Genomic DNA, 57,671 nt, shown 5'->3' with positions numbered 1-57,671 from the left:
TTGAATAAACTCTTTCACATGTGAAATGCGCTCAGAATGATAGCTTTCCGCTAGTTCAAAAGCATGCTCATCATGGACTAACGCTTTTAATTTCCATGCTAGATTGGCTGCATCACGAATTCCCGCTGCCATCCCTTGTCCCATAAATGGTGGCGTTTGATGCGCTGCATCACCTGCAATGATCAGGCGGTCTTTTTGCCACTGTTTAGCCAGTAAGGCATGGAATGTATACACTGCTGCGCGTTCAATTTCTGCATTTTCAGGTTGAATATAATCTTTTAATAAGTTCCAAATGGTCTCTGGACGTGTTAGGTTATGCACATCATCTTCCGGCATGACCATGATTTCCCATCGCAGGCGGCGGCCTGTACCTTTGATATAGCTCATCGGACGCTGAGGATCACAATACTGAATACTGTAATCGCCTAAATCATTAACATTATTTTTGGTTATAAAATCAACTACTAGCCAACGGCTGTGCAGATTTAAATCTTCAAAAGTTGTGCCGATTAGACGGCGGATTAAAGAACGCGCGCCATCACAGCCAACCACATATTTAGCAGTTGCCAGTTCTAAACTGCCATTAGTTAAATTTTCAAAATACAGTACGCAATCTTCAGTCCGTTCATCAATTTTATATACTTCATGGCGCAATTTAACGGTCAGCAGTGGATGATCTTCAACTTGCTGGCGCAAAACTGCTTCTAGGTCTGGCTGATGAATCCGGTATGCCGAACTCCATTGTTGCGTACCTTTTTGCGTTGGGCGTTCCCAAGTGATCAGTAAATTGCCTTCGGCATCGACAAATTTCATGCCTGGACCGGGTTCAAGTTCTTGCTGTAGCTTGTCTGAAATGCCGATGGTTTGGAAAACCCGCATGCATTCGGCATCAAAACGGATTGCGCGCGGCAATTGCAAAATGCCGGCTTCACGTTCGACCACCAGAACTTTTAAGCCTTGTTGCACTAACAGATTGGCAAGAGTTACACCTGTAGGGCCATAGCCGACGATTGCAACGTCATAATGTTGTTTTAATTCCATTTCTTACTCCTCCTGAGCAGAAGAGGCTTTATAGTTAAAGCCTCATTTCATATCGTCATGATTTATTGATTAACCATCATTTTTTACGATATTTTTCAGGATGCCGATTTTATCTACTTCAATTTCAACTACATCACCTTCGCTTAGCAACACCGGCGGCGTGCGTTTCAGGCCAATGCCACCTGGTGTACCGCTGACAATGACATCGCCTGGCTGTAACGGGGTGAAGGTTGAAATGTAGTTAATCAATGACGGAATATCATGAATTAATTGTGTAGTTTGAGCGCGCTGCAGTTCTTTACCATTCACACGTGTGATTAGGGTCATGGTTTCATTGGCTTTAATTTCATCACTAGTGACTAACCATGGACCAAAACCGCCCGTCTGGAAGAAGTTTTTGCCAGGACCCCATTGCGCAGTGTGGCGCTGCCAGTCACGGACTGAACCGTCGTTATAGCAAGCGTAGCCCGCAATATGATCCCATGCATCTTCTTTAGAAATACGGCGGCCACCTTTGCCAATCACTACAGCAATTTCACCTTCATAGTCAAACTGGTCTGCTTCTACAGGGCGAAGCAAAGGCTGATTATGTCCAACTTGAGATGGTGCAAGGCGGAAGAAAATCATAGGTTTTTCAGTTGCTTCACGCTGAGTTTCTTGTACATGTTCTGCGTAGTTCAAACCAATACAGAAAATTTGTTCAGGGTTTGGAATCACTGGTTCAAATTGAATGTCCGCTAAAGCATAGTCGGGTGCTGCATGCTCAGCTGATTTAACGATCTCAATAAAATTTTCTTGAGCTAATAAGCTTTTTAGATCTGCATATTTATTTGCAAAGTGCTTTTTTAAATCTACGACCGATTGATCTTGAACTAAACCAAATGATTGCTGACCTTGAATGCTGAAACTTAATAATTTCATAGAAACCTTCCTTGAAGAATAAACACACAGTTATTTTTTGATAAAAAAATTATTATCAATAATTAATAACAATTGACATAATATTGGCAATTAATATATGTTGTGTCAACATTTTTATCAATAATTGAGAAAAATATATGAAAGGACTTAAATTCAGTCATGTTGGTGTTTATGTCAGCGACATTGCTCAAATGGAAAAGTTTTATACTGAAATTCTCGGATTCTTTGTGACAGATCGAGGATTTTTAAACACGCCACGCGGGGAAGTGAAACTCGTGTTTTTAAGCCGTGACCCTAAAACGCATCATCAAATTGTGTTGGCTACAGGTCGTCCTGAAGAACAGATCTTTAATCCAATTAACCAAATTTCTTTAGAAGCGGATAGCTTGGAAACTTTGCAGGAACTGTATGCCAAATTTGTAGAGTTGAAGATTCCGCATTTAGATCCGATTACGCATGGCAACGCTATATCATTCTATGCACCTGACCCTGAAGGCAATCGTTTGGAATTATTTATTGATACGCCATGGTATGTATCTCAGCCGATGAAAATCCCTTTAGATTTAAGCAAAGATGCAGAAGTTTTAATGACTGAAGTTGAAAAGCATGCAAAAGAACTTCCTGGTTTTTGCCAAAGAGCGGAATGGGAAGGTAGAATGCGTGAACTTATGTCGATGAATTAAATTAAGTTGAGCTGATCATGTCTACATCCAATAACATGTTAAATATTCTGACGTTATTCTCGATAGAAGAACCTGTTCTGGATGCAGATATCATCTGCGAAAAACTGAATTTTTCTAAACCCACAGGTTATCGCTATATTAAAGATTTGGTTGCGCACGGGCTTTTGCAACGTTTGCACGGTGGTCAATATACCTTTGGACCTCGAATTTCGGTGATGGATTATATTTCGCAAAAATCTAACCCTATTCTTCGTATCAGTATTCCTTTGATGCTCGAGATTGTTGAACAAACGGAACTCAACTGCTGTTTGACGCAATTTTATGAAGATTATTGTATTGATATTCATCATGAAAGCTTTAAGGATTCGTCTTTGCTTGGTTATGGCCGTGGCCGTCCAAGACCAGCCTATGCAGGGGCGGCGCCAAAAATTATTTTGGCGAATACTGGAACGAAGATTCAGAAATCCATTTTTGAAAAATACCAAGTCCAGTTTATGGCCAGTGCTTACGCGCAGACCGAAACTGAATTTTTAGAAAAATTGAATCAAGTCAAAAAGCAGGGGTTTTATGCTTCTCAAGGGGAGCTGGAAAACCACTTGGGTGCGATTGCTGTTCCAATCATTTATTCAAGTAAAGCATTTCCTTTAGCTTTAAGTATCGTGGGTTCGGTCAAACGCTTTAACTTGATTCATGTTGAAACCATTGTGGATATTTTAACGAAAGCAGCGAAACAGATTGAAAATGAATTTAAATCGCTGAACCATGAGTCGGATCTGTGATGAGATTTTTAGAGTGTATGTGTTGTTAAAAGTAAATGCTTTAAAAAGCAGATGCTGATCAAAGCAAAACTTTAAATCAGAAGCATCATAGGCCTGTAGAAGGTCAAAGAATGATTACACTTTGGGGGCGTTCTAATTCCACCAATGTCCGCAAAATTTTGTGGTGCCTACATGAGTTAGGACTTTCATTCGAGCATATTCAAGCTGGTGGCGCATTTGCCATCGTCAATACTGCCGAATATTTACAACTAAATCCCAATGGACTGGTTTCGTGTCTGCAGGACAGTGATTTTACACTTTGGGAGTCACATACCATTTTGCGATATTTGGCAGAAAAATATGGGAAAAACAGCCTATTTTTTGCTGATATTTCACAGCGGTATGATGCTGAAAAATGGATGGATTGGTGCATAAGCAGCATCAGCCCAATGTTTAAAACTATTATGCTGCATGCCATGAAATTGCCGGTAGAACATAGAAATCCAGCACTGCTTTCGCAAGCCATTCATGAACTGGAAGTAAAACTCATGGTGTTTGATCAGTATTTGCGGCAGCGATGTTTTATTGCTGGTGAACATTTCTCCATTAGTGATATTGCTGCTGGTAGCTATTTCTATACATGGAAAACCCTGCATTTACATCATCAGCTAGAGCAGAAGAATGATTTCCCATCCTTGGACGCATGGCTAGAACGGCTATCGAAACGTCCTGCTTTTCAAACTGCTTTGCTTAGCCAATAACTGAGTTACACCCTTTAAAATTTAACTTGAGAAAAAGGATTTCTCGTCATGAAAAATGCTTATATTATCGATGCTGTTCGAACGCCATTTGGACGCTATGCTGGCAGTTTATCTAGCGTGCGTATCGACGATTTAGGGGCGGTTCCTATACGAGCTTTAATGCAACGCAATCCGCAAATTGATTGGCAGTTGGTGGATGATGTGATTTATGGTTGCGCTAATCAAGCTGGTGAAGATAACCGTAATGTTGGCCGAATGTCAGCACTGTTAGCCGGTCTGCCGTATCAAGTACCAGCCACTACAGTCAACCGTTTATGTGGTTCATCATTGGATGCAGTCGCTATGGCGGCACGTGCCATTAAGGCAGATGAAGCTGATTTGATCATCGCTGGCGGTGTAGAAGGCATGTCGCGTGCACCTTATGTGATGGGTAAAACAGACACAGCTTTTGGACGTAGTCAAAAAATTGAAGATACTACTATGGGTTGGCGCTTTATCAATCCTAAACTCAAAGCACTGTGTGGTGTAGAAAGCATGCCACAGACAGCAGAAAATGTGGCGGAACAATTCAATATTAACCGTGCCGATCAGGATAGCTTTGCTTTAGAAAGTCAAAAAAGAACAGTATCTGCACAAATCAAAGGCTTTTTTTCGCATGAAATCGTGCCTGTATCAATTCCACAGCGCAAAGGCGATGATGTCTTGATTGAGAATGATGAACATCCGCGTTCATCCACTACCTTAGAGGGGCTGAGCAAACTAAAGCCAGTTGTCAAAGCGAACGGCACTGTTACTGCGGGGAATGCTTCCGGCATTAATGATGGGGCTGCTGCAGTGCTTATTGCTTCTGATCAGGCGGTGGAGAAATATGGATTAACACCACGAGCAAAAATTATCGGGGCAGCTGTTGTTGGTCTTGAACCGCGCATTATGGGTTTTGGTCCTGCTCCAGCTATTCAAAAGCTTTTAAAGCAAACAGGTCTAACTTTAGATCAAATGGATGTGATTGAGTTAAATGAAGCTTTTGCGGCGCAGGCTCTGGCTTGTACTCGGGATTTGGGGCTAAAAGATCTCGATCCAAGGGTGAATCCTAATGGTGGGGCGATTGCTTTGGGGCATCCGCTTGGCGCATCAGGTGCTCGATTGGTGACTACGGCTTTGAATCAATTAGAGAATATACAAGGGCGTTATGCTATTTGTTCAATGTGTATCGGCATAGGACAGGGAATTGCTTTGATAATTGAGCGTCTTTAAAATTTATTCGAAATACATTAATCGCTTAATCTTAATATAGAAATTAAAATAGAAGGTTCTTAATTTCTATATTAATTGGGTGAGTAATTAGATTGTAATTTACTTCAAATGTACGCTATTTAATTTTTACATGTCATCTGTTTGACTGATAAAAAATTTCAATACATCCGAATATATTTAATTCTATTAAGATTTGATCATTGATAATTAATGTAATTTTGAAGTATATCCGTAAATGGATTACTTATATCTTAACAAATAAATGTACTAAAACTTCTGCTATTTAAGACAGAGGCACGGGTATTCTTCTAATTATTTTTGTACATTACAAAATTCAGCCCAGTCCGCCATTAATGCTTTACGTTTTTCAAGATATGCTCCACGTAGGTAAGCAGCTTCGACTTCATCTGGTAATTTATGCGCAAGCACATGTTCGCACACTTCACGTGGATAATCTGTCTTATCAGCTGACCAATCACGAAATGTAGACCGAAAGCCATGGGTGGTGATCACACGATTTTGTTTCGGATCAATATAGCCTAAGCCATTTTCTTTCAGCTTTTGCTCATGCATGCGTTTAATCAATGTGGTTAATGACATATCAGAGAGCATTTCACCACAACGTGGGGCAGGGAAAATGAAATCTTGTGGTTGAGTATAATCTTTGATTGACTCAAGCAAAGTGATCGCTTCTTGAGACAATGGAACACGATGTTCCTTTTCGGCTTTCATACGTTCTTTAGGAATAATCCAGACTTTATTTTTAAAATCAATTTCCTGCCATTTAGCCCCAAAGATCTCACCAGAACGACACGCAGTTAAAATTGCAAATTCTAGGGCTTTAGGTGAAATTCCTTTTTTCTGTCTCAAGTGATGGATAAATTCAGCAACTTGTTCATATGGTAAGGATGGGTGAGGGCGCGATTCATGCTTTAAGTTACCCAATATGGGTTCAAGATTACCTTTCCATTCAGCAGGATTGTCACCTTCAAAATATCCCATAGCTTTCGCATAATCGAAAATGGTTTCTATGCGACCACGAATGCGTTTGGCAGTTTCATTTTTTTCAATCCAGATCGGCTTGAGGGCTTCTACAATATCTACTTTGGTAATCTCGCCAATAGTGAGATTACCCAGCGTTGGATAGATATAAGTTTCCAGTGTCGATGACCATTGCCCAATATGCTTTTGATTTTTAAGTTCACGGGTTTTATTGGCAATAACAACTTTTGCACACTCCATGAATGTTTTGTTCCGTAGTTGCTGGACATGAAGCTTGTCGAGCTGTTCCTGTTTATATGCAATTGGATCAATACCATTTCGTATTTGTAATCTTAATTCGGTTGCTTTGGCACGGGCTTCAGCTAAAGAAACTTCAGGGTAGGGACCGATTCCAATATCACGGCGATGAGGTTTTAATTTTCCATCTTTATCCAGACGTTTTCCCACTACTGCACGCAAAATCCAGACACGGGAGTTACCTTCGACATTCAGGCAAAGGCCATCAACGCCCCCTACAGAATGTCGCCCAGTCTCCTTAATTTTTGCTACACTGAGTGCAGATAGTTCTTTAGACTTCTTTGGCATGTCTTGATTTACCCCACAACCTACCCCTCATAAAATACTGGAAATGGTAGGATTAGACAAGATGGCTTAGGATGGTAAAATTATTAAATTTTTGAAAAATATATATTTATAATATTGGTTTGGATTTCTTAGGACCCCTGTTATACGGACACCGCTTCCGCCAAATTCAAAAAGCCCCTGTAGTGATACAGGGGCTTTTTTTATGGGCTAAATTATTCGTCTTCTATTCTCTTTTGATTGTGTTCTTGTACGTGTATAAATATTTGTGAAATAAATTGAATATTTTTTAGATGATTGATCAGATCTAACGATAAAAATATTTGCCATATTTAAGTTTTATTTATATGATAGCGCCCATGGAAGCGTGGCAGAGCGGTTTAATGCACCGGTCTTGAAAACCGACGAGGGCTTATACCCCTCCGTGAGTTCGAATCTCACCGCTTCCGCCAAATTCAAAAAACCCAATCATATGATTGGGTTTTTTTATGCCTTTTTTTAGATTTTAAATAGAAATAAATAAGTGGTTCATTTGTTCTTATATATTTAGCGTATGTGATATTTATTTTTTTTGTATTTTTTAAATAAATATAATTGAGCGAAATGATCATTTTCGTCATCAAAAAATCAGGCATCCGTCTCAGGGAGCGGTTGAATACGGCACAAAATAAACGTGATGTATATCTCAAAATAATATATCAAATGATTACAGTAGTCTTATTAATAATAAGGAAGTTGCTATTTTGAGCGTTTTTTGAAAAAAAACAAACTTGACTTTAAATTATTTATAACTGACAAAAAATGTCACTCATGTTTAAAATTTAAATGGAAAATTTAATCTAAAAATGAGTCTTATTTTTAGATGTAATTAAGTTTTTGAAATATAAATAAATTTATAAAAACCATAAAAAATATAAGAAATTCGGCTAAGACTGCCAAAAAAAGATACCGAGTTACATTAATTGTCACTTCTGTAAACTGTAAAAACAAAATATAAAAAAGTGTGAACTAATTAGCAAAAAAACGTACCAATATTACATAAAGTATGCAAAACTTATACAAAATCGTATGCAATTTGAGCTGTGACCATGCTGAATAAAACTTACCAACCGATCGTCTCTGCATTTTGTACATCTGCTGTATTGTTGTTCACATCTGCTGCTGTTCATGCAAATAACAATTCATTAAATGCACAAATGCATGTTTTCCAAATTATCGACGCTTCAAAAAATATCCAAAAAGAACTAAAGGCGGAAGACCAAGTCAAGCCAAATAGTGTGCTGGAGTACCGTGTCGATTATTCAAATATTTCATCTGCAAGTTTGAAGAACTTAAAACTGAATTTGCCTCTGCCAGCCCAAGTTTCGTATATGGGTCAGAGTCTTCCTGCCAATGCCTATGCTTCTACAGATGGTGTGACTTTTGCTAAAGCACCCTTAGAAAAAGTCGTCAATGGAAAAAAAGTCAAAGTCCCTTTAAGCGAATACCGCGTTCTGCAATGGAATGTCTCTGAATTGAAACCGAAGCAAAAAATTTCGATTTCAGCTCGAGTAAAAGTGAACGCATCAGAATAATTTTTTTGGTCTTTAGAAGATCTCATCCGTGGACTTTTGTATGAAAAATACTTTTAAATTAAGTACAGTAGCTGCTGCTCTTGCAGTTGCTGGCGGGGTTTCACTCAGCAGTCAAGCTATGGCAGCAGTGCCTTTGGCGGGAACAAACATCAGTAACGTTGCAACAGCAAGCTATACTGACAATACTGGCAAGGTTCAGGTTGTTACTTCGAATGAAGTGAAAACTTTGGTTGCGCAAATCGGCAGCTTTACCTTAGAAGCTGACCGCGAAGCGCAAACGACGCCAAATGGCCAGGTAACTTTCTCGCATATTTTAACCAACACAGGTAATGGCACAGATAAGTTCAGCATTTCATTAAATGATATTGATGAAACAGGCGTTACGACATTTGATTTTACCAATGGCGGAAAATTTGCGATCTATATTGACCGTGACAAAAACGGTGTAGCGGATAACAATACGGCACTTACTAGTGCGAGTTTGATTGAACTCAATGCAGGTGAATCTGTAGGACTGGTTGTCGTTGCAACCACGCCAAGCACGGCAACCCAAGGCCAGCTGGATAAATTGCAGGTCACTGCTACAGCTCAATCTGCTTCTTTGTACACAGTCAGCACAGTTTCAAATATTGATACGACTAAAATCACGACTGGTGCAGTACTGCAAATTACCAAAGCAGCCAGTGTCAGCGTGACTCAAGCAGGTAAGGAAATTGAATACACCTTAACCTTTAAAAACACGGGTAATGCAGCGGCAACCAATGTTGCAATTTTTGACGTATTGCCAAAAAACGTTGTATTTGTTACTGGATCTGGACGTTTTAACGGCAGTACAACAGCATTAACAGATGCAAAAGATACTGCAGATAAATTTGAATATGATGCTACCAAACGTGCTTTTTTATTCAATTTAGACACTTTAGATGCCAATACTTCACGTAAATTAACATTTAAAGTTAAGGTTTTGGAAACAACCAACGCAGGCGATATTAAAAACACTGCATATGCAGATCCAGATGGTAAGCCGTCTATTCCAAGTGATCCGACCAGTCCTAAAGTTCCTTTGGAAATGACGGATGTTCCTTCGGAGCCGAATACTCCTCCGACTACGACCGATACCACAACAGTGCCATCAAACCCGTCTATCGTAACGGTTGAAGGTACTTATGACGGATCATTAAACGATTCTAAAACTGATGCGTTTAAAGATGGTCAAACTTCTACAAATGGCGACGACTTAATTACTGTAGCAGGCAAACAAGGCTTGCCAGTGGTTTTTGGCGACAGTTCAACGGATCCAGTGGTCGTGCATAACCGCGGCAACAGCACTGACACTTATAACTTAACTGTAGACAAAACTGCACTTACTGGTTTTGGTATTTTGCCTACAGGTGCGATTGTAGAAATCTTGAAAGCGGACGGCAGTACGCCAGTAACCGATACCAATGGTGACGGTATTGTAGACACTGGTCCAATTGCTGCAGGTGCAACAGGTCAGTTTGTAGTGCGCGTGACTTTGCCTACTGGTGAAAAAGTTGTGCAACCGGGTGTGGGTGTGACTTTAGTCAGCACATCGGTTAAAAACGCGCAAAAAGATACATTGAAACTGGTTATTTCTGAACTCACTGAAAACAAAGTGGATTTGGTTAACCGTCCAGACAAAAATGATCCAACTAAAGACAAGGGTGTGGGTACAGGTACATCAACTCCTGTAGAAAGTGCAGTTACCCCGCCGGCAACGCCTGTAACTTTTGATGTCACCATTAAGAACCAAGGCAATATTCCAGACAACTATGTCATCACAGTTCCAAATATTCCAACGGGCTGGGTTGCGGAAGTGTTTGAGAAGGATTCATCTGGAAATTGTACAACTGCAAAAGCAGCCAATTCAGGCAATATTGCAGCTGGCGGCTCACAAAGTTTCTGCTTGGTCGTTACACCGCCAGCAGGCACGCCGGCTGATACTGCAAAAGACATTAAAGTTGAAATCCAATCGCCGTCTACAGGTACAAAGGATGACATTACCTTTAATGTAAAAGTAGCTGAACAGCGTCAATTGACCTTCACGCCAGACCGTCAAGGTCAGGTTGCCCCAGGCGGTACAATTGTATATAGCCATACGCTGACCAATACTGGCAACGTGCTGGAAGCGGAAACGAAATACCCGCTGGAAATTGACTGGACTTCTACGCTTCAAGGCGTGAACACATCAGTTTATGTAGACATCAACAACGATGGCCTCATGACTTCTGATGAGTTGATTACGGGTGCATCGGCTGCAGATCGCAATACATCGTTGACCAATATTTTGAAAAAAATCAACAGCTACAACACAGCTTCGGGTTTATCGCAAAATGAAGCGGTAACGATTCTTGTCAAAGTTGAAGCGCCAGCGACTGCTACAGCTGGTGAATCTGATACAACGATTGTGACTTTCAAGCCGACAGGCGGCAACAAGCCAGCAAATGTATTGGTGACAGACCGTACCGTGATCAACTTAGGTCAAGTGCGTTTGTTGAAAACCCAAGCGCTTTCGGCTGACTGTACGACTGCCCCAACGACTTATGTAACGACAGATTTGAAAGCAAAACCGGGCGAGTGTGTGTATTACCGTATCGTTGCGACCAATGAAGGTAATGCTGAAGCGAAAAATGTCACATTGACTGATATGGTGCCGAGCTACACCGTGCTTCAGGCTGGTTCGATCAAACCAGCTGCTGCAACAGAGAGCAATGGTCAAATCAGTTATGCCGTTGGAACATTGACGCCAGCTGCTTCAGCAACTTTAGACTTTGCTGTAAAAGTTCAAAATAAATAATGTTTATATTCACAGCCTCTTTTTAGGAAGGGGCCGTTCTTCTGTATTTCTTTTTTTAGGTTGGGGTTATGTCAAATAATAAAGTTATGAATGTAAAAATAGATGCGCTCTCTGCATCTGCTTTTGCGTCTGCTTTGCTTTTTGCACAACAAGGTCATGCGGCAATGCCAATGGCAGGTCAAGTGATTCAAAACGTTGCTTATGCAAGTTATGAAGTCAGTGACTTGAATGGCGGTCAATTGCTGCGGACCACCCAATCTAATGCTGTAAATATAGAAGTGGCTAAATTTTATGGCTTAGAGCTTTTCCCAGATCAATTAAAACAGGTGGAAGCAGGCTCGAAAGTTGTTTGGCTGAATCAAATTACCAATACCAGCAATACCGATGCATGGTTTGATTTTAAAATTGCATCAATCAATGATTTAACAAATGTCAAAATTTACATCGATGCCAATAAAGACGGTGTCTACGATGTTTCAGATTCTTTAATTACAAATGGCTTGCAGCTGCAGCCCAATCAGACCGTTTATCTTTGGGTGATTGCAGATACATCGCTGCAAACCAAAGACCAGTCGACTTTAGAATTGCCGCTGACGGCGCAAATTCGTGAAGAGCCTGAACAGCAAAAAACGGTTCTAGATCCAGTTGCGGTCTATACGCCGAAACTTAAAATAGAAAAAGAAGTTGATCAGCAGCGCCTGACAGCAAATCATCAGTCACAGCGCATTAACTATACATTGACCGTGACGAATGCGGCATCTTTGCCGGTATCACCTGCACAAGTCATGGTTGATGGTAAAAAAGAACCGTGGGTGATTGTTGAAGATCCGTTGCCTGCCAATACTGTTTTTGAAGACATTCAATCTGCAGAACATGATCTATCAGCTGTGGCTTTATATAAAATCGCGGAAGGCCAATATTCCACTGCATTTCCTGCAGACAAAAGCAAAGTTGATTATGCGGTCATGGGCTACAACAAGCCTTTTGCTGCAGGGCAAAAAAGCGTTATCAAACTGACAGTAAAAACTGCTGCGGATTTAAGCGCGGCAACGTTAGTCAACGAAGCCTATGTTTTACATAATGTCGCTCAGAATGATAAAAAAACAGTTTCAAATAAAGTTGCAACACAGGTGCTGGGCAAGGCAACCATTGACAGTACCACAGCAGATTTTCAAAACAGCCTGTATTCGGGCAAAGTCAATGCGCCAGTTTATTTAAAATCCAATGCGGCGATGTGCAATGCGAACCGTTTTGAAAAAGAGCAGGTGCGTGTACAAATCCAGTCCAAATTAACAGGCGATGTTTTGGTGGTTTCAGCACTGGAAAGTGATGTGAACTCCGGCATTTTCCAATTCAGCTTTGATACTGAAGAAAATGCGCAAAAGAATTTAGCAGATGCAAAGCTGCAGACTTTGAAGCGCGATGAAGTGAATGTCAGCCTGATTGAATGCCTTGATGCGCAAGGACAGGTGGCTGGCTCAATCCAAGATGTGTCTACTCAAGTTTTAATTGATCCATATGGCATTGTTTTTGATGCTAAAACACTGCAGCCGATTGCAGGCGCGACCGTCATTTTGGTGGATGAAAATGATCAGCCTGTTGGCAACAATGTTGCATTTGAAATTGACCGCAGCACTGGTGAATTAAAATCAATTCCTGCCAAACAAGTCACCAATGCGGCAGGTGAATTTATTTACCCGCAAGTGATTCCAGGCAATTATAAGTTTTTAATTGATACGTCGACCATTGCAAGCAAACACTATACTTTTGCCAGCGATCAGGGTTTGTATCCGATTTCATCTTTCAATGGCATGGCAGTACATTCAGCATATTCATATGGCGGCGTTTTCAATCTTTCCGCTATAAGCCCTGCATTAAATATTGATATTCCGCTTGACCCGATGCAAACCGAGTCGGGTTTGATGGTGAAAAAAACCGCTTTGGACAGCAGTGTTGAATTGGGTGATTTTACCAATTACAGCATTGAAGTGACCAATCACAGCGATATTTTGGCGCGCGATGTTAAATTGCAGGATACACTGCCGCGCGGTTTCAGCTATGTGCCAAATACCATGCGAGTTGACGGTAAGCCAGTGTCTGACCCTTTAGGCGGCAAAGGGCCGTATTTAACACTTGGCTTAGGGGACTTGGCAGTCAATAGCAGTGCAAAAATTGAATACCGCGTATTGGTTGGGCCAAATGCCTTAAATGGCGACGGGATTAACCGTGCGCGGGCAGTTGATGCGGCAGGTTTAAGCTCAAATGAGGCACAGGCTAAAATTAAAGTGCGTGCTGGAGTGTTCGGCGCAGATGCTTTTGTTGTCGGTAAAGTCTATGCAGACTGCAACCGCAATGGCATGCAGGACGCAGGCGAATTAGGCGTACCGGGCGTGCGCCTGTACATGGAAGACGGCAGTTATGTGATTACCGACCATGAAGGGAAATATGACTTTTACGGCATTTCGCCTAAAACACATGTATTAAAATTAGACCGAACTACTTTGCCTGCAGGCAGTGAATTGATTCTTCAATCCAACCGCAATGCCGGTGATCCATCGAGCCGTTTTGTGGATGTGAAACGTAGTGAGCTGCATCGTGCTGATTTCGCGATTGCTGATCAGGCAGGCGAATGTTCTGCGCCTTTAAATGCGATGATTCAAAAACGCCAAGACAAAATTAATCAAAGCAATTTCAATTTGGAAAAAGCGGTGACTAAGCAATTGTCGATTGATGCGCCATCGTTTATTGAAAGCAGCATCCGCAATGAAAACACGCAAGGCTGCTTGGCAAATGACAATGATCAGAACTGTTTGCTGAACCGTGAAACAGATTCGGCAGCATCTAAAATGCAATTGGCTATTGATCCAGTCAAGCCGCCTGTTTTAGTCAATTTAGAAGAATACCTAAAACGCAGTGACAGCAATGCGCTAGAAATCCTGAATTTGAAAGAGGGGCAAATTTTACCCTTTGCGCAAACGTCTATTCAGGCACAAGGCGCGGCTGGCGCAACATTACAAATTTTGGTCAATGGCGCGGCGGTTCAGGACAAGCAGCGCGGCAAATTGGCAGTATTGGATGAACTGCGTAAGCAGGGCGTTGAATATGTGGGCGTGGCCTTGCGGGAAGGCAAAAACACGATTCAAGTGCAGCAGCTGGACGTTTTTGGCAATGTGCGTGAAAGCCAAAGCGTGAATGTGATTGTACCGGGTGAAATCAAAAAACTTCAGCTGAAGGCTGCTCAGCCTGTGATGGCCAATGGCCGAGATATACTGCAGATTGCGATACAGCTGCAGGATCAGCACGGCGTTAAAGCTGCAACCCGCACAGCGCTGACTTTAGAAAGCGATCTTGGCCTCATCGATCTGCCGGATTTAAATCCGAGCGAACCGGGCATTCAAACCTTTATTGAAGGCGGTGAAATGATTGTGCCTGTCATTGCGCCGAATGTTCCCGGCCGCGGCAAGCTGCGCGTCACAAGCGGTCTGATGTCGCAGGAAATTGATCTGCAATTTCAAGCCGATCTGCGTCCTTTAGTGGCTGTGGGTTTAATTGAAGGCGCAATCAACTTTAATCAGTTTGACCGCAATCAGCTGCACAGCGTCAATAAAAATGACGGCTTTGAAACTGAGCTGAATGAGCTGGCAGATTGGGGTGGAAATTCGGTTACTGGCCGCGCGGCTATGTTCATTAAAGGCAAAGTGAAAGGCGACTACTTGCTGACGTTGGCTTATGATTCAGACAAAAGCTCGAAACAGCGCTTATTCCGCGATATTCAGCCAGATGAATACTATCCAGTCTATGGCGATGCCGCAGCCAAAGGTTTCGAGGCGCAGTCGACCAGCAAATTATACGTGCGTTTAGACAAAGGCCGTTCGTATGCCATGTATGGCGATTATATGACCCGTACAGAAAAAGATGAGGGGCTGGCATTAGGCCAATATAACCGTTCACTAACCGGTATTAAGCTGGGGCATGATGGGGATAAGCTGCAAGCGTCTGCCTTTGCGGCGCAAACCAAGTCACGCCAAATTGTGACGGAAAACCGCGCTATGGGCATTACTGGCCCATACAGCTTGGGTTCAATTGCAAATGATTTGATCTTAGAAAACAGTGAAAAAGTTGAAGTGCTGACCCGTGACCGCAATAATCCTGGACTGATTATTGCCAAGCAAACATTGACCCGTTTCAGTGATTATGAAATTGACAGCTATAGCAACAGCATTTATTTAAAACAGTCTGTTGCCAGTGTAGACAAAGATCTGAACCCAAATTACATCCGCATTACGGTAGAAGCAGATGAAATTGGTGAAGAGTATGAAGTTGGCGGCCTAAGCTTCAGCTATGCCCTCAAAGACAATATGAAAATCGGCGGTTCTTTTGTCCAAAGCAATGATCCTTTGCAAGAAGAGCAAATTGCCAGTGTAAATACTGTGGTTAAAGTTGGTCAGCACGGCAAATTCATTGCAGAAGTTGCGCAGTCTAAAAACACCGATAGCACTGCAGATCAGCTGACAGAAATCAACAGCCAAGCATCTAATCAGAATGATGGTACAGCGGCGCGTGTTGAATTTGAGTACACGCCAAGCTTTGCCAATGTGCGCGCTTATCATCAGCAGGCGGATGCAGGTTTTCAAAACGATGCAGCGACCATCAGTGCAGGCAGAAAAGAAAGCGGCATTAAAGCATCTGTGCCTGTTGAAAAAGTAGGTTTGGCACGTTTAGAAGCCATCCGTACAGAAGACCAAAACAATGCTGGCATCCGTACAGGCCTTTCTGCAAGTTTAGAACGCAATTTATTTAAAGTGTTGGCGGTAGAGCTGGGCTTGCGTTTTTATGATGAAACTGAAAAGGGCGCAACGGTAGCCACTGATGGTCTAGGCGCATATAAAGGCACCACGGGCCGCATTAAATTTACAGGTAAACTGCCGTGGAAGGGCGCAACGGCTTTTGCAGAATATGAACAGGATTTGTCAGATTCTGAGAAGCAAGTGCTGTCGGTGGGCGGAACAGTAAAAGTACTGCCAAATACTGAACTGTATGCCCGTCATGAATTGATTTCTGCTATTGATGGCCTGTATTCCATGAATACCACGGAAGAAACCAACAGCACCGTATTTGGTATTTCCAGCAATTATATGAAAGACGGTTCTGCGTTCAGCGAATACCGGGTCGCAGACGGTATGTCTAACCGTGAAGCGGAAGCGGCGTTGGGTTTACGCAACCGCTGGCAGATTAAGCCGCGTGTATACGTGAGCAGCAGTTTTGAGCGTATCCAGACTCTATCGCAAAAAGCTGAAAATACAGGCAATGATGCAACAGCAATTAGCTTAGGCTTAGAGTATTTAGCTAAAGACAATTGGAAAGCGACAACACGTATTGAAGGCCGCCGCTCTGACAGTTCGGATACATTGCTAAACTCGATTGCATATGCCTATAAATTGTCAGAAGTGGCAACTGTGCTGACCAAAAATACCCTGAACTTTATAGACAATAAAGACCAAGGGGATCATCTGCGTGACCGCTTCCAGCTGGGTTTAGCATGGCGCGATGCGGAACAGAACAAATTCGATTTATTGTCTAAATTTGAATACTACTATGAAGACAATGCGACCGATTTAGAATCTGAGTTTAAACGCCAGTCTTATGTCGCTTCTGCGCATGTGAATTATCATCCAGAACGTAAACTGATGCTGTCTGGGCAGTATGCCGCAAAATGGTCAGAACTGGATGAATACAGCATTAGCAGCAATGCTTTAACACAGCTGTTAAGTGGTCGCGTAATTTACGATATAAATGAGAAGTGGGATTTCAGCCTGCAGACAGGTGCCTTATGGGCGAATCATGGCGGCGGTATCCGCTACTTAGCGGGTGCAGAGCTCGGCTATTTGCTGGCCACCAATCTTTGGGTATCTGCAGGCTATAACTTTTTGGGTTACCAGGATGATGAATTGGCAAATACCAGTTCAACAGGTGAGGGCGCGTATCTTAGATTCAGATTCAAATTTGATGAAGATTTATTTGGCCGCCGCGCTGCGCACAGTAATTTATCTCTAGAGTCAGGTCAGGAGCGATAATCATGAGAATTCGATCATGGCTGCTGGCGGGTTTGTTGATAGGTGCGGGCTGGGCACATGCGGGTACAGCCAATATAGGCTCAGTGCAAACTGAAATTGATGAACTATCTGCAGACTCGGCTTCTTTTGAGCCCAAAGATGCAATTCAGCGTTATCACCTTTATAAAGCTAAAATGTGGCTGGCATATGCACAGCATGAATATGCTGAAACCAGCTTAACAGTTGCGGGCAAGGAAGCGCTGCAGCAGGCGCAAGTGATTATGCAGTCGCTGAAAGCAGAACAGCCTTTAACATTGACCACGCCTATTCTAAGCGTTTCGCAAGTGATGCGCCGTGATTTATGGCAGCAAATTGAATGGTTGAAGGAGCAGAATGCTTTAGCGCAGGCGCCAGAAAGTGTGGCGCATGCAGAAGTCATGCTGGTATGGGCGGCAGCAGAATATTGTGAAATGGGCTGGCGGCATGCCAATGAACACTTTAGAGCCGCGGAGCAAGCGCTGCATCAAGCAGCAGAGCAATCAAATCTTTCAACGGTGAATACGGGCGAACTAAATAAGTTTTGGCCAACATTGGCTGAATTGAATGGGCGGGGCTGTCGCGGTGTAAATTCAGATTATTGGCTTATGCTAAAAAAAACTGCAATTGATTCACCCCAAGTAGTTCATAATGTTGTACATTTTGCATCAAACAGTGCGGTGTTGAGCGCAGCTAGCCAAAGTATGCTGCACCACTTAGCAGACGTTTTGAAACAGCAGCCCTTGCTTGATGTGAAGTTGCTGGGTTATACCGACCGCCGCGCCAGTGAAGCATATAACTTCGAGTTGGCGCAGCGCCGAATCAATGCTGTTCAGCAGTATTTAATGACGCAAGGCGTAAATGTTCAGCGGATCAAGTCTGTTGCCAAAGGCGCGCAGGCTTTTGAAACAGATGTAGATGAAAAAATTGCACAGGCAAAAAGCCGCCGTGTAGTGATTCAGCTGAGTGATGATAGAGAGCTGCGCATTGAACCCCAGTGGCAAGATTTACAAGTAGAGTCAGACGCTCAAAAAGTGAAGGTGAAATAAGATGACGATGAAGCAATATTGGGTTCGCGCTCTGGCATTTTCACTTTTTGCATCAAGCTCTATTTCACATGTGAATGCTGCAGATGCGGCAGCCAGCAGCAGTGAAGTGCAAATTCAGCGCAGTTTTGTCAATTTAAGTTTTAATCAGCCTGCCCTCTCAGCGAATGGCACGACAATGCAATATGCAGAAAGTGCTGTTGATGGCTGGCTGACAACACATTCGGCTCCTAAGCTAATTGAAATTTGGCGCGGCCGCGGAGCTGCACCAACTAGTTATACTGCTTGGAATACTGTCAATAATGGATCACCAATAAATCAATATGCGGAATTAAATGCAAGCGCTCGTTCTGCGCTTTACCAATCAGTTTGTTTATTTAAAGATGAAGAGTTTTCATGGAATTTTAGGCATGCTGCCCGTTCAGATACAAATGAACAAACCACATTTTATATTGGCAAAGTTTCGGCAGATCGTTTTTCATTTACAATTAATCAAACTATTGGCGCCAGCCAGCCAGTAACAAGTTTATTTGAGTGGAAAAATGCAAATGCAACTGGAGCAAAAGCAAAAGTGACTGTTGCGAGCGGCATTTATCAGTTTATTTTTGATGCTACAAGATTTGGTTCAAATGCCACTTTAGGTAACTTCATTGATGATATTCAATTAGGCTTAAAACCTGCAGTAGAATTCAGCGCCAATTCAAATAAATACTATGAAGGCAGCAATACCACTACAGGTAAGCAGCAAGCTGTGCCATTTAATATTGTTGGGCAGATTCTAAGCCAAGCTGATATGCCGACATTGAAGTTCAAAATTGAATATCCTTCTAGCTATAGCGGTACAAAAGCGGTATACGGCAAAAATTATATTTTATATAAGCAGGCCGCGAATGGTTCTCTGACAGCTCTAAATAGTAGTGACGGTTTAGAGACGAGTAACCCAAACTCGGTGACGTTTAATTATACGCCTGTTTACAATAGCGCTTTGGATTATACCCAAGGGGTAACGGTCAATGGATTGGTGATTGGTATTTTAGGAAATACCACAGTCAATGCAGATATTACCGTTCCATTTGCCTTTGCACTCGACAGCGCGAGCAATGCCATCGCAACATCTTTGCGTGCATGCGGCAATAGCCAGCCTGCTATAAGCTTTGATTTGAAAATTCAAGAAGATGACGTTGATCTTTCAGTAGTAAAAGCGCTGACAAGTGATTCTAAAGTCATCAAAGATGGATTGGTGGCTTATACTTTGGATGTGGAAAATAAAACTGATGTGCAAGCAGACAGTATTTTTCTTCGGGACAGCTTTAAAAATTTGCAGCGCGTGACTTCTGGTACAGCACAGACCAGTTTAGTCTGTGAAGATTTAACCACCGGCACAAGTAAAAGCTGCCCAGCTGCATGGACAGATGCCAATGCGCTTACAAGCCTATTGAGCACTACCGCGGGCACAGGTTTAGCTTTGGGGGATATTCCAGCCAAAGCGAAATACCGCTTTACTGTCAAAAATTTATTGGTGACGGATACATCTTCAAATGGCATTGCTGAAAATACAGCAACCATTGAAACCACAGCGATGTCAGACTTTAATCCTGCTAACAATACGTCTACTGTGCAAAATCCCATTTATAATAAAAGTGATTTAGCCAATTTTAAATCCGCCGCAGCGGTAACAGAAACTGGCGTGGGATTGTTTAATATTGCAAAAGAAGGCAGGACAGGCACTACGCCCTTAATTACGCAAAATGCAGACAGCAGCAAGAAAGTCTATTTTCCGCTGACCATTCAAAATTACAGCAATTCAGCGCAAGATTATCAACTCTATGCCTCAAGCACTGCAGTCACGCCAGTATTAAGCGCAGGCGATAATTCTGCCTTGGTCAGCAGCAGCATTACGCCATTTACATCAGGTTTAAAAGTCGATTTTTTTCAATTGGCTTCTGCGCAATGTAAAGCTGGGAGCAGCGGCCAGCAAATAACACAAATGAATGTGGCGGCCAATCAGACGGCTTTCGTTTGTGCTGTGATTACGGTACTGCCTTCTGCATCCGCTTCGACCAATATTTGGTTTGCGATTGAATCGTTGCAGACAGGCTTAGGCGATGTCATTTTAGATGCGGTGACTTCAGATCATTTACAGCAGCGTTTAATGGAATTGGTGAATGACCAGTCTGCACAGATTAATGTGGGCGGTACATATGTATTTTCACATCGCCTGATTAATCAGGGCGTGATTGAAGAGAAAGGCGTGAAGTTGAATTTAACGCCGGTGCGTGCAGATGATTTCTTGTACAGCTTATTTGAAGACAGCAATAAAAATGGTGTTTTAGATGCCGCGGATACTGCGATCAGCACGCAGAGCTTTAATATTTTGGCCAAAGCCGAACTTGCTTTACTGGTAAAAGTACAAGCGCCAGCGAATGCATTAAATGGCATGAGCAGTCAAGTGAAGCTTTCGGCAACACCAGATAATACCGGTCAAAAAACTGCACTGGCTGTTTTATCCAATACAGACACCATTACCGTGGGTTCCAACCAGCTGAAAGTGGTAAAAACGCAATTCAAACGCGCAGCCTGCAGTTCTATTACTGCAGACGGGGTAAAAAATGCAGTTTACAGTACGCAAAGCGCAACGTTGAGTGCAGCGGATTGCTTAATTTACCGTATTTCAGTCACTAATTTAGGCGATTCTAAGCTGAGCAATGTGGCAGTAAATGATATGTATCCAGCGTATACCATGCCTTGGAAATCAGGAGCCGTATTGCCGCTGACCAGCAGCGGTGAAGCAGTGCAGGACGACGGTTCAAAAGTAAAAACCGTATTTTCCACCTTACTGCCTGCAGAAGAAAAGTCGCTCTACTTTGGCATTCGAATGCAATAATAAATAGTGAAAAAAATGCCCTGCTTTGCAGGGCATTTTTACGTTATAGGCAGTATTTTTAATTTCCCTATTTCGATTCACTTCAAATATGGAACAGCAAAACTCTGATATAGCGTGCAAGGGGAAAACTCGTGAGGATCATTGGCTTCATGCAGTATTTTGCTGCCTCCATCGGCTTGGAACGATCGATGCAGTGGATGAGTCAAACAGCAGAATACTCCCTAGCTGCTAGTTATTGATGCAGACGTCAAAACATGAGGTTTTATTGACATGAAGCAATCAACTCTAATAGATTTGCTATAACTCATAGTTATGTTCGTCATTATGAATCTTCGCCACCTTGAAATGTTTTATGCAATCATGCTTTATGGATCACTTTCTGAAGCGGCTTCATCACTATGCATATCACAGCCTGCCGCCAGTAAATTGCTGAAACATGCCGAGCAGCGCTTGGGTTTTTCGTTATTTAAGCGAATTAAAGGGAAACTGCAGCCGACCAATGAGGCATATATTTTATATGAGGAAGTGAAGCCAATTTATCAGCAAATCAATAAATTAAATAAGCTGACGCATAATTTAGCCAAAAATCCGCAGGGCAAAATTAGCCTTGGCTGCCTGCCGAGTTTAGGCTTAAGCCTAATACCAAAGCTGACGGCGAAATACCTAAAAAAATATCCTGAAGTGTTTGTAAATATTGGCACAGATCATACTCAGTCACTGGAGCAGAAACTGCTGCAGCGGGAAATTGATTTTGCCGTAACGTTTGAGCCGCAGACGCAGCACGGCATTATTGCGACGCCGATTTTGGATGTTCCATTGGTATATATTGACTCAAAACAACTCAAATCAGCTCAAGATATTGCATCTATCGATGAAAAACGCTGGATTCAGCCCGACGCATCATCGCTCATGTCTGTCCTGACTAAACACCGTGAATTTAATGACAGCATTGCCAGTGTGCAGACCTATTACATGGCCAGTGAGCTGGTGCGGCAGGGCATCGGCTGCAGTATTACAGACATTTATACCGCAGCTTATTCCTTGCCTAAAGAGATGATTCATAATTTGAGTCCAAGCATGCATACCACTATTTATATTTTGCGAAATGCCAGTGTCAGCACCACGCAAGCCGTTGAAAATTTCATTGAATTGATTCGCTCTGATATAGGAAAGATTACTCCATCACTTAACTCAAGGTTATGACTGGTGCTCAAATACTCATTTGTTAATGCATGAATCTTCTTCTTTAATGAAGTGGTTTTATAAATGAAGCTGAGTAGGCATGAAAAAACATATAGTGGTGATTGGGGGCGGTGTAATCGGTTTAAGCACAGCTTATGCACTTATTCAGTCGGGTCACAAAGTGACGCTAGTAGAAGCCAATGACCAAGTGGGCTGTCAAACCAGTTACGCAAATGGCGGTCAGCTCAGTTACCGCTACGTGGCTCCTTTGGCTGATGCGGGTGTGCCGATTCAGGCGCTGCAATGGCTGGGCAAAGCGCATTCACCTTTAAATTTTAAATTGAATATTTCTCCATTTCAGTGGTCTTGGCTGCTGCAGTTTTTATTTGCCTGCAACCGTAAAGATAATGTGGTGAATGGAAACCATATTTTGCGATTATCTCTTTATAGTCAAACTATTATGAAAAAATGGCGGAATCAGCTGGATGATTTTTGCTGGGTAAAGTCGGGCAAGATGGTTATTCATCGAGATGAACAAACCTTTAAAAAAGCCAGTGCTAATATCGATCCTACAGTTCAGCAAGTTCTGAATAGTGCTGAAACAGTAGCGATAGAACCTGCTTTAAAGGGGATTGAGTCTGAATTGGCAGGTTCAATATTCACGCCAGATGATGAAACTGCCGATTGTTATAAATTCTGCTTGGCATTGTATAAAGCGATGGAACCGCAAGCAGATTTTGAATGTCTGTATGAACATAAAGTGACAGATTTTTTTGCGCAAGATAACAAAATTTCAGCTTTGGAAACATCCCAAAAAAGAATTGAAGCGGATGAGTTCGTGGTTGCTGCAGGCAATGGCAGCACCGCAATTTTTGATTTGGCGGGTATTTCTGTGCCGCTGTATCCGCTTAAAGGCTATAGCTTAACTGTGCCGTTTCCGAAGAAATTGCATGCTGTGCCAAGCATTAGCGTGACGGATTATGCCAATAAAATTGTCTATGCCAAATTGGGAGACCGCCTGCGGGTTGCGGCAATGGTGGATATTGGCTATCAGCATGTCGACATTCGTAAAGAACGCATGGCTGCCTTGAAGCATACGGTGAAAAAAACTTTTCCTGATCTAGACGGCGTAGATACCGCAATTGAATGGAGCGGGCTAAGACCTTCTACTCCGAAAGGGCCGCCTATTTTAGGGCGCACAAAATATAGCAACTTATGGTCAAATGTTGGGCAGGGCAGTTTAGGTTTTACATTGGCTGCCGGCAGTGCCATGGTTATTGCAGAGTTGATCAGCAATGCGGAGTCACCTATACATTTAGAGGGTTTGTGCATGCGCAAATGTGCCTGAGCAAAGCCCTATTGGGAAGTGTTAAATCAATACGCTAAGGTTTACATAAAACTTATAAATTAGCTTGCAGGGACCACTGTATAAAGTGTTTAAAACACTAGGTCTGTTGCTATATTTATTTGAAAAAGGTGCTCAGGGTATTTAAAGATGAATAGTGCTTCTGCCCATAAAAGCGCTATCATTGCTGCAGTAATATTTTGGATGCTGTTATGAAAATCATTGCGGATGAAAATCTGGCATTTACCGATTATTTTTTTGCCGAATTTGGTGATATTCAGCATCAGGCTGGCCGTACATTAACGCATGATGATGTGCAGGATGCTGAAGCGCTGCTGGTGCGTTCAGTGACCAAAGTGAATGCTGCATTGATTGACAATACCCAATTGAAATTTGTCGGCAGTGCAACGATTGGTACTGATCATCTCGATATTCCTGCCATTGAAAAACAAGGTGTTGCTTGGTCAAATGCGGCGGGCTGCAATGCGCAGGCGGTTGCTGAATATGTGATTACAGCATTATTAAAATTAAAGCCTGAATTGCTGGACGCCAATGAAGCGTTTACTTTAGGAATTGTCGGTCTAGGCAATGTCGGTTCACGTTTGGCCACCATGGCACAGCTTTTGGGCTGGAATGTGATTGGCTATGACCCGTTTGTTCAGCGTGGACATGTAAAACAAGTTGAATTAGCCGAATTATTAAAAAACGCAGATGCAATTTCAACCCATGTACCTTTGACTCAATCTGGTGAGCATCCGACTTATCATTTAATCAATGCAGATGCGTTGTCTCAGATGAAGCCAGAAGCCATATTAATTAATTCTGCACGCGGGCCAGTGGTTGCAGAAGCAGATTTAATTGCAGACATTCAAAAGACTCAGCGTCAGGTCGTGCTAGATGTCTTTGAACACGAACCAGAAATTTCTGAAGCTTTACTAAACTTGATTACGATTGTTACCCCGCATATTGCAGGCTATAGCTTAGAAGGTAAAGCGCGCGGTACGCAGATGATTTATAACGCATTTTGCAAAACATTCGAACATACGGCGACAAAACGTTTTGAAACGCAATTGCCTGTTTGCGATGCCTTATTTGCCAATCAGCCATTAAAGGCGGTATTGAAACAGCATCTAGCCGAAATTTATGATATTGCCCGTGACGATGCAAATTTAAGAGCCACCTTAAAGGATGGCAAAGTCGATCAAAAAGCCTTTGATTACTTGCGTAAAACCTATCCGCTGCGCCGTGAATGGGCTGCGCATGGAGGGCCTAAAGCATGAGCCAGTCTGGAATTCAATATCAGCCAAGCTGTGATTTAAAAGCCATGCGTGCGCGTGCAAAAATGTATGCTCAAATCCGCCAGTTTTTTGCTGAGCGTGAAGTGTTGGAAGTAGAAACACCAGTACTCTCACAAGCGGGTGTGACAGATGTCTATTTAGCCTCAGTACAGGCGCAGCGTCATGTACAAGGAAAAAAACAAACGCATTATTTGCAGACTTCACCCGAATTTGCCATGAAGCGTTTACTTGCCAGCGGCAGCGGACCGATTTATCAAATCTGCAAAGTATTCCGTGATGATGAACATGGTCGAAAGCACAACAGTGAATTCACCATGCTGGAGTGGTACCGTCCAGGGTTTAGCTTGAAAGACTTAATGTTTGAAGTGACGGACTTGCTGAATGTAACTTTAGCGCAGCGCTTCGGGGCAGTCCGTCCAACCATCTTAAGTTATAAGCATGCTTTTATGGATCGGTTGGAATTAAACCCGCTGCAGGCAACACTGCAAGAACTAAAAAACTGCTGTAATCGAGTGGGTTTGAATCTAGATTTAGGTGATGACCGTTTAGGCTATATAGATCTGCTATTTTCGCATTTTGTTGAACCTAGCTTAGGTTTTGATACCCCTGTTTTTTTGACGGATTTCCCGCCTGAATTGGCCTCATTAGCAAAGACGCGTATTGATGAAGATGGTGAATTGGTTGCGGCGCGTTTCGAGCTGTACATTGAAGGCTTGGAGCTGGCAAATGCCTATGATGAACTGATAGATGCTCATGTGCTGCGCAGCCGCTTTGAGGCGGATAACCATGAGCGTGAAAAACTTGGTTTGCATGTGATGCCGCTGGATGAATATCTTTTGGCCGCCTTGCCGAATATGCCTGAATGTTCAGGAATTGCTTTAGGTATAGACCGTTTATTGATGGTTGCGAATGAGCAAATGAAGCTTGAAAAAGTGATTACTTTCCCTGCAGATGTGTCTTAATTCTTAAGCAATGATCGGCTGATTTCAAAATGAGCCGATCACTTTAAGTATTTCGTAAAGCCCAAACTATAGGCTTCAAAGCCTAAATTTTTATAAAAAGCATGGGCTGCATAGCGTTCTGGACGATTGCCGCTGTTGAGTAAAATACGCTTTAAACCTTGTTTGATCGCCATTTTTTCAATAGCCTGCATCAGCGTTTTGCCTAAGCCAAGACCTCTATACTGCTCATCAATAACAAAAGCCTGAATCCGAATAAAACCATCCTCAAATTCCCAGCTGTATTGTTTGATCAATCCTGCATAGCCAATGACCTGAACGTTAGACTCGATAACTAATGTTTGATAATTCGGATCTAAATGAATGAGTTGCCAGTGCTTTTGAATGCGTTCAAGCTCAATTTCATAACCAAGTTGCTGGGTAAGACGGTGAATGTCGTTAAGATCAGTGTTTAATTGCAATGGGCGTATAGAGGCTTGCATATAGTATCTGCTTCATTGTTAAGTTCGAGCATAAATGTTTTATTGGCAGATTGACTGTAAAGATTGTTGCAAAAACGATGAACATTAACGTTGTTATTATGTTTTTTGCATCTTTATTACTGTTTCGCCAAAAATAAAAAAGCTCCCAAAGGAGCTTTTTTATTTCAGAATATGCTTAATCAGCAAGAGCAGTGTATTGAGCTTTTAAAACGCCAAGCGCTGCAATTCGGCGCTCAATCAGCATTTCACCAATATCTGGCCCTTGAATCTCAGGCGGCAAATCTTGTGCTTTAATGCTGCGCACAACTTGCATTGCATCCAGCACATACTGCGATTGAGGATAGTCACGGTCTTCTAAACCGAGACGTCCGCGGGAATCGCATTCACAAGCTTGTACAAAGGCTTCAACCCGTTCAGGACGGCGCAGAACATCCAAACGCTGCAGCAGACGCCATAAAGTGCCAGGTTTTAACGTAAGCGCCTGATGGCATTTCAAATGTTCTTTGCAAACAGCTAAGGCCAATTGTTTAGTAATGGTCGGCACGCGAAGACGGTCACAGACTTCTGTCACAGGCTTTATGCCGCGCTCTTCATGCATGATATGGCGCGGAAGTTCATCAACAGGAGTCAAGGCTTTGCCCAAGTCATGCACCAATACCGCAAAGCGCACATCTAAAGAATAATTAGCGCGGCAAGCCTGCTGCAGCGACATCATGGTGTGAATACCGCAGTCGATTTCAGGATGATACTCAGGGCGCTGAGGAATGCCATATAGCGCATCGATCTCTGGAAACAGAACTTTTAAAGCGCTGCATGCACGCAGGACTTCAAAATATTCGTCTGCATGATCTTCCATAAGTGCGCGAGAGGTTTCTTTCCAGACACGCTCTGGTGTCAGCGCTTCTAGCTCACCTGATGAAGCCAGTTCTTTCATCAGCGCTAAAGTTTCATCTGCAACTTTAAAGCCTAAAGTTTTATAGCGGGCCGCAAAGCGGGCAATGCGCAGTACTCGTAATGGATCTTCTACAAAAGCTTCAGATACATGGCGTAAAATCCTCTGATCTAAATCTTTTTGACCGCCATACGGATCATATAAATTTCCGTCATCATCTTTTGCGATGGCATTAATGGTTAAATCGCGGCGAATTAAATCCTGTTCAAGGGTAACCGCGACATCGGTATAAAATTCAAAGCCGTGATAGCCGTGACCAGACTTGCGTTCCGTGCGGGCTAGCGCGTATTCATCTTTGGTTTCAGGATGTAGAAAAACAGGGAAATCTTTACCCACGGGCTGATAGCCTTGAGCAAGCATTTGTTCCGGCGTTGCACCGACAACAACATAATCTTTTTCGTGATAGGGGTGTCCGAGCAGCTGATCACGCACTGCACCGCCTACTAAATAAACTTGCATGAAAAAACCTCTATTCTTGAAGCCATCATGCAACAGAATAGAGGTTTTCTCAAGTCACAAAGTGTGATCTAGCGAGCTAAATTACAGTGCGCTTTTCTCGTTTTCTTGAATCTCTGCAACAGTTAAAGCAGTCATATTCACTAAGCGGCGTGTTGTCGCTGTAGGTGTTAAAATATGAACTGGTTTTGCAGCGCCAAGCAGAATAGGACCAATAGTCACGTTACTGCCTGATGTTGATTTCAATAAGTTGAATGAAATGTTCGCTGCATCCAGATTAGGCATAATCAGCAAGTTCGCAGAACCTTTGAAACGTGAGTTCGGGTATGCGAAATGGCGAATATTTTCATCCAGCGCGGCGTCACCATGCATTTCTCCTTCAACTTCAAGCTCAGGCGCAATTTCTGACAAAATATCATAAACCTTACGCATTTTTTGCGCGCTTGGATCATGCTGGTCAGAACCGAAACTTGAATGTGAAAGCAGTGCTACACGCGGTGTAATACCAAAACGGCGTACTTCTTCAGCCGCTAAAATAGTCATTTCAGCAAGCTGTTCAGCTGTTGGATTACGGTTAATGTAAGTATCAGCAATAAACAGGTTGCGATCTTCAAGCATCAATGCATTCAGCGTGAAGAAGTTATTGCGGCCTTCTTTTAGACCAATCACATTGCTGACGAAGTCTAAGTGAATGTCGTAGCTTGAATATGTACCGCACAGCATGCCGTCAGCAACACCATGGCGAACAAGCATTGCCGCGATAAGTGTAGAACGGCGGCGCGCTTCGCGCTGCGCATATTCAGGTGTAACGCCTTTACGCTGCATGATGCTGTAGTAATCTTCTGCAAACTTATCGTAATCAGGGTTTTTTTCTTGATCGACAATTGTGATATTCACACCATCTTCAAGGCGAAGGCCTAATTTTTTGATATTCGCTTCGATTACAGCAGGACGGCCAACCAAAATTGGTTTTGCCAAATCTTCATCTACTGCAATCTGCACAGCGCGAAGTACGCGTAAATCTTCACCTTCCGCATAAGCAATGCGTTTCGGATCTGTTTTCGCTTGTGCAAAAATTGGCTTCATCATGAATGCTGAGTTATAAACAAACTCAGACAAACGCTGACGGTAAGCAGAGAAGTCTTGGATTGGACGTGTTGCTACGCCAGAATCCATGGCTGCTTGCGCAATTGCAGGCGCAATTTCTAGAATCAAGCGCTGATCTAGTGGACGCGGAATAAGGTAATCACGGCCAAATGAAGCAGATTTTTCACCATAAGACGCTGCGTCAGCTTCAACATGCGCCATGCGTGCAATCGCATGCACACAAGCAATCTTCATTTCTTCATTAATGGTGGTTGCACCCACATCCAGCGCACCGCGGAAGATGTAAGGGAAGCACAGCGCATTGTTTACTTGGTTTGGATAATCCGAACGGCCAGTTGCCATAATGACATCTGAGCGCGCTTCGTGTGCATGTTCTGGCAGAATTTCAGGATCTGGGTTTGCAAGTGCAAAGATAATCGGATCCTTAGCCATTACTTTAACCATTTCTTTGGTCAAAATGCCTGCTGCAGAAAGGCCAAGGAACATGTCTGCGCCTTCCATAACATCCGCCAGCTGTGAGCCTTCGATGTCTTGTACATACGCTTTTTTAGATTCATCTAAGCCTTCACGTTTAGTGGTCAATAGACCGCGTGAATCCGCAACAATGATGTTTTCTTTGTTTGCGCCTAGCGCGCAAAGCAAATTCAAGCATGAAAGCGCAGCTGCGCCAGCGCCTGAAGCAACAATTTTAATTTCATCAATTTTTTTGCCGTTCAATTGCAAAGCGTTGAGCAGTGCAGAACCCACAATAATTGATGTGCCGTGCTGGTCGTCATGGAATACAGGAATATTCATGCGTTCGCGAAGTTTCTGCTCGATGTAGAAACATTCTGGCGCCTTGATGTCTTCAAGGTTAATACCGCCAAAAGTAGGCTCTAGCGCTGCAACAATATCAACGATTTTGTCTGGATCATTTTCTGCAATTTCAATGTCAAAAACATCGACACCAGCAAATTTTTTGAACAATACGCCTTTACCTTCCATTACTGGTTTAGATGCTAAAGGACCGATGTTGCCCAAGCCAAGTACGGCTGTACCGTTACTGACTACTGCAACTAAGTTGCCGCGTGCTGTGTAAAGCGCTGCGGTTGATGGGTCACGTTCAATTTCTAAACATGGTGCTGCTACACCTGGAGAGTATGCGAGAGCTAAATCGTGCTGGTTGACCAATTGTTTGCTTGGAGTAACGCTGATTTTTCCCGGTGTTGGGAATTCGTGATAATACAAAGCCTGCTGTTTTAAAGATTGATCGTCCATCTGTATCTCGTTTGTTCTGAGTTGCCCAAAAATGCGGGTGGTGTTTCTAAATTATGCTTGAATATATCACTTGTTAGACACTTAGCCCAGTCGCTAAAGTGCCTTTTTCCAACAAACTTATTCCTAGATCCGTTTGACTTATATTAAGTATGTATAAGTAGGAGCGGGCAGATTTTGCTTTAAATAAGTGGTTGCTTCGGCTTCTGGCAGCGGCTTAGAGAAGAAGTAACCTTGGGCGATGTCACAATCTAAATCTTGCAGGTATTGCAGCTGCTCCTGTGTTTCAATTCCTTCTGCAACCACTGTGAGGCCCATCGCTTTGCCCATGGCGACCATAGCGCTCACAATCGCTTCTTGTTTAGTTTGCCCAATTTTAGAAATAAAGCTGCGGTCTATTTTTAATACATCAATTGGAAAATCAGCCAGATAGGAGAGTGAAGAATAGCCAGTTCCAAAATCATCCAGTGAAATATTGATTTGACGGTCTTTGATTTCTTTTAATAAGTTTTTCACAGATTCTGAGTTTTCAATTAAAGAGGATTCTGTGATTTCTAACTCAAGACTTGTGCCTGAAATCTGGTTATTTTGAATAGCGGCATCTAAATCTGTCAGCAGCTGACCGCGGCGCAATTGCTGCGCAACGACATTGACTGAGACACAAATGTTATTAAAGCCCATTTGATTCCATTTCTTGATCTGTTTTGCCGTTTGCTGAATAACAATACGGCCAATATCAGAAATCAGGCTGGTTTGCTCCGCAAGCGGAATAAATAGCCCTGGCGGAATAATGCCTTTTTCAGGATGATTCCAGCGCACCAGTGCTTCAAAACCATAGACATTTTTGCCTCTAAAATTTATTTTTGGCTGGTAATACACGACAAGTTCATTGCTCTGAATGGCTTTACGCAAATCGCGCTCTAAGAAAATGCCTTGTTCGAGCAAGGCAGTATTTTCATTGGAGTATAAGCGGATGGTGTTGCCGCCTAAATTTTTGGCTTCAGTCAGCGCTTGCTCTGCGCAGTTGTTTAAATAGTCCAGCTGACGGCCATGTTCAGGATAGAACGCAATACCCATAGACAAGGTAATCACATGATCTTGACCGAAAATATTAAAGGGTACGGTAAATGCTTTTGCTACGCGTTCACAATGCTCGATCACTGAGGGGCGAATATGTGAAATTTCATACACAATAGAGAAATCATCACCGTTGAGATGCGCAACAAATAAGGCTTCAGCATTGGTCAGACGCAGGCGCTGCGCAACTTGGCGCAAAAGTTCATCACCGCCATTATTGCTCAGATACTCATTCAGCGGACGGAATCTATCGATATTCAGGCGAATAACAGCCAGCTGCTTGATGGAATCCTGCTGTGAAACCAAGTACTGATGCAGCTGATAGTTATAGTAAAAACGGTTAGGCAAATCCGTTAAGGTGTCGTAATTTTCTAAATATGACAGGCGTTGTTCTTGCAGTTTGCGCTCCGTCAAATCGGACACAATGCCTATATAGTGCGTTACACGGCTTTGATCATCCAGTACGGCATTAATATGCATCCATAGCGTCAATTCCTTGCCTGAAAGAAATTTCTCTGCAATTTCACCATCATAAAGCTGATTCTGATGAACTTGCTTCAGGATGCTTGAGTGTATGCTGCGCTGTTTAGTTTTATAATTTTCTGTAATATCAAAGATATGCTTACCCATGATTTGTTCATGGCTAAAGCCCGTCAGCTGCTCATAGAATGGATTCACATCGATAAAGCATAATTCTGCATCTAATATAAATATGCCTTCTGCGGCTTGCTCAACCACGCTGGCAGCTAACTTTAAACGTTCCTGAGACGTACGTTCCTGATGAATGTCCCTGCGGATACCCACCATACGGATTGGGCGGTTGGTTTTTGGATCACGCGCAATGACGTGGCCAATATCATGCACCCAGCTCCATTTACCTGTCAGATTGTTTTGCACACGATACGTGGATTCGTAGCGGTCATTTTGCCCGCGAAGATGCTGTTTCATGGCATCTTTAAATGAAATCACATCATCTGGATGTATGGTTTGCAGCAATTGATGATGATGTTCTTTTGAGCCGCGCTGGGTTATTTCTTTATGATTATTGGTAAGGGAAATTTTCCGTTCTTTAATATTCCAATCCCAAGGCCGCAGACCCGCCATTTCATGCGCCAGCTGTAGGTTCTGCTGCTGATCCTCCAAGTTTTTATTCATTTGCTCAATATCAAAAGTCCGCTCTTTGACTTTTTGTTCCAAGAGCTGATTGTTCAGCTGCAGTTGCATTTCAATATCTTTGGAATGATTGATTTCATTTTTCAGCTGCTTGCACAAATCATCCGTCCAAACCACTTGCTGTTCTGCCTCGCGGACCAGCAGGCTGTTTTTGGCATAGAGCGTAGAAATGCGGCGGTGTATGCGAAAAGACGTTGTGGCACAAAGCAAAATGACAATTAAGGCAAAATTGATGGTGAGGCTGAATAAAGGGTTGGTTTGTTCAATTAAAACAAACTGCGAAACCAGATAAGGCACAATTGACGGTAAAAATGCCAAACAGAAGTAATTCAGTTTTTGGGTTAAATACGTCAGGCCAAAGGTTTGAGTCACGATCAGCAGGAGGGCTGATACCGTTAATGCTTGAATATCTGTGAAGTTTGGATTTACAGCGGGTAAATAATAATAAAGTATAAAAATGCCGGCGGCGATCAGGCTGCCCACACTGAAGCACTGAAATTGCAGCCAGCGATGCGCCATTTTTAGGCTGTATTGCTGCGGTTTAAAATAAATGGTGCTAATGAGCCAGCAAAAACTGCTGAATAACTCAATCGTAATAAACCAGACATTAAAATATAAATCTGATCTGTTGAAATAAATTTGGTAAATGCAAAAGATATAAAGACAGATAATAAGAATACTAATGAGAAAATAACGGCTCAAACGCAGTGTATTCTCAATTTGGGCAGCATGGTTATACTGCTTTATGAAGACATATTGATCATCTCTCATCAATATAATGGCCTTATATCAGTGTATTAATTTTAGCTTTTTTTCTTGTAGTCCAAACGCTATTGTTTTCATTGCATATTTTTAATCTGCTGCGATTAAGACTAATTACCTTAGGCATAAAAATCAATCAAATTGTATACAAAAATATAATATTCAGATGAACTAAACTTTTAGGCTGTAATTCAGAATTGATAATGCAACAATTGGCGCTGTTTCGGTGCGTAAAATACGTGAACCAATACACCAATTTTTAAATCCAGCGCGATTTGCTTGCTGAATTTCAGCTTCACTTAAACCGCCTTCTGGGCCAATAAGCAGTGCAATTCTGGCAGTTGCATCTGCTAATACATTAATCTCATCTTTATTCGGCGCTAGGACAAGTTTAGTCTGAGGTAATTCTGTTGCAAGCCATTTCTCTAAACTGATCGGTGCAAGAATTTTTGGCACAATATTCATGCCGCATTGTTCGCAGGCAGCAATTGCAATGCCTTGCCAGTGATCCAGTTTCTTTTGGTCACGGTCGTACTTTAAGCGCATCTCGCAGCGCTCAGAAGTGAGCAGTTGAATTTCAGAAACACCCAGTTCTACCGATTTTTGAATGGCGTAGTCCATTCGGTCGCCTTTGCTCATGACTTGGCCAAGCAAAGCGTGAAAAGCAGGGATGCGATTGTCTGGATTAAATGTAAGGACTTGAACTGCAGCTGACTTTTTTTGAACATCGGTCAGCTGCACTTCATATTCACCGCCTTGTCCATTGAACAAGGTGGCTTTTTCACCCGATTGCGCACGTAAGACTTTGACCCAATGATGAAAGACTGTTTCAGTTAATTCGACAACCGTATCAACAGTTAAATCAGCTTCAATAAAAAAACGGGGCATTGAATATTACTCGTGCAATGAGGTTTAAGCTAAGCCAAGGTCAGTAACAAGCTGACGAGTTGGATCTGTGGTGTTCATGGTGTAGAAATGCAGGCTTGGCGCGCCGCCAGCGATGAGGCGTTCGCAAAGTTTTACAATCACTTCATGACCGAAGGCTTTGATCGACGCTGTGTCATCGCCATAGGTTGCAAGCTGTTTGCGGATCCAGCGCGGAATCTCAGCGCCTGTACCGTCTGCAAAGCGAATCAGGTTGCTTGCATTGGTAATTGGCATGATGCCTGGAGCAACAGGAATGTTCACACCTTCTTTTTGAATGCGCTCTACAAAGTAGAAGTATGCATCTGGATTAAAGAAGAACTGTGTTAAGGCTGCATTAGCGCCTGCATTGGCTTTGTCACAGAAACGTTTGATATCTAGGTCAAAGCTGTCCGCTTGCGGGTGCATTTCTGGATAAGCTGCAACTTCAATTTTGAAGTGATTGCCTGTGTGTTCACGGATGAAACGTACAAGGTCAGTTGCATAAGGCAATTCACCTAAGCCAACTTGACCCGACGGTAAATCACCGCGCAGTGCAACAATACGGTCAATCCCTTGTGATTTATATAAATCCAGCAATTCAGCAATACGTTTTTTGCTGTCACCAATACAAGACAGGTGAGGCGCAACAGGTGTGCCTTTACCGTTAAAATCGTTCAATGTAGATAATGTGCGTTCACGGGTAGAGCCGCCTGCACCATATGTTACAGAGAAAAATTCAGGATTAAGCAACTGAAGTTCTTGATGTACAACTTTAAGTTTTTCCGCACCAGCATCAGTTTTGGTTGGGAAGAACTCAAACGAAATAGGAATCTGTTTAGACATGTTCAAATCCTTTTTTATAAATACTGTTTGTTTACCCTCTCCCTGACCTCTCTTGCGCTTCACTTTAAAGCAGTGCTTAAAGTTCGCTCAGGAGAGGAGTATTCATTACTGAATTATGCAGGGTTAAACACCCAGCTTATTTAAATTGATATGATTTTAATCTTGAATTCAATTTAACGAAGCCGTCACCCTCTCCCTATGGGAGAGGGATGGGGTGAGGGTCAATTAATATTTATAAGCCTCAGCTTTGAACGGGCCTTCAACAGCAACGCCTAAGTAATCAGCTTGTTCTTGAGTCAAAGTCGTCAATACGCCACCGAAACCAGCAACCATTGCTGCAGCAACTTCTTCATCTAATTTCTTAGGAATAAGTTCTACACGGATTTTCGCAGTTTTTTCAGATTCTGGAAGATCAGCAAATTTCTCAGCGAATAAGTGCATTTGACCCAATACTTGGTTGGCAAAAGAACCATCCATAATACGTGATGGGTGACCTGTTGCATTACCAAGGTTAACCAAACGACCTTCAGATAAAAGGATTAAGTAGTTGTTTTCGTCTTCTGAACGATAAACTTGGTGAACTTGTGGCTTAACTTCAACCCACTTGTAACCACGTAAGTAGTTTGTGTCGATTTCAGTGTCAAAGTGACCGATGTTACAAACCACAGCGCCTGCTTTTAATGAATCAAGCATTGCTGAATCACAAACGTGGTAGTTACCCGTTGTTGTTACGATTAAGTCAGTATTTTGAAGAAGATCAGCATTTACGTCTTCTTTCTTACCCGTTTGCACGCCATTTTTGTATGGAGATACAACTTCGTAACCGTCCATGCATGCTTGCATTGCACAGATTGGATCAACTTCAGTTACACGTACAATCATACCTTCTTGACGAAGTGATTGTGCAGAGCCTTTACCTACATCGCCATAACCAATTACAAGTGCACGACGGCCAGATAAAAGCATATCTGTACCGCGTTTGATTGCATCGTTTAATGAGTGGCGGCAGCCGTATTTGTTGTCGTTTTTAGACTTCGTTACAGAATCGTTTACGTTAATCGCAGGAACTTTTAAAGTGCCATCACGAAGCATTTCATACAGACGTTGAACACCTGTAGTCGTTTCTTCAGTTACACCGTGGATTTTTGCAATCACTTCTGGGTATTTTTCGTGAACAAGCAGTGTTAAGTCGCCGCCATCATCCAGAATCATGTTGGCATCCCAAGGTGTGCCATTTACATTGATTTGCTGTTCAAGACACCAGTTATATTCTTCTTCAGTTTCGCCTTTCCAAGCAAATACAGGAACACCAGCAGCAGCAATTGCAGCGGCAGCGTGATCTTGAGTAGAGAAGATGTTGCAAGATGTCCAACGAACTTCAGCGCCTAATTCAACTAGTGTTTCAATAAGAACAGCAGTTTGAATCGTCATGTGGATACAGCCAAGGATTTTCGCGCCAGCAAGCGGTTTAGCCGCAGCATAACGTTTACGAAGACCCATTAGCGCTGGCATTTCTGCTTCAGCAAGTTTGATTTCTTTACGGCCGTAATCAGCTAGAGTGATGTCAGCAACTTTGTAATCTGTAAATGAAGCATTAACCGCGTTCATTACGATCTCCTATATTAAAAAATTGATCAGTATGTTCGCGGATGCCGTTTTTGGTGATTCAGAGCAGAATACCGATGGTCGAGCCTAGCGATCTTATATTTAGTGCCTATAAGAAAGTCGCAGCATCCCTCGACTAGCGCTGTATTGTACTTGGAAATAGAGTGAGTTCCAATCCGAAAATGCTTAATATCTGACTTATAGATTTCTTGATCTGTAAAATTAGGCTGTGAGTATTTAAATTTAATAAATCAGTTGGGAGTATAAGAAGAATGATTAAACCCTTAATGGCTATATTGATGTTTTGGCCAGTTCTTGCCATATCCAATGACTCAACGGGCTACGTAGCAACTGGCGGCGTACAGTACCTGAAAAATAAAGACATACAAATGTTCAGTGAAGACCTATTTATTAGTAAAAAAATGATAAAAGTCGATTATCAGTTTAAAAATCTGAGCAATAAAGATGTGACTGAAACGATTTTGTTTCCGTTGCCAAAAGTTGAAAATTTCTTTGAATCAGATTTTGCGGATACAGATAAACTGCTTAAAAGTTTTAACGTTCAGGTGAATGGAAAATCAATTCAGCCTGAAATGCATGTGCGCGTTTTTATACAGCAGGATGACAAATCAGCGCCTGTCGATTTGACCACTGCATTTAAGAAATGCGGTTTTAGCGAAAAAGAATTGCTGAATCCATGGAATCGCTTGGACTATGAGTACGAAAATTTTGAGAAAAAAATGCGCAATTGTAAAAATAGAGAATTACAAAAAGTCTTGCCCAAAGACAAAGAGCAGGCCATCGCATGGTCTTCACAAGTCATTTACAGCTGGAAGCAAACCTTTAAAGCCAATGCTTTAACTCATGTGCAGCACCAATACTCACCATTGGTGGGCGGCTCTGTGGCTTTATATCCGGAAGAAGATAGTAAAGCGTACTGCATGGATCAAAACTTTAAGGCAGGACTAAAAAAGGCCAAATCACAGCATGCGCCATTTCAAGCGTTGGGCTATATCTTAAAAACAGGGGCGAATTGGGCAAAACCTATTCAAAAATTTAAATTAACGATAGAGCGTGATGCAGGAGAGCTGGTCTCTTTTTGCTGGGCAGGTCAAGTGAAGAAAATAAGTGCCACGCAGTTTCAAATAACAGAAAGGAATTTTGTACCTAAACAGGATTTGAATATCATTTTTGTGCATGTGAAATCGGGCAATGATTAAATCTTGCAGGCAAAACCGCCTTGATTTGTTTATCATCAGATAAAGCAAATTTTGAGTTTTGATTATGTCGATGGAAATACCTGATGAATTGGCGAATTTAGAAGCCAATGGCGGCATTTATGCTGTTTGGATGCTGCTGCAGCATTTAGGTATAGATGTAGACATTCAGCAGCTGGTCGAGGTTTGCTGCTACGAAGCTGGACATGGAACAACGACCATCGGTTTGGCCGTAGGACTGAAAAAGTTTGGCTTTCAGGTGCAGTTTCACACAGAGCATGATCCAGATTTGCAAGACAGTGAAAAACGCAGCTATGCAGAAGCTGAACAATTGGAATTACCTGTCCTGCCTGCAATTGGCTATGCAGAAATTCAGCAGGCCTTTGAGCAAAATCAGTTTGTGATTGTCTATTACGATACTCTAGAAGGAGTCGGGAATCATTCTTTGGTGTATGACATCGACCAAACAGAAATCAGTTTTTTTGACAGTTTTGATGCCATGCCAGCAGAAGTGTTTGAACAGCAGCGTGGCGCAGAGGGCATTTGCCGACAAGTTATTACTGTGGATGTAAATGACTATATGGCGAACTGAGCCGCATTGTTAAATGAATAAAGCCCATCAAGAGATGGGCTTTATTCATTGAGCTTTAAGCTTCAGGTTGTTCAGCTGCATTGGCTTTTTCATTCCAGAAATCAGCTTTTTCTTCATCAGCGTCAATGCCTAAACCATTGGCATAAATAAACGCTAAATCTCGCATAGCTTGAACTTCACCCAATTTAGCTGACTGTTCAACCAGTTCAATCGACTTGGCAACGTCTTTTTCAACGACATCGCCGCGACGGTAAAAATTCGCCAGTTCTAAAAGAGCGGTAGGGTGGTTATGTTTTGCTGCCTGCTGAAGCCAGCGGTGCGCATGTTCAAAATAAGTTTTCGATTCTTCAGGATCTTCTTCAAGCATATCTTTGGCATAGACTGCATAGCCTTCGCCCAACCAATACATCGCTTCAACCTGACCCAGCTGTGCAGCCTTCAATGCCCACTCTTCAGCCAATTCAATATGCTCTTCTTTTTCACTTTGCATATAGATTTCAGCCAGTTCAAATTGGGCGTCTTTATTGCCCGCCATCGCGCGGTTAAATAAAGCTGTAGAAATAGGAAGGTCAGACATAGGAGTTCCAAAAGTGCAGATTTGGCATAGCCTAATGCTTTGCCATCAAAAAAGCCAATCCGAAGATTGGCTTTGGGCTGCAGCAGAATATTTATAGGAAATAAATTAAGGCGAAAGCAACACTGAGTATGGCTAAGATGACGGCTATCACTTCCAATTTTTTGTCCAGATAGCTCAGGCAAAGGCCAATAAACAAGGCGGCAAAGCTTAATGCGCCTATCCAATAGCTGATCATATTGCTGATTGGGCCAGAAGCAAGGCAAATTACCAAACTTAAAAGCAAGAGTATCCATCCAACAAGAATTGCTAGCTTTGTTTTGCCAGCAGTCAGTTCTTGACCGTAAATTTGCTTTTGGTGTTTAGACATTGAACTTGCAAGCGCAAAGAAACCGAGGGCAGTTAAAGCCCAATTCAGAAGAAAGAACATCATGTTTTAATCTCCTGAGCCGCAACTTTGCCTTTTTTGGCAGGCAGGCCTTTATGCTTTTTCACTTTATAGAATGAATAGGCAAATAACAGCGCTAAGATCCACAAGGCCAGATCAAAACAGGCAATGACCCATTGACCATTGGCAATGGTATTCCAAAGCGGCTGTCCGCCCGTCATAAAGTTAACAATTGGAAGCAAAGCGAAAGCAGCGGCTGCAAATGCCAGAAGTTCTAGCCATGCCTGACGGTGCTTGCGGATGGCTGCATAAATTAGTGTAATGAGCCAGACCATAAAGAATGCGCGGATTTCCAAATCTGCACGGTTTTCTGCACTGGCGGAAATTAAGCGGTTTCCATAGAAATAACCCGCGCAGGCAATAGGCAAACCAATAATGGCAGCAATATTGGTCACTTCTGCAGTACGGTAGCCAAATGATTTATAGCCTTGTTTCTGCTGCTGAGGCGCGCGTTTTACACACCACAGAATGAGGCCTGTCGCCACCATTAAAGTGCCGATAATCCCTGAAAGGAAAAGCAGCCAGCGCAATGCAATGTCTACACCGCGTGCTTCATGCAGTGTGGTCACTACATTATAAATACCCATGGGTACTGAAGGGCTTCTCAGTTTTGCTGATTCATCAGTCGTATTTTCTCCGCTGACACCATTAAACTGCATGCTCTGATAGACACTGCGGTAGGCAACGCTTTCGCCATGCAATGCTTGCAGTTCAACTTTGGCGCGGGTGGTATTGGGCGCTGTAATTTTAATGTTGCCAACAGGATTGTCTTTCCACTCCAGCTGCGCATAAGTCAGCATAGGCGTTAAGTCAGCCAATGGCGCAGGCTGAGGTTTTTGCTTGCGGCGGTTTTCACCGCGCTCTCCGCGGGCCATTTGGCCTTGAGCATTATTGTCCCGGTTTTCACCACGGGCATTTTGGCCTTGAGTATTTTCACCACGGCCTTCACTGCGCGATTGCGCTTGTTCGGGCGTTTCGACTAAGGCTTTGCGTTGATCCTGTAAAAAGGCGCCGCGGTTTTCATAGATACGTTCAATACCCCAAGGCATGATGGTGAACAGCAGTAAAAGCAAGCCGCTGAAGGTAATCATGATATGGAAAGGCAATGCAAATACTGCTGTTGCATTATGTGCATCCAGCCATGAACGCTGGCCTTTGCCTGAGCGGAAAGTAAAGAAATCTTTAAAGATTTTTTTATGGGTAATCACACCGCTGATCATTGCGACCAGCATCAGCAGCGTTGCAATGCCAACAATCCAGCGCGCCCAGATGCGCGGCATGCCATAGAGTTCAAAATGGAATCTATAGAGGAAACTGCCGCCGCGGGTTTCACGCGCTTCCAAAACTTCACCTGTTGCACTGTCAATGGTAATCCGCTTTCCGCCGCGGCGGGCATTTAGATCTTCACCTGCTTCACGGACCGTAATCAGCGTAGTATTTTGACGCGTATTCGGCAGCTGGATATTCCAGCTGGCTGCGTGCGGATGATTTTGCTGTAAATAATCTAAAGCAACTTGAGTTTGCTGGGTTTGCGCGGCGTGCGGTACAGATTGATGCAGCTCAGGTTTCATCCAAACGGTGATTTCATTTTGAAAGAAGCTGAGTGTGCCTGTGACAAAAATCGCGTACAAAAGCCAGCCTAAAATTAAGCTGGCCCAAGTGTGCAGCCATGACATGGATTGACGCGGTCCTTCCGCTTTGGCATCTGGACGCATCTTAATTTCCTAAAAATTTGATTAGAAAGAAAATAACCAAGCTTGGTATAAAGATGCCTAAACTTGCTTTAAGGGTTTTATTGACCATAAAGACCCAAATAAAAGCGCCTGCCTGCACGCAAAATGCAATCAGGGTAGAGGCCATTGCTGCGCTTGAGCGATGGTCAGCAAAGTATTGCGCAATGAGTACAGCACTTAAGCTTGCCAAAATATAGCCGCCAACCAGTGCGAGTATAAAACGGTAGAAAATCATAAAACGGTAGCTAAGCAGAGATGATCCAGCTTTGCTTTTTTGGGCAGGAAACGCTTTAGCTAAGCTTTCTGCAGCATCAAGTGGCGGGCTATTCATAAGACAGACTGTGAAATCAAAAAATTAATACATATTATTGGAAATGATAACAATTAACATTTAGATTTAAAACAGTAAAACTAAAATTTAAGCAGATTTATGAGTATTTTCTGAGATTTAGCACCCATTGAAACTCTTTTGCATAAGCTTTTATCCTACCCGCAGAGATTGAGCTGACAAAAAAACAGATTTATTTCTTTATAAAATCTTCACAAACAGTTAATTTTTATTTCAGGCACCCTTACGAATAAAAAGTAGAAAACGAATGGGCACTGTATTTCAAAATCAGCAAGATGTTTTGATTGATCTCATTTATCAAATACCTTCTGACCCCACGGCATGGGATAAATTTGCCAAAATTTTGCTGCATATCTTAGATGCCTCCTATGTGCATCTTCAGGCCATTGATTTTTCGTATAATGTTTTATCCTTTAGCCACGGCATGGGCGATTTGGCGCGTGAGCTTTATGCTCAGGCAGAACTGAATTATCTGCGTTTCCCGCTTGAAGCTGATCCGCGCTGGCCTGTATTTTTAAATCCGCAGCGGCAGGGCTGGTATCAATGTCATACCCATGTCACGGAAGAGTTTGTGCAGTCTTCGGATTTGTATCAGCTGATTTTACTGCCGATTGGGCTGCGCTATGTGGCATCGCATGAACTGATACGCGATGAAAAGCTGTGCATATTTTGGAGTGTAAGCACGACTGCAAAACGCAAGCCTTTAAATGCAGAGGAGCTTCACTTTTTAGATACTTTAAATATTCATCTGCGGCGTCTGGTTGCTGTACAGCGCCATCAGTTTGAATTCGAAGCGCAGTCTATAGCTGGTTATACCTTGATTGATAAATTGCCTCAGCCCATCATGCTGCTGAATTTGTCTGGTCAGATGGTGCACAATAATCAAGCGATGCATCGGATTATTCAGCAAGGAGATTTGCTGAGCATTCAGCAGAAAACCAAAATGCTGCAGCTGGCCGAACCATTTAATGCGCAGCTGGAAGAGCATTTTTACCATATCGAATTTTTACTGCGCAGGCAGATTTCAGATCAGCTTCTCAATGAGCGCTGCATTCAGCTTATAGATGATCAGGGCAGGGTGGCTTATCTGTTTTTAAACCTGCTGGTCTCTGCGCAGGAAAAATTGACTTTTGGCACACGCCCTTTGGTCATGCTGACGCTGTATCAACCCCAAAATAATGAATACCACTCACAGCTGTTTAAGATTTTTGACTGCTTTAGCACTGGCGTAATTTTACTGACGCATGACCAGAAAGTTTTTTATCAAAATGCCTATGCATCGCAGCTGCTGGAAAAGTCATCTTTATTAAATGTCAGCCAGAAGCACGTTTTAAAAGCGCAGGGCGAGTTTCAAAATAAGTTAAGCAAGCTGCTTTTGGAAGCGCTGGCGGATGACTCTGGATTGGATCGCAATTTAGTGATGTACGGACAGGACCAGCAAGAAATATTGACCCTGAATATTAGCGCGATTGATCAAAACGCAGTGCATCAACGCATTGGCGCGGGGCCGAAAGTGCTGGCAGTATTTTTTAAGCAGCTGAACCAAAAGCGCAGTCTGGAGGCAAAATATTTAAAGCAGCTGTATCAGTTAACACCTAGAGAAATACAGGTCTGCATGCATTTTTTTCAGGGGCTGGATTTAGCTGAGATTGCAGAAGTCAGTCATTTAACCTTAAGCACTGTGCGCACATATTTAAAGCAAATTTATTTGAAAATGCATTGCTCCTCACAAAGTGAATTGATGAAGCTGCTGATGAATGCAGTGATCGATTAACTCTGAGAATCTCGGTAAAACTTGCAAAAAAAAAAAGCAGCCGAAGCTGCTATTTTTTTTTAAATTGGGCGTTAGCCTTCTTGCTGAATGCCTGCTACTTTCCAGTCTTCGCTAGAACCCGCAGGTTTAACAAAGTGCCAGATTTCAGCAAATGGCTGCGGCAAGCTGTTTAGATCTTCACTCACTGTACCAGTAAAGCGCACGCTGACAACATATTGACCATTTTCAGTCGAAGAATCAGCAACCATCGCATTTAAATTAGAAAACTCAGCTACGTCCTGATCTTGATTCGCCATAATGTCGTTATACATTGACTGGTATAGATCTGGTGTTAAGTAGCGTTGAATTTCTGCAATATTGCTTGCAGTATTCATTGACTGAATATGGTTAAAGCGCTGACGGGCAACACGTAAAAATGCAGCAGGCTCAGTACCGTCTGGCAATTGGCTGCCAGAATTGGTATATACGCCGCCAGCAAAAGGCGCGTTGTTTACAGGCGCTTGAGACGCAGTAGACCCGCCAACAGACTGACCAAAAATATTGGTATTGTCGCCAGATGCTGAACGCGGCGCAGCATTTTGCTGACCAAAAGGTCCGTTATTCACAGAACCTGTACCTGGTGCGCCGCTGTTCGGTGCATACGGGTTATTGGTTAGTTTTTTTTTTGCGCCAAACTTACGGAAAATAAAGAAGGCAGCGGCTGCAGCAAGTAAAATCCAGATCCAGCTTGGAATGCCGCCTTTTTCCTCTTCAGCTGCTTGAGCTTCAGAAGCTGCGCGGTCATCAGCCATTGCATTAGCAGCGACTGCGCCAATAGCAGCACCAGCTACACCAGCAGCAACCATACCGCCAACATTAGAACCTGATTTTGCTGGAGCACCCGCTGTTGCAGGCTGTTGAACTGGAGCAGCTTGACGCGGCTGTTGGTAAGACTGAGCTGGAGCAGCTTGACGGCTCATACCGTGGCTTTTACCGCCACCCGCACGTTTTGCTTCTGCTGCTAAAGGCGCAACCAATAACGCTGCAGTTAAAAAGCCTGCAATCAAACCACGCTGTCGAACTTCCATTAAATTTTCCTATTTAAAAATAAAATATCGCCCTGTATTTATGCAGTCTTTAGCGCTGAATTTCAATAGAAAAATCGTTTTTTTTATTAAAAAAACGATTTAAGACATGAAATAGCGATTAAGTCAGTTCTTCACTCAGGTTCATCGCTTCGGTCAGCGCTTCATGCAAACGCGCTACAGATACAATGTTTACACCCGGAATTGGACTTTGCGGGGCATTGCCGCGCGGTAAAATAATATGTTTAAAGCCATGTTTTATCGCTTCTTTTAAGCGTTCCTGACCATTCGGCACAGGACGGATTTCACCAGACAAACCCACTTCGCCAAACACTGCCAGCTGCTGCGGCAGCGCTTTGCCGCGGATGCTGGATGCGCAGGCCAGCAATACAGCCAAGTCAGACCCTGTTTCGGTAATTTTTAAACCGCCGACAATATTGACATATACATCTTGTCCAGAGGTTTGCACGCCGCCATGACGGTGCATCACGGCAAGCAGCATATTTAAGCGGTTTTGTTCTAAGCCAAGAGCAACACGGCGCGGCTGCCCCTGAGAATCATCGACCAGCGCCTGAACCTCGACCAAAAGCGGACGCGTGCCTTCACGGCTGATCATGACAATTGAACCGGGGATGGCTTCATCATAACGGCTTAGGAAGATTGCAGAAGGGTTGGAGACTTCGCGCAGACCTTTATCGGTCATGCCAAATACGCCCAGTTCATTGACTGCGCCAAAACGGTTTTTGACTGCGCGGATCATTCGGAAACGAGAATCGGACTGCCCCTCAAAATACAGCACGCAGTCCACCATATGTTCCAAAACACGCGGGCCCGCTAATGAACCTTCTTTGGTCACATGCCCCACAATGAACAGCGCAGTGCCGCTATTTTTAGCAAAACGGGTCAATATTGCGGCAGATTCACGGATTTGTGAGACACCGCCCGGTGCAGATTGCAAGGTTTCGGTATAGAGAGTTTGAATGGAGTCTAGAATCGCCACAGCAGGCCGTTCATGCGCCAAAACCTCGCAAATGCGTTCTACACAGGTTTCAGCCATGACTTTCAGCTGGTCTGTCGGCAAATCTAAACGGTGCGCACGCAGGGCAACTTGCGATAAAGATTCTTCACCTGTGACATATAAAGCAGAACTCTTAGCCGCCGCCATGTGGGTTGCTGTTTGCAAAAGAATAGTGGATTTACCAATGCCGGGATCGCCGCCAATCAGCACCACTGAGCCTGTGACCAAACCGCCGCCCAATACCCGGTCAAATTCACCGATGCCTGTTTCTAAACGAGATTCACGTGAAACTGAAACTTTATTTAAGGTGGTGACAGCTGCAGCTTGGCCTGCGTAGCCTCCGCCTATTTTTGGCTGCGCACGGTGACTTGCCGCAGGCGCAATACTGACTTCTGAAAGCGAGTTCCATTCTCCGCAGTCCGAACATTGACCTGCCCATTTAGGATGGTCTGTCCCGCATTGTTCACATCGGTAAACAGTTTTGACTTTACTCATGTAGCTTGTGTATAAGAATTATAGATGGAGAGAATGTAGCAATAGCGGCTTATAAAAACAATTTTTTGGGCATTTTCTCTCCAGAATTAAAATTGGCATGCAAACTGCTAATTCATCAAGGACAGAGCAAATTAGAAAAGGAAACTGGTGGTATTGTTTAAAAAAACATCTAAAACGTGATTAGACGTCAAAAATATCAGCTAATCGCCCAAAAACCTTTTTTTATTTTTATTTTTTTGGGCTACTTTTACACACTGAATTCTGAGAGACAAAATAACAATGTCAAATGAAAACCTCAGTTCGACTACCGAAGATAGTGAACTACAACGAAGTTTATCTAACCGTCATTTGCAATTAATCGCCATTGGCGGTGCAATTGGTACGGGTTTATTCATGGGGTCAGGTAAAACGATCAGCTTGGCTGGTCCATCTATTTTGCTGATCTACATGATTATTGGTTTTATGGTGTTTTTCGTCATGCGCGCGCTTGGCGAATTGTTATTGTCTAACCTTCATTACAAATCATTTATCGATTTTTCAACTGATTTAATTGGTCCATGGGCTGGCTATTTTGTCGGATGGACCTATTGGCTGTGCTGGATCACGATTGGTATTGCTGACTTATCCGCGATTATTTACTACCTGCAGTTCTTTAATGGAGGCAACCCATTCTCGCCAGAAGAAGGAGTGATGATCAGTATTGCGGCCATTGTCTTTATTATGGGCTTGAACTTGGTGACCGTGAAGCTGTTCGGTGAGCTGGAGTTCTGGTTTGCCTTAATTAAGATTATTGCGATTGTCGTCTTAATTGGTGTCGGCTTATGGATGATCTTTACAGGCTTCTCATCAACAACAGGTGAGATCGCTTCATTTACGCATCTTTGGTCACATGGCGGCTTATTCCCGACAGGGGTAACAGGCTTCTTGGCGGGTTTCCAAATTGCGATCTTCGCCTTTGTGGGTGTAGAGCTGGTGGGTACGACTGCTGCGGAAACTAAAGATCCTGAGAAAAACTTGCCGAAGGCGGTGAACTCAATTCCAATCCGTATCATTATTTTCTATGTATTGGCATTGGTCATTGTAATGTCTGTAACGCCATGGAATAAAATTGATCCAACCATTTCGCCATTTGTTAACTTGTTCAGCCAAGCGGGTATTGCTGCTGCGGCAATCATTATGAACTTGGTGGTGCTGTCTTCTGTAATGTCTTCAATGAACAGCGGCGTGTTCTCTACATCGCGTATGCTGTTTGGTCTGTCTCGTGAAGAGCAGGGCCCAAAAGTATTTGGTCACCTGAACAAACGCGCAGTTCCAGCAAATGCATTGTACTTCTCTGCAGTATGTTTGCTGCTTGGTGCGGCGCTGCAGTATTTTGTGCCAAATACCGTTGAAGCTTTCACTTTGGCAACGACGCTATCAACCATTTTGTTTATCTGTGTATGGCTGATGATTATTTGGAGCTATATCGTTTACTACAAAACCCGTCCAGAGCTGCATGCGAAATCGACCTTTAAACTTCCTGGCGGTTTGTTTACCTGCTGGGTGGTGATCATCTTCTTTATTGGCATGATTTATGTGCTTTCTTTAGAAGCAGACACCATGAAGGCATTGATGGTTAGCCCAATCTGGTTTGTAATTTTGATTATCGGTTATTTTGGTTTCTTCAAACCGAAACATAAATAATCCAATTAAAATAAAAAAACGCCAGCCTTAGACTGGCGTTTTTTTATGACTAAAGCTAATCTCTAGCGTTTAGCGCTTCGGTCATGAACATGATTGCGCTATACTTCTTTGAAAATATGGATAGGTGAACAGATGCGCCAAATCATTTGCTGCATGAGTTTATGCGCCCTAGGTTTTGGACTTACGGGCTGCGGTCAGTCTGGTGCTTTACAGCTGCCAAATGATCCAAACTATGACAAACGTGCTAAATATCTGCTGTATTCAGACACGGAAGCGCAGCCAAAATCTGAGCAAAAAAGTGAGCAGCGTCCTGTTGAACAGCCTGCTGCACCTGAAGATACGAATTCAACCACTACACCTTAATTGTTTTAAAGCAAGGATACATTCATGAGTTTTACCCGCATTAATGGGGTTTTGCACGCTGAGCAATGTTCATTACAGCAGCTCGCGGAGCAATATGGCACGCCGCTTTATGTCTATTCCAAAAATACTTTAGCCAAACATTATTTGGATATGGACCGTGCATTTGGCTTTATCGATCATCAAATTTGCTTTGCGGTCAAGTCGAACTCTAACCTTGCGGTATTGAATGTATTGGCTAAGCTGGGCGCAGGCTTTGATATTGTGACTGGCGGCGAATTGGCGCGGGTCCTGAAAGCTGGCGGCGATGCGTCTAAAATCGTATTTTCAGGCCTAGGCAAAACTGAAGCGGATATTCAAAAAGCGCTGGAAGTCGGCATTGCCTGCTTTAACGTAGAGTCTTATGCAGAACTTGACCGCATTCAAAAAGTTGCGGAAAAACTGGGCAAGCAAGCGCCAATTTCATTGCGTGTAAATCCGGATGTCGATGCAAAAACGCATCCGTATATCTCTACAGGCTTAAAAGAAAATAAATTCGGTATTCCATCAGATAGCGTATACGAAACGTATCAATACGCTGCGTCATTGCCAAATCTAGATGTCGTTGGCATTGACTGCCACATCGGCTCACAGCTGACAGAAACACAGCCATTTGTAGATGCTTTAGACCGTGTGATGGTGATGATTGCGCAGCTTAAAGAGCTGGGTATCAATCTTAAGCATATTGATATTGGCGGCGGTTTAGGTGTGACTTATAAAGATGAAACACCGCCATCGGTTGAAGAATATGCCAATGCGATGAAGCCGGCTTTAGAAAAATTAGGCATGAAAGTCTATATGGAGCCGGGCCGCAGCATTTCTGCCAATGCAGGCGTATTGCTGACTAAGGTGGATCTGCTGAAACCGACCAATCACCGCAACTTCGCCATTATTGATGCGGCAATGAATGACTTAATCCGCCCGGCTTTATATGAAGCATGGATGGATATTCAGGAAGTGACGCCGCGTACTGATACAGAAGCGAAAGAGTGGGATGTGGTTGGCGCGATTTGCGAAACTGGCGATTTCTTGGGTAAAGAGCGTAAGCTTGCGATTCAGGAAAATGATGTGCTGGCAGTTTTAGGCGCAGGCGCATACGGTTTTGTGATGAGTTCTAACTACAACAGCCGCGGCCGCGCAGCTGAAGTGATGGTCGATGGCGATCAGTCTCATTTGATTCGCGAGCGCGAAAGCATCGAATCATTGTGGGAACGTGAACGTCTGCTGCCTTAAGGAGGAATTCGAGATGTTATTAGAATTTACCAAAATGCATGGCCTAGGCAATGATTTTTTGGTGCTGGATATGATTACCCAGCGTGCCTATTTAGATACATTGACCATTCAGCGTTTGGCTGACCGCCATTTCGGCATTGGCTTTGACCAGCTGCTGGTGGTTGAGCCGCCAGATATGCCCAATGTAGACTTCAAATACCGCATTTTTAATGCCGATGGTTCTGAAGTGGAGCAGTGCGGCAACGGCGTGCGCTGCTTTGCGCGTTTTGTGCATGAGCGTCAGCTGACCACAAAAACCAAAATTAAAGTGCAAACCAAAGCAGGTATTGTCGAACCTGAGCTGGGTCAAAATGGCTGGGTGCGCGTGAATATGGGCTATCCAAAATTCCTGCCGCATGAAATTCCATTTTTGGCTGAAGAGCCTGAAAATCTATATGATCTCAGTTTGCCAGACGGCAATGAGCTGACGATTGATGTGGTGAGCATGGGCAACCCGCATGCGGTGACTATTGTGCCTGATGTCATTGAAGCCGATGTTGCGCGTCTGGGTCCACAAGTGGAAGCGCACGCGCGTTTTCCTGCACGTGTGAATGCTGGGTTTATGCAGATCATTGACGAAAAACATGCGCGTTTGCGTGTATTTGAACGCGGTGTTGGCGAAACATTGGCATGCGGTACAGGCGCTTGCGCTGCAGCTGTGTCTGGCATGCGCCGCGGTTTACTGGCAAATTCAGTGGAAATTGAATTGGCTGGCGGCAAGCTGCAAATTGAGTGGAAAGAAGGCGATGTTGTTTGGATGACAGGACCTACCGCAAATGTCTATGAAGGCCGTTTGGATTTGAATTATTTCCAAGGCTAAGTGAAGACTCAATTTTAAAGAAAAGCACTATCATTGGATGGTGCTTTTTTATGTGCGAAAATCAGTTATGCTGTAAATTCAATGGGCTTTGTTCGGCCGTGCAATGACACAACTTATTTTTCTACCCGGCGCATCTGGAGATACCGCATTTTGGCAGCCTTTAATTTCACTGCTGCCGGAAGCGTATGCTAAAAATAGCGTTGCTTACCCCGGTTTTGCGGGCGAGCCAAATCATCCTGCAGTGTTTGATTTCGAAACGCTGAGCCGTTATGTTTTGTCACAGATTGAACAGGAATGTGTGATTGTGGCGCAGTCCATGGGCGGAATTTTTGCTGTGCAGGCTGCCTTGCAAAAGCCCAAGCTGGTAAAAGCTTTGGTGCTGATTGCGACTTCTGGCGGCATTGATTTGACACCATTTCTAGCTGAAGACTGGCGCAGTGCATATCGGAATCAATATATAAGCAATCCAGATTGGTTTGTGGATGTACAATTAGATTATTCTGCGCAATTATCAGACATTAAACAGCCTGTATTGCTGCTGTGGGGCAGTGCAGACTTGATCAGCCCGATTGAAATAGGAAAATATCTGCATTTGAAATTTGAACGTTCAATTTTAAAAATGATTGACGGCGGAGATCATTTATTTGCATCTAAACATGCATTTGAGACAGCAGCTTTAATCAATGCGTTTTTATTGGCGCAGCAAAATAATGAAGGATAAAGCGATTTAATGTCTTTTGAACAAAATGCTGCAGCACTTTTGGCCATGTGGCTAAAAGAACGAAAAATTCAAAATCAATCGGAGCATACCTTGCAGGCTTATGAACGGGATGTTTCGGATTTTATGCAATTTTGTGCAACGCGCAACTTGCCTTTAGCAGATGTAGAAACTTCAGATTTACGCGAATATTTGGCGCATAAAGTTGAGCGTTTTCAATTAAGCTCCAGCAGTTTGCAGCGTATGCTGTCTGCCATCCGCCAGTTTATGAAATGGGCGGAACAGGGCGAATACATGAGCTTTAATCCGGCAGATGATTTTCAGCTCAAGCGCCAGTCACGGCCTTTGCCGGGTTTGGTCGATATAGAAACGGTCAATCAAATTTTAGACCAGCCAGAACCTGAGTCTGAAATTCAGCAGCAAATGTGGCTGCGTGATAAAGCCATTTTAGAATTGCTGTATTCTAGCGGGCTGCGCCTTGCCGAGGTTCAGTCACTGCGGATTAAAGATGTGGATTTTAACCGTCAGCTTTTGCGCATAACAGGTAAGGGCAATAAAACCCGCATAGTGCCTTTTGGCACGAAAGCCAAAGATGCAGTGATGAACTGGCTGCAGGTTTATCCCTTATGGCATGGCGATTTTGTACCCGAAGCCAATGTCTTTATTACGCAAAAGGGCAATCCGCTTGGTGCACGGCAAATTGAAAATAGAGTGAAATTTCAGGCACTGCGTGCTGGGGTAAATGTAGATCTGCATCCGCATTTGCTGCGGCATTGTTTTGCCAGCCATATGCTGTCCAACAGCGGAGATCTACGCGCCGTGCAAGAGATGCTGGGACACAGTAATTTAACCACTACGCAAATTTATACGCATGTTGATTTTGACCATCTTGCGCAAGTCTATGATCAGGCGCATCCACGAGCGCAGCAAAAGAAATAGGAGCCGAAGCTCCTATCTGTAACCATTTTAAATATGTGCTGGTGACTAAGTTTTAGAGTGCAGGCGTGTGAACAGGAACTTGGCGAGCTGGATTCACTTGCTCAAAAGCGACTGCAATTTTAAATAAAGTCGGTTCATCAAATTCACGGGCGATGAATTCAATATTAACATTCATTGGATAAGTGCTGCGTGTTGATGTCACTGAGGCAGCAGGCATGGAAAGCGCTGGAAATCCGCTGAATGGACTTAAGCGGTTGTTGGTGCCAGCGGATGGACCTTTTCCTAAGTCAGATGCTAAAGCCGTCATGGTTGGATAAGCCAAGGCATCATAGCTTAAGCCTTTAAACTCGCCCGCAGCATCGGTATTGTCTAAGGCGCTGTTTAAACTGCCGCGCACATGCGGAGCACGTGTAGTGGTGTTCAAGGCATAGCCATCTATGAAGGTTTGTGCTGTTGGATCTCGGTCATAATTATTGAACGTCGCAATCATTAAACCACTTTGCTGCAAGTCTGCATAAGATTTGAAGATACTCTGTGTGCTTTGCAAATAAACTGTAAGTGCTGTTTTAAACTCATAAGACGATAGGCTGGAATAGGTCGAGAAAATTTTCGATAAATCGTTAATTTCGACGACTTCTACCGTTGCGCCAGCCGCGGTTAATTTGGCAATGGCTTGTTCCATGGCCTGATTGACCAGTGTGCCGTCTTCAGTCATTACACCGCTGCTATTGGGTTGAGCATACATGGCTTTGACTATGCCAATGCGTTTGCCTTGAAGGGATTCTGTTGCTGCAGGTACATAACTTTCTGGCACAGAATACATGGTTTTATATTGCGCTGCAGAGCTAACTAGCGGTGATAATCGGTCAAAATCATTGCGCTGATTAGAAGAAGTTGCGGCGTCATAACCCGTTAAGCTGTTCATTAATATGGCGCAGTCAATCGCTTTTCTGCACATCGGGCCAGCTGTGTCTTGTGTTGGCGCCAAAGGAATAATCCCATCTTGGCTGACTAGGCGAAGTGAGGGGCGTAAGCCAACCAAGCCTTGTACTGCAGATGGAATACGAATAGAACCGCCAGTATCTGTGCCAATGCCAATCAATGCCAAGCTGGCGTTAATGGCAGCACCCGTACCTGCAGAAGAGCCGCCTGGACCTTTGCTTAAGTCATAGACATTTTTAGTTTGCCCGCCATTGGGATTGCTAGAGCTGCCGCCAAAACCAAAAGCAAATTCATCTAAATTAGCCTTGCCTAGAATAATCCCGCCATGTGCTTTAATATTTTTAATCATATACGCATCATCAAGCGGGAAATTATCAGTTAATGCCTTGGAACCCGCAGTATTGGCCATGTCTACAGCATCAATATTATCTTTAGGCAGTACTGTGACGCAGTGCAAATCACCTTTTAATTGTCCTGTTTTAAGATAGTAATCATCCAGTGCTTTAGCTTCTTGCAAGGCTGTAGGGCTAACCGCAATAATGCTATTTAATGTAGGGCCTTTTTTGTCGTAGGCTTCTATACGGTCTAAATAGCTTTGCACAATCGAAACGCAATTTGCGCCTTTTGTGGTAATTGAGCGGTGTACATCGGCAATGGTCGCTTCTACAGGGTTGAAGGGAACAGGCGTTATATTTTCTGCACTTGAATTGGATTCATTGGAGTCATTACAGGCAGCCAGAAGACTGGATAAAGATACGAATAATAGGGTTTTTTTGAAGCCTGACATTGAGTTGTTCCGCATTGATTTAAAGTTAACTTCATCAATGCAAGCCCTGTGCCATAGATTTTATTTAATTTTTTGGAAGATTATTGTGAATTTAATCGTATTTTGAGTCAAAAAGGTTCAGTTATTAAATGCGATGCACAATCAATTAAACATTTTGATTGATAGGCGGCTTTATCGCTTTGCAACAGATGTCATCAACCTGCAACAAACAGGTGGCTATCTTATAGCCTCTGCAATCTCTTCCCAAAAATGGCAGAATGAGGTAAAAAGAAACAGCAGATGTATGCAATATGAACTAACGTAGAATAAAAAGAAGTCAATTTTTCACGTATAAATAGGTTTATTGATGCATAGCGGACAGCGGCAATAATCCGCTTAGGGAACAAATGATGTTCCGCGAACTGTATATAAAAATTTTATTTGAAACTAGGCAATAGACATGATTTTGGATGTTCAGGAAAAATATGACAGGCTCAGTGCGAAGCAAAAAGATATTTTTGCAGGCTATGGCCTTCGTCAAGTTAAGCATTTTGTAGAAATTAGCTTGCCGAACATGGAGCCGTTACTTCCTGCGAATACTGCAGTGCAAGGCGTGAATGCCAATGGTAAAGTTCAAGCGCTGAATGCTGAAACACAGCAGTATTATTTGTGGATTTCAGATTTGCAGTGGCAAGAAAGCAAATCACCAACAGCAAGCTTTGACACAAAAGAAGACTTTTTGGCTGTCTGGGAAATTTTTGGATTGGCTGAGTTTGAGCTGATTGATTTAAGTCATATTCATCGTGATTTTTTAGAAAATCAGCCTGTTTAAGTGCGATATTGTGCTAAAAAAAAGCGGTTTGAATATTCAAATCGCTTTTTTATGTATGAGGCTTTTGAAAACATAAATATTGGTGTTGCTGACGGAGTATTCGTTATTTTAATGATTACGTAATCACGCCAATCGATGAACAGTGACTCTTATACTAATTTGGCACCTTAATAAGGTTCTAAAATTGGTATATCGTATAATCGCTATGATATTAAAAAGGATTCAATCCTGCTGATTTTTCCCTTTTTTTGGCATTCCACAATGCTGGCAGTTTCTTCTAAATATAAGGCTTATTCCATCCCCTGAAGCAGCTCCATTAAAGAAACTCTCTTTACACCAAGGACAAATGTCTTTCGATAGAAAAAATAAGGTGCTAAAAAGTATAAGAAATAAGCATGTAATAATTAAAAGCAGCGTAATTACTGAAACACCGAAATTAAAAAAAACCATGATTTGAAAAAAAACTAGTAAAAAAATTGGAATGCCAATGAGGATACCAATGACATAATATTTTCTAATTTTTAAAAGAGTTATATATTCTTGAGACATTAAACAATCCAAACTTTAAAGTTTTTCTAAAATTAACCTATTACATACACGTCATACAAAGCTTAGAAAATTAGTCTATAAGATTAATTTATATATATTTTATAATTTAAAGTCTAGCGTCTGCGCTTTTTGGTTTTGTAGATCAGCCATAATCTTAAATAGAAGAATCTATACTTTCTAAAATTAATTCATCCTTTAATTTTAAGTAAATATCAGTATTGTCTAAAGTGTAGTAGAGGTCTTCATACAGAATATTACCTTCTATTGGTTCTATAAAATCATGATTGATAAAACAATGATTCACAACTGTATGTAGCCTCATGAAACGTCAAAAAACATGTTCAAATGAAATAAGAATAGATGACCAGCTCATTATTAATAGTACAGTTCAGAGCGCAACATTTATAAATCCTCCAGTGGCAGCTGATAGCTTTGCTTAACAATTTGACTTGGCACATCGGTTTTTACACTGGTAATGCCGTTTTTCTTGGTCAAATGTGTAGACTGAAATTTACGGTAACTTTCTAAATCAGGCACCACCACTTTTAGCATGGCATCGCATTCGCCAAGAATAATGTAGCACTCCATGACCTGAGGCAGCTCTTTCATCGCTTCTATAAAGGTATCAATCGTTTCAGCATCTTGACCTAGCAGCCAAATACGAGAAAACAAAATCAATTGAAAGCCAATTTTTTGCGGGTCGACTACCGTGGTATAGCTTTGAATGACACCTGCTTCTTCCAGCAGTTTTACGCGGCGCAGGCAAGAAGACGGAGACAGGCCAATGGTTTTGGCAAGATCATTGTTTTGCATGCGTCCATTATTTTGTAAAGAAGAAATGATACTTTTATCAATGCGGTCAAGCTTTACTAGAATTGATTTAGAAGAAAATTTCATAAATTAGAATTATATTCTAAAATTAACATTAAAATTAGAATAAATGAAATCCTATTTTAGTTCAATTCGCAGATACTATTTTTGTCCATCAATACAGTGATAGGAAAAGGAAATGTCTGTATTAGTACTCTTTGCGTTAACGGTTACTCCGCTAATTTTTACCCCTGGGCCAGATATGCTGTTTATTCTGTCTCAAGTGATGGGCAAAGATGCAAAAGCAGGCATGATGGCTACTGTTGGTGTATGCACAGGCTATTTGGTGCATTCGATTTTAGTGGCATTAGGCATTGCGGCGATTATTGTCTCTTTCCCAATTTTGTTTGAAACCATCCGCTGGCTGGGTATCGCTTATCTTTTATATTTGGCGGTGCATTTAATCAAATCTGTGTTCAGCAATAAAAAATTGAGCATTGAACAGCAAAGTGCGTCAAATCCTATAAAAAAAGGATTCTTTACCGCTTTGTTAAACCCGAAAGGCATGCTGATTTATTTTGCGATCTTGCCGCAATTTATAGATCAGTCAGGCAACACGGTAATTCAGGGGCTGTATCTATCTTTAGTCTTTATTACTTTGATATTTATTGTGTACTGCAGTTTAAGTTTGGTTTTTGCCAAGATTACGCAAAAAACCGAGATTGATGCACGTAAACAAAAATGGATCGATGGCACCTCAGGCGGATTGCTCGGCCTTGCCGCGGTATGGCTCATTTCCAACTGAAATCTGTACAATCATTTTAATAAAAAGCCTGCTTTAAATGCAGGCTTTTTATTAAAAAATAATCAGGAGCGCTGCGCTTTAAAATAAATGTCCAGAATTTTTCAGCGCAATAACGCCAGTTTTAATTTTGAATCAATTATGGATTGTATAAATTCGCTACAAAAATATGTCATCTATCTTAAATGACACAAACCCTATGATATGCGCACCAGTCATTTCTGCATAAAAAAGAATCACGACTGATCGGAAAAAGATATTAAATCAAATCTTTTGATGATCCTAATCAAGTAAAAATATAATAAAAATCAATGCTTAAAAAATAACTAAATAAGTCGTGAAAACAAATAAATAAAACCATTCTGAAAAAGTGTGAACGACAAGTTCAAGGAATTTTACGGATTTTTACAGGTCTTTCGATAATTGTGACTTGACCCAAATGCCAATCACATTGCAAGATAGGGCACCTAAAAAATTTAAAGTGAAGAGTTAATATAACTTTTCTCAATATTTACATTTGCTAAAACAGCCGAGGATTACATGAAGGCTCTTGTTGCTGTAAAACGTGTGGTTGATGCCAACGTTAAAGTTCGTGTTAAACCGGACAACAGTGGTGTTGACTTAACAAACGTTAAGATGTCAATCAACCCATTCTGTGAAATCGCAGTGGAAGAAGCGGTTCGCTTAAAAGAAAAAGGAACTGTTTCAGAAATCGTTGTTGTTTCTATTGGTCCTAAAGAAGCTCAAGAACAAATCCGTTCTTCTATGGCGCTTGGCGCTGACCGCGGTATCTTAGTTGAAGCTGATGACAGCCAGCTAGGCGCGCTTGAAATTGCTAAAATTTTAAAAGGTGTGGTTGAAGCGGAACAGCCTCAATTAATCCTTCTAGGCAAACAAGCCATTGATGATGACTCAAACCAAGTCGGTCAAATGCTTGGCGCTCTTCTTGGCGCAGGCCAAGGGACTTTCGCTTCAGAAGTGAAAGTTGACGGCGATAAAGTACAAGTGACGCGTGAAATTGACGGCGGTCTGCAAACTGTAGAACTTGCGCTTCCTGCAAT

At 42.7% G+C, this 57,671-nt stretch carries 44 protein-coding genes and 1 tRNA gene (1 of these 45 running past the window's edge); 26 read left to right on the top strand and 19 right to left on the bottom strand.

The genetic code is table 11. From position 1 onward, the window contains the following. Both B9T34_RS16705 and B9T34_RS16700 read right to left on the bottom strand, forming a co-directional pair. Positions 1 to 1,041 carry the 5' portion of a bifunctional 3-(3-hydroxy-phenyl)propionate/3-hydroxycinnamic acid hydroxylase gene (locus tag B9T34_RS16705; RefSeq protein ID WP_086214268.1) on the bottom strand. It extends 447 nt beyond the left edge of the window, so 1,041 of the gene's 1,488 nt are visible here — the first part of the coding sequence; the start codon lies at positions 1,039 to 1,041; its stop codon lies off the left edge, out of view. 69 nt (positions 1,042 to 1,110) lie between these two features. Then, positions 1,111 to 1,962: a fumarylacetoacetate hydrolase family protein gene (locus tag B9T34_RS16700; protein ID WP_086214267.1), complete on the bottom strand. Its 852-nt coding sequence runs from the start codon at positions 1,960 to 1,962 to the stop codon at positions 1,111 to 1,113. A 137-nt stretch (positions 1,963 to 2,099) separates the two neighbouring features. On the opposite strand from B9T34_RS16700, the gene B9T34_RS16695 reads away from it, so the two are divergent. The 4 genes from B9T34_RS16695 (at position 2,100) to pcaF (ending at position 5,418) form a co-directional block, all read left to right on the top strand. Then, on the top strand, positions 2,100 to 2,645 hold the full coding sequence (locus B9T34_RS16695) for a VOC family protein (protein ID WP_086214266.1): 546 nt from the start codon (positions 2,100 to 2,102) through the stop codon (positions 2,643 to 2,645). A 17-nt stretch (positions 2,646 to 2,662) separates the two neighbouring features. Beyond that, positions 2,663 to 3,424 (top strand): IclR family transcriptional regulator, encoded by a 762-nt coding sequence (locus B9T34_RS16690; RefSeq protein ID WP_086214265.1) that lies wholly within the window; start codon positions 2,663 to 2,665, stop codon positions 3,422 to 3,424. Positions 3,425 to 3,534: 110 nt separating this feature from the next. Continuing rightward, positions 3,535 to 4,164 (top strand): glutathione S-transferase family protein, encoded by a 630-nt coding sequence (locus B9T34_RS16685; RefSeq protein ID WP_086214264.1) that lies wholly within the window; start codon positions 3,535 to 3,537, stop codon positions 4,162 to 4,164. 48 nt (positions 4,165 to 4,212) lie between these two features. Then, complete coding sequence (gene pcaF / locus B9T34_RS16680; RefSeq protein ID WP_086214263.1) at positions 4,213 to 5,418, top strand: 3-oxoadipyl-CoA thiolase; 1,206 nt, start codon at positions 4,213 to 4,215, stop codon at positions 5,416 to 5,418. A gap of 312 nt (positions 5,419 to 5,730) precedes the next feature. On the opposite strand, the gene B9T34_RS16675 is transcribed toward pcaF, so the two are convergent. Beyond that, a complete protein-coding gene (locus B9T34_RS16675; RefSeq protein ID WP_086214262.1) occupies positions 5,731 to 7,005 on the bottom strand; it encodes a tyrosine-type recombinase/integrase in 1,275 nt (424 codons plus the stop codon). Between the two features lie 358 nt (positions 7,006 to 7,363). Between B9T34_RS16675 and B9T34_RS16670 the strand changes: the two genes are divergently transcribed. From B9T34_RS16670 to epmA, 10 genes are all read left to right on the top strand, one after another. After that, positions 7,364 to 7,454 (top strand) — tRNA-Ser (locus B9T34_RS16670). A gap of 636 nt (positions 7,455 to 8,090) precedes the next feature. Continuing rightward, a complete protein-coding gene (locus tag B9T34_RS16665) occupies positions 8,091 to 8,576 on the top strand; it encodes a hypothetical protein (RefSeq protein ID WP_213034169.1) in 486 nt (161 codons plus the stop codon). Between the two features lie 40 nt (positions 8,577 to 8,616). Next, on the top strand, positions 8,617 to 11,394 hold the full coding sequence (locus B9T34_RS16660; protein ID WP_086214261.1) for a DUF11 domain-containing protein: 2,778 nt from the start codon (positions 8,617 to 8,619) through the stop codon (positions 11,392 to 11,394). A gap of 68 nt (positions 11,395 to 11,462) precedes the next feature. Beyond that, positions 11,463 to 17,468: an SdrD B-like domain-containing protein gene (locus tag B9T34_RS16655; protein ID WP_228147474.1), complete on the top strand. Its 6,006-nt coding sequence runs from the start codon at positions 11,463 to 11,465 to the stop codon at positions 17,466 to 17,468. A 2-nt stretch (positions 17,469 to 17,470) separates the two neighbouring features. Further along, entirely contained in the window at positions 17,471 to 18,532 is a 1,062-nt protein-coding gene (locus B9T34_RS16650) for an OmpA family protein (protein WP_086214260.1), read from the top strand. Between the two features lies 1 nt (position 18,533). Then, positions 18,534 to 21,413 carry a DUF11 domain-containing protein gene (locus tag B9T34_RS16645; RefSeq protein ID WP_228147473.1) on the top strand — a complete coding sequence of 960 codons (2,880 nt, stop codon included), beginning with the start codon at positions 18,534 to 18,536 and terminating at the stop codon, positions 21,411 to 21,413. A gap of 324 nt (positions 21,414 to 21,737) precedes the next feature. Then, positions 21,738 to 22,616: a LysR family transcriptional regulator gene (locus B9T34_RS16640; protein ID WP_086214292.1), complete on the top strand. Its 879-nt coding sequence runs from the start codon at positions 21,738 to 21,740 to the stop codon at positions 22,614 to 22,616. A gap of 79 nt (positions 22,617 to 22,695) precedes the next feature. Next, positions 22,696 to 23,943, top strand: a complete 1,248-nt coding sequence (locus tag B9T34_RS16635; protein WP_086214259.1) for a D-amino acid dehydrogenase — start codon at positions 22,696 to 22,698, stop codon at positions 23,941 to 23,943. 209 nt (positions 23,944 to 24,152) lie between these two features. Next, complete coding sequence (locus B9T34_RS16630; RefSeq protein ID WP_086214258.1) at positions 24,153 to 25,220, top strand: 4-phosphoerythronate dehydrogenase; 1,068 nt, start codon at positions 24,153 to 24,155, stop codon at positions 25,218 to 25,220. Continuing rightward, positions 25,217 to 26,200, top strand: a complete 984-nt coding sequence (gene epmA / locus B9T34_RS16625) for an EF-P lysine aminoacylase EpmA (protein WP_086214257.1) — start codon at positions 25,217 to 25,219, stop codon at positions 26,198 to 26,200. Before B9T34_RS16630 ends, epmA begins: the two co-directional genes overlap by 4 nt. Before the next feature lie 38 nt (positions 26,201 to 26,238). On the opposite strand, the gene B9T34_RS16620 is transcribed toward epmA, so the two are convergent. The 7 genes from B9T34_RS16620 to ahcY all read right to left on the bottom strand — a co-directional run bounded on the left by B9T34_RS16620 (position 26,239) and on the right by ahcY (position 36,817). Further along, positions 26,239 to 26,679, bottom strand: a complete 441-nt coding sequence (locus B9T34_RS16620) for a GNAT family N-acetyltransferase (RefSeq protein ID WP_086214256.1) — start codon at positions 26,677 to 26,679, stop codon at positions 26,239 to 26,241. Positions 26,680 to 26,854: 175 nt separating this feature from the next. After that, complete coding sequence (locus tag B9T34_RS16615; RefSeq protein WP_086214255.1) at positions 26,855 to 28,090, bottom strand: multifunctional CCA addition/repair protein; 1,236 nt, start codon at positions 28,088 to 28,090, stop codon at positions 26,855 to 26,857. Positions 28,091 to 28,171: 81 nt separating this feature from the next. Further along, complete coding sequence (locus tag B9T34_RS16610; protein WP_086214254.1) at positions 28,172 to 30,451, bottom strand: NADP-dependent malic enzyme; 2,280 nt, start codon at positions 30,449 to 30,451, stop codon at positions 28,172 to 28,174. Positions 30,452 to 30,589: 138 nt separating this feature from the next. Next, complete coding sequence (locus B9T34_RS16605) at positions 30,590 to 33,469, bottom strand: GGDEF domain-containing phosphodiesterase (RefSeq protein ID WP_086214253.1); 2,880 nt, start codon at positions 33,467 to 33,469, stop codon at positions 30,590 to 30,592. A 162-nt stretch (positions 33,470 to 33,631) separates the two neighbouring features. After that, on the bottom strand, positions 33,632 to 34,348 hold the full coding sequence (locus tag B9T34_RS16600; RefSeq protein WP_086214252.1) for a 16S rRNA (uracil(1498)-N(3))-methyltransferase: 717 nt from the start codon (positions 34,346 to 34,348) through the stop codon (positions 33,632 to 33,634). A gap of 24 nt (positions 34,349 to 34,372) precedes the next feature. Next, complete coding sequence (gene metF, locus B9T34_RS16595) at positions 34,373 to 35,209, bottom strand: methylenetetrahydrofolate reductase [NAD(P)H] (RefSeq protein WP_086214251.1); 837 nt, start codon at positions 35,207 to 35,209, stop codon at positions 34,373 to 34,375. Between the two features lie 225 nt (positions 35,210 to 35,434). Further along, positions 35,435 to 36,817: an adenosylhomocysteinase gene (gene ahcY, locus B9T34_RS16590; RefSeq protein ID WP_086214250.1), complete on the bottom strand. Its 1,383-nt coding sequence runs from the start codon at positions 36,815 to 36,817 to the stop codon at positions 35,435 to 35,437. 269 nt (positions 36,818 to 37,086) lie between these two features. Here ahcY and B9T34_RS16585 point away from each other — a divergent pair, with 269 nt between their 5' ends. After that, on the top strand, positions 37,087 to 38,034 hold the full coding sequence (locus tag B9T34_RS16585; protein WP_086214249.1) for a DUF4424 family protein: 948 nt from the start codon (positions 37,087 to 37,089) through the stop codon (positions 38,032 to 38,034). A 64-nt stretch (positions 38,035 to 38,098) separates the two neighbouring features. Beyond that, positions 38,099 to 38,623 carry a cysteine peptidase family C39 domain-containing protein gene (locus tag B9T34_RS16580; protein WP_086214248.1) on the top strand — a complete coding sequence of 175 codons (525 nt, stop codon included), beginning with the start codon at positions 38,099 to 38,101 and terminating at the stop codon, positions 38,621 to 38,623. 55 nt (positions 38,624 to 38,678) lie between these two features. Here the strand turns inward: B9T34_RS16580 and B9T34_RS16575 are convergent, their stop codons facing one another. The 4 genes from B9T34_RS16575 to B9T34_RS16560 form a co-directional block, all read right to left on the bottom strand. Beyond that, positions 38,679 to 39,200 (bottom strand): tetratricopeptide repeat protein, encoded by a 522-nt coding sequence (locus B9T34_RS16575; protein ID WP_086214247.1) that lies wholly within the window; start codon positions 39,198 to 39,200, stop codon positions 38,679 to 38,681. Positions 39,201 to 39,291: 91 nt separating this feature from the next. After that, on the bottom strand, positions 39,292 to 39,630 hold the full coding sequence (locus B9T34_RS16570; protein WP_086214246.1) for a DUF3325 domain-containing protein: 339 nt from the start codon (positions 39,628 to 39,630) through the stop codon (positions 39,292 to 39,294). After that, a complete protein-coding gene (locus B9T34_RS16565; protein WP_086214245.1) occupies positions 39,627 to 41,360 on the bottom strand; it encodes a PepSY-associated TM helix domain-containing protein in 1,734 nt (577 codons plus the stop codon). Before B9T34_RS16565 ends, B9T34_RS16570 begins: the two co-directional genes overlap by 4 nt. Before the next feature lies 1 nt (position 41,361). Beyond that, entirely contained in the window at positions 41,362 to 41,709 is a 348-nt protein-coding gene (locus B9T34_RS16560) for a hypothetical protein (protein ID WP_086214244.1), read from the bottom strand. A 265-nt stretch (positions 41,710 to 41,974) separates the two neighbouring features. Between B9T34_RS16560 and B9T34_RS16555 the strand changes: the two genes are divergently transcribed. After that, positions 41,975 to 43,501, top strand: coding sequence for a helix-turn-helix transcriptional regulator (locus B9T34_RS16555; RefSeq protein WP_086214243.1), 1,527 nt, complete (start codon positions 41,975 to 41,977; stop codon positions 43,499 to 43,501). 71 nt (positions 43,502 to 43,572) lie between these two features. Here B9T34_RS16555 and B9T34_RS16550 read toward each other — a convergent pair whose 3' ends face one another. Next, positions 43,573 to 44,568: a Tim44 domain-containing protein gene (locus tag B9T34_RS16550; RefSeq protein ID WP_086214242.1), complete on the bottom strand. Its 996-nt coding sequence runs from the start codon at positions 44,566 to 44,568 to the stop codon at positions 43,573 to 43,575. A 118-nt stretch (positions 44,569 to 44,686) separates the two neighbouring features. After that, positions 44,687 to 46,078: a DNA repair protein RadA gene (gene radA / locus B9T34_RS16545; RefSeq protein WP_086214241.1), complete on the bottom strand. Its 1,392-nt coding sequence runs from the start codon at positions 46,076 to 46,078 to the stop codon at positions 44,687 to 44,689. A 279-nt stretch (positions 46,079 to 46,357) separates the two neighbouring features. Between radA and B9T34_RS16540 the strand changes: the two genes are divergently transcribed. The 6 genes from B9T34_RS16540 to xerA all read left to right on the top strand — a co-directional run bounded on the left by B9T34_RS16540 (position 46,358) and on the right by xerA (position 51,909). Next, positions 46,358 to 47,761 carry an amino acid permease gene (locus B9T34_RS16540; protein ID WP_086214240.1) on the top strand — a complete coding sequence of 468 codons (1,404 nt, stop codon included), beginning with the start codon at positions 46,358 to 46,360 and terminating at the stop codon, positions 47,759 to 47,761. 132 nt (positions 47,762 to 47,893) lie between these two features. Beyond that, positions 47,894 to 48,124, top strand: coding sequence for an LPS translocon maturation chaperone LptM (gene lptM / locus B9T34_RS16535; protein WP_086214239.1), 231 nt, complete (start codon positions 47,894 to 47,896; stop codon positions 48,122 to 48,124). Between the two features lie 24 nt (positions 48,125 to 48,148). Beyond that, entirely contained in the window at positions 48,149 to 49,393 is a 1,245-nt protein-coding gene (gene lysA, locus B9T34_RS16530) for a diaminopimelate decarboxylase (protein WP_086214238.1), read from the top strand. Positions 49,394 to 49,406: 13 nt separating this feature from the next. Continuing rightward, positions 49,407 to 50,252 carry a diaminopimelate epimerase gene (gene dapF / locus B9T34_RS16525; RefSeq protein WP_086214237.1) on the top strand — a complete coding sequence of 282 codons (846 nt, stop codon included), beginning with the start codon at positions 49,407 to 49,409 and terminating at the stop codon, positions 50,250 to 50,252. Positions 50,253 to 50,355: 103 nt separating this feature from the next. Further along, a complete protein-coding gene (locus B9T34_RS16520; protein WP_086214236.1) occupies positions 50,356 to 50,973 on the top strand; it encodes an alpha/beta fold hydrolase in 618 nt (205 codons plus the stop codon). 9 nt (positions 50,974 to 50,982) lie between these two features. Then, positions 50,983 to 51,909, top strand: a complete 927-nt coding sequence (xerA, locus tag B9T34_RS16515) for a site-specific tyrosine recombinase/integron integrase (RefSeq protein ID WP_086214235.1) — start codon at positions 50,983 to 50,985, stop codon at positions 51,907 to 51,909. Positions 51,910 to 51,961: 52 nt separating this feature from the next. Here the strand turns inward: xerA and B9T34_RS16510 are convergent, their stop codons facing one another. Further along, positions 51,962 to 53,638 (bottom strand): amidase, encoded by a 1,677-nt coding sequence (locus tag B9T34_RS16510; RefSeq protein ID WP_086214234.1) that lies wholly within the window; start codon positions 53,636 to 53,638, stop codon positions 51,962 to 51,964. A gap of 439 nt (positions 53,639 to 54,077) precedes the next feature. Here B9T34_RS16510 and B9T34_RS16505 point away from each other — a divergent pair, with 439 nt between their 5' ends. Then, positions 54,078 to 54,449 (top strand): hypothetical protein, encoded by a 372-nt coding sequence (locus tag B9T34_RS16505; protein WP_086214233.1) that lies wholly within the window; start codon positions 54,078 to 54,080, stop codon positions 54,447 to 54,449. Positions 54,450 to 54,671: 222 nt separating this feature from the next. On the opposite strand, the gene B9T34_RS16500 is transcribed toward B9T34_RS16505, so the two are convergent. Next, a complete protein-coding gene (locus B9T34_RS16500) occupies positions 54,672 to 54,998 on the bottom strand; it encodes a hypothetical protein (RefSeq protein WP_086214232.1) in 327 nt (108 codons plus the stop codon). Positions 54,999 to 55,400: 402 nt separating this feature from the next. After that, entirely contained in the window at positions 55,401 to 55,895 is a 495-nt protein-coding gene (locus B9T34_RS16495; RefSeq protein ID WP_086214231.1) for an Lrp/AsnC family transcriptional regulator, read from the bottom strand. 112 nt (positions 55,896 to 56,007) lie between these two features. On the opposite strand from B9T34_RS16495, the gene B9T34_RS16490 reads away from it, so the two are divergent. Both B9T34_RS16490 and B9T34_RS16485 read left to right on the top strand, forming a co-directional pair. Continuing rightward, positions 56,008 to 56,613: a LysE family translocator gene (locus tag B9T34_RS16490; protein ID WP_086214230.1), complete on the top strand. Its 606-nt coding sequence runs from the start codon at positions 56,008 to 56,010 to the stop codon at positions 56,611 to 56,613. Positions 56,614 to 57,150: 537 nt separating this feature from the next. Next, positions 57,151 to 57,671, top strand: a 521-nt coding sequence (locus B9T34_RS16485) for an electron transfer flavoprotein subunit beta/FixA family protein (RefSeq protein WP_086214229.1), incomplete at its 3' end; no start/stop codon positions are given.

Source organism: Acinetobacter sp. ANC 3813 (assembly GCF_002135435.1).
Taxonomy (GTDB): Bacteria; Pseudomonadota; Gammaproteobacteria; order Pseudomonadales; family Moraxellaceae; genus Acinetobacter.
The sequence above is the reverse complement of the archived record's forward strand: the minus strand, read 5'-3'. Positions and strand labels throughout refer to the sequence as shown.

Bases quoted from the DNA above. Each gene is read 5' to 3' on its own strand.
- B9T34_RS16575 (WP_086214247.1), bottom strand. From the start codon at position 39,200: ATGTCTGACCTTCCTATTTCTACAGCTTTATTTAACCGCGCGATGGCG.
- B9T34_RS16510 (WP_086214234.1), bottom strand. From the start codon at position 53,638: ATGTCAGGCTTCAAAAAAACCCTATTATTCGTATCTTTATCCAGTCTT.
- B9T34_RS16565 (WP_086214245.1), bottom strand. From the start codon at position 41,360: ATGCGTCCAGATGCCAAAGCGGAAGGACCGCGTCAATCCATGTCATGG.
- dapF (WP_086214237.1), top strand. From the start codon at position 49,407: ATGTTATTAGAATTTACCAAAATGCATGGCCTAGGCAATGATTTTTTG.
- B9T34_RS16505 (WP_086214233.1), top strand. From the start codon at position 54,078: ATGATTTTGGATGTTCAGGAAAAATATGACAGGCTCAGTGCGAAGCAA.
- B9T34_RS16665 (WP_213034169.1), top strand. From the start codon at position 8,091: ATGCTGAATAAAACTTACCAACCGATCGTCTCTGCATTTTGTACATCT.
- B9T34_RS16645 (WP_228147473.1), top strand. From the start codon at position 18,534: ATGACGATGAAGCAATATTGGGTTCGCGCTCTGGCATTTTCACTTTTT.
- B9T34_RS16660 (WP_086214261.1), top strand. From the start codon at position 8,617: ATGAAAAATACTTTTAAATTAAGTACAGTAGCTGCTGCTCTTGCAGTT.
- ahcY (WP_086214250.1), bottom strand. From the start codon at position 36,817: ATGAACGCGGTTAATGCTTCATTTACAGATTACAAAGTTGCTGACATC.
- B9T34_RS16610 (WP_086214254.1), bottom strand. From the start codon at position 30,451: ATGGACGATCAATCTTTAAAACAGCAGGCTTTGTATTATCACGAATTC.
- B9T34_RS16630 (WP_086214258.1), top strand. From the start codon at position 24,153: ATGAAAATCATTGCGGATGAAAATCTGGCATTTACCGATTATTTTTTT.
- B9T34_RS16640 (WP_086214292.1), top strand. From the start codon at position 21,738: ATGAATCTTCGCCACCTTGAAATGTTTTATGCAATCATGCTTTATGGA.
- B9T34_RS16490 (WP_086214230.1), top strand. From the start codon at position 56,008: ATGTCTGTATTAGTACTCTTTGCGTTAACGGTTACTCCGCTAATTTTT.
- B9T34_RS16555 (WP_086214243.1), top strand. From the start codon at position 41,975: ATGGGCACTGTATTTCAAAATCAGCAAGATGTTTTGATTGATCTCATT.
- pcaF (WP_086214263.1), top strand. From the start codon at position 4,213: ATGAAAAATGCTTATATTATCGATGCTGTTCGAACGCCATTTGGACGC.
- metF (WP_086214251.1), bottom strand. From the start codon at position 35,209: ATGTCTAAACAGATTCCTATTTCGTTTGAGTTCTTCCCAACCAAAACT.
- B9T34_RS16560 (WP_086214244.1), bottom strand. From the start codon at position 41,709: ATGAATAGCCCGCCACTTGATGCTGCAGAAAGCTTAGCTAAAGCGTTT.
- B9T34_RS16570 (WP_086214246.1), bottom strand. From the start codon at position 39,630: ATGATGTTCTTTCTTCTGAATTGGGCTTTAACTGCCCTCGGTTTCTTT.
- epmA (WP_086214257.1), top strand. From the start codon at position 25,217: ATGAGCCAGTCTGGAATTCAATATCAGCCAAGCTGTGATTTAAAAGCC.
- B9T34_RS16635 (WP_086214259.1), top strand. From the start codon at position 22,696: ATGAAAAAACATATAGTGGTGATTGGGGGCGGTGTAATCGGTTTAAGC.
- B9T34_RS16540 (WP_086214240.1), top strand. From the start codon at position 46,358: ATGTCAAATGAAAACCTCAGTTCGACTACCGAAGATAGTGAACTACAA.
- radA (WP_086214241.1), bottom strand. From the start codon at position 46,078: ATGAGTAAAGTCAAAACTGTTTACCGATGTGAACAATGCGGGACAGAC.
- B9T34_RS16580 (WP_086214248.1), top strand. From the start codon at position 38,099: ATGTCGATGGAAATACCTGATGAATTGGCGAATTTAGAAGCCAATGGC.
- lysA (WP_086214238.1), top strand. From the start codon at position 48,149: ATGAGTTTTACCCGCATTAATGGGGTTTTGCACGCTGAGCAATGTTCA.
- B9T34_RS16550 (WP_086214242.1), bottom strand. From the start codon at position 44,568: ATGGAAGTTCGACAGCGTGGTTTGATTGCAGGCTTTTTAACTGCAGCG.
- B9T34_RS16615 (WP_086214255.1), bottom strand. From the start codon at position 28,090: ATGCAAGTTTATTTAGTAGGCGGTGCAGTGCGTGATCAGCTGCTCGGA.
- B9T34_RS16620 (WP_086214256.1), bottom strand. From the start codon at position 26,679: ATGCAAGCCTCTATACGCCCATTGCAATTAAACACTGATCTTAACGAC.
- B9T34_RS16585 (WP_086214249.1), top strand. From the start codon at position 37,087: ATGATTAAACCCTTAATGGCTATATTGATGTTTTGGCCAGTTCTTGCC.
- B9T34_RS16500 (WP_086214232.1), bottom strand. From the start codon at position 54,998: ATGTCTCAAGAATATATAACTCTTTTAAAAATTAGAAAATATTATGTC.
- B9T34_RS16600 (WP_086214252.1), bottom strand. From the start codon at position 34,348: ATGCCCCGTTTTTTTATTGAAGCTGATTTAACTGTTGATACGGTTGTC.
- B9T34_RS16655 (WP_228147474.1), top strand. From the start codon at position 11,463: ATGTCAAATAATAAAGTTATGAATGTAAAAATAGATGCGCTCTCTGCA.
- B9T34_RS16675 (WP_086214262.1), bottom strand. From the start codon at position 7,005: ATGCCAAAGAAGTCTAAAGAACTATCTGCACTCAGTGTAGCAAAAATT.
- B9T34_RS16650 (WP_086214260.1), top strand. From the start codon at position 17,471: ATGAGAATTCGATCATGGCTGCTGGCGGGTTTGTTGATAGGTGCGGGC.
- B9T34_RS16695 (WP_086214266.1), top strand. From the start codon at position 2,100: ATGAAAGGACTTAAATTCAGTCATGTTGGTGTTTATGTCAGCGACATT.
- B9T34_RS16605 (WP_086214253.1), bottom strand. From the start codon at position 33,469: ATGAGAGATGATCAATATGTCTTCATAAAGCAGTATAACCATGCTGCC.
- B9T34_RS16690 (WP_086214265.1), top strand. From the start codon at position 2,663: ATGTCTACATCCAATAACATGTTAAATATTCTGACGTTATTCTCGATA.
- B9T34_RS16700 (WP_086214267.1), bottom strand. From the start codon at position 1,962: ATGAAATTATTAAGTTTCAGCATTCAAGGTCAGCAATCATTTGGTTTA.
- lptM (WP_086214239.1), top strand. From the start codon at position 47,894: ATGCGCCAAATCATTTGCTGCATGAGTTTATGCGCCCTAGGTTTTGGA.
- xerA (WP_086214235.1), top strand. From the start codon at position 50,983: ATGTCTTTTGAACAAAATGCTGCAGCACTTTTGGCCATGTGGCTAAAA.
- B9T34_RS16495 (WP_086214231.1), bottom strand. From the start codon at position 55,895: ATGAAATTTTCTTCTAAATCAATTCTAGTAAAGCTTGACCGCATTGAT.
- B9T34_RS16520 (WP_086214236.1), top strand. From the start codon at position 50,356: ATGACACAACTTATTTTTCTACCCGGCGCATCTGGAGATACCGCATTT.
- B9T34_RS16685 (WP_086214264.1), top strand. From the start codon at position 3,535: ATGATTACACTTTGGGGGCGTTCTAATTCCACCAATGTCCGCAAAATT.